Annotated in this window: 45 protein-coding genes and 9 pseudogenes; 21 read left to right on the top strand and 33 right to left on the bottom strand. The window is 68.2% G+C overall.

What is annotated here, in order from left to right:
* Positions 1 to 237: 237 nt before the first annotated feature.
* A pseudogene (locus AC07C1_RS38145) lies at positions 238 to 1,076 on the bottom strand (IS5 family transposase).
* Between the two features lie 48 nt (positions 1,077 to 1,124).
* Positions 1,125 to 1,319 (bottom strand): hypothetical protein, encoded by a 195-nt coding sequence (locus AC07C1_RS38150; RefSeq protein WP_478946729.1) that lies wholly within the window; start codon positions 1,317 to 1,319, stop codon positions 1,125 to 1,127.
* Positions 1,320 to 1,449: 130 nt separating this feature from the next.
* Between AC07C1_RS38150 and AC07C1_RS38155 the strand changes: the two are divergent.
* Positions 1,450 to 1,593, top strand: a pseudogene (locus AC07C1_RS38155) (transposase); the annotation flags it as partial.
* 65 nt (positions 1,594 to 1,658) lie between these two features.
* Here AC07C1_RS38155 and AC07C1_RS38160 read toward each other — a convergent pair.
* The 3 genes and pseudogenes from AC07C1_RS38160 to AC07C1_RS38170 form a co-directional block, all read right to left on the bottom strand.
* Entirely contained in the window at positions 1,659 to 2,363 is a 705-nt protein-coding gene (locus AC07C1_RS38160) for a DUF4097 family beta strand repeat-containing protein (RefSeq protein ID WP_478946730.1), read from the bottom strand.
* A gap of 289 nt (positions 2,364 to 2,652) precedes the next feature.
* Positions 2,653 to 2,905, bottom strand: a pseudogene (locus AC07C1_RS38165) (leucine zipper domain-containing protein); the annotation flags it as partial.
* Positions 2,906 to 2,913: 8 nt separating this feature from the next.
* Positions 2,914 to 3,681: a zinc-binding dehydrogenase gene (locus AC07C1_RS38170; RefSeq protein ID WP_478946731.1), complete on the bottom strand. Its 768-nt coding sequence runs from the start codon at positions 3,679 to 3,681 to the stop codon at positions 2,914 to 2,916.
* Positions 3,682 to 3,743: 62 nt separating this feature from the next.
* On the opposite strand from AC07C1_RS38170, the gene AC07C1_RS38175 reads away from it, so the two are divergent.
* Positions 3,744 to 3,950 (top strand): hypothetical protein, encoded by a 207-nt coding sequence (locus AC07C1_RS38175; RefSeq protein ID WP_478946732.1) that lies wholly within the window; start codon positions 3,744 to 3,746, stop codon positions 3,948 to 3,950.
* A gap of 445 nt (positions 3,951 to 4,395) precedes the next feature.
* Entirely contained in the window at positions 4,396 to 4,686 is a 291-nt protein-coding gene (locus AC07C1_RS38180) for a WhiB family transcriptional regulator (protein WP_478946733.1), read from the top strand.
* Between the two features lie 489 nt (positions 4,687 to 5,175).
* Here AC07C1_RS38180 and AC07C1_RS38185 read toward each other — a convergent pair whose 3' ends face one another.
* The 3 genes and pseudogenes from AC07C1_RS38185 to AC07C1_RS38195 form a co-directional block, all read right to left on the bottom strand.
* Entirely contained in the window at positions 5,176 to 5,418 is a 243-nt protein-coding gene (locus AC07C1_RS38185; RefSeq protein WP_478946734.1) for a hypothetical protein, read from the bottom strand.
* Positions 5,419 to 5,833: 415 nt separating this feature from the next.
* Positions 5,834 to 6,874, bottom strand: a complete 1,041-nt coding sequence (locus AC07C1_RS38190) for a vWA domain-containing protein (RefSeq protein ID WP_478946735.1) — start codon at positions 6,872 to 6,874, stop codon at positions 5,834 to 5,836.
* A 343-nt stretch (positions 6,875 to 7,217) separates the two neighbouring features.
* Positions 7,218 to 7,358: pseudogene (locus AC07C1_RS38195) on the bottom strand (LysR family transcriptional regulator); the annotation flags it as partial.
* 129 nt (positions 7,359 to 7,487) lie between these two features.
* On the opposite strand from AC07C1_RS38195, the gene AC07C1_RS38200 reads away from it, so the two are divergent.
* Positions 7,488 to 8,252, top strand: coding sequence for an IS5 family transposase (locus AC07C1_RS38200; protein WP_478946736.1), 765 nt, complete (start codon positions 7,488 to 7,490; stop codon positions 8,250 to 8,252).
* A 2-nt stretch (positions 8,253 to 8,254) separates the two neighbouring features.
* Here AC07C1_RS38200 and AC07C1_RS38205 read toward each other — a convergent pair whose 3' ends face one another.
* The 5 genes and pseudogenes from AC07C1_RS38205 to AC07C1_RS38225 form a co-directional block, all read right to left on the bottom strand.
* Complete coding sequence (locus tag AC07C1_RS38205) at positions 8,255 to 8,626, bottom strand: hypothetical protein (RefSeq protein WP_478946737.1); 372 nt, start codon at positions 8,624 to 8,626, stop codon at positions 8,255 to 8,257.
* Positions 8,598 to 9,053 (bottom strand): annotated as a pseudogene (locus AC07C1_RS38210) (hypothetical protein); the annotation flags it as partial. The pseudogene AC07C1_RS38210 and the gene AC07C1_RS38205, both read right to left, overlap by 29 nt.
* 31 nt (positions 9,054 to 9,084) lie before the next feature.
* Positions 9,085 to 9,411, bottom strand: coding sequence for a hypothetical protein (locus AC07C1_RS38215; RefSeq protein ID WP_478946738.1), 327 nt, complete (start codon positions 9,409 to 9,411; stop codon positions 9,085 to 9,087).
* The gene (locus AC07C1_RS38220) at positions 9,371 to 10,138 is read right to left on the bottom strand and encodes a sigma factor-like helix-turn-helix DNA-binding protein (RefSeq protein ID WP_478946739.1); all 768 of its coding nucleotides are present in this window, start codon (positions 10,136 to 10,138) and stop codon (positions 9,371 to 9,373) included. The genes AC07C1_RS38215 and AC07C1_RS38220 overlap by 41 nt, the downstream gene beginning before the upstream one ends.
* Positions 10,139 to 10,933: 795 nt before the next feature.
* The gene (locus AC07C1_RS38225) at positions 10,934 to 11,551 is read right to left on the bottom strand and encodes a hypothetical protein (RefSeq protein WP_478946740.1); all 618 of its coding nucleotides are present in this window, start codon (positions 11,549 to 11,551) and stop codon (positions 10,934 to 10,936) included.
* A gap of 321 nt (positions 11,552 to 11,872) precedes the next feature.
* On the opposite strand from AC07C1_RS38225, the gene AC07C1_RS38230 reads away from it, so the two are divergent.
* The 3 genes from AC07C1_RS38230 to AC07C1_RS38240 all read left to right on the top strand — a co-directional run bounded on the left by AC07C1_RS38230 (position 11,873) and on the right by AC07C1_RS38240 (position 14,885).
* Positions 11,873 to 13,435, top strand: coding sequence for a UvrD-helicase domain-containing protein (locus tag AC07C1_RS38230; protein WP_478946741.1), 1,563 nt, complete (start codon positions 11,873 to 11,875; stop codon positions 13,433 to 13,435).
* Between the two features lie 227 nt (positions 13,436 to 13,662).
* Complete coding sequence (locus tag AC07C1_RS38235) at positions 13,663 to 14,163, top strand: hypothetical protein (RefSeq protein WP_478946742.1); 501 nt, start codon at positions 13,663 to 13,665, stop codon at positions 14,161 to 14,163.
* Complete coding sequence (locus AC07C1_RS38240) at positions 14,160 to 14,885, top strand: hypothetical protein (protein ID WP_478946743.1); 726 nt, start codon at positions 14,160 to 14,162, stop codon at positions 14,883 to 14,885. The genes AC07C1_RS38235 and AC07C1_RS38240 overlap by 4 nt, the downstream gene beginning before the upstream one ends.
* A gap of 101 nt (positions 14,886 to 14,986) precedes the next feature.
* On the opposite strand, the gene AC07C1_RS38245 is transcribed toward AC07C1_RS38240, so the two are convergent.
* From AC07C1_RS38245 to AC07C1_RS38255, 3 genes are all read right to left on the bottom strand, one after another.
* Positions 14,987 to 15,136: a hypothetical protein gene (locus AC07C1_RS38245; RefSeq protein WP_478946744.1), complete on the bottom strand. Its 150-nt coding sequence runs from the start codon at positions 15,134 to 15,136 to the stop codon at positions 14,987 to 14,989.
* A gap of 387 nt (positions 15,137 to 15,523) precedes the next feature.
* Entirely contained in the window at positions 15,524 to 15,730 is a 207-nt protein-coding gene (locus AC07C1_RS38250; RefSeq protein ID WP_478946745.1) for a hypothetical protein, read from the bottom strand.
* A gap of 189 nt (positions 15,731 to 15,919) precedes the next feature.
* The gene (locus tag AC07C1_RS38255; RefSeq protein WP_478946746.1) at positions 15,920 to 16,711 is read right to left on the bottom strand and encodes a COG4705 family protein; all 792 of its coding nucleotides are present in this window, start codon (positions 16,709 to 16,711) and stop codon (positions 15,920 to 15,922) included.
* A 434-nt stretch (positions 16,712 to 17,145) separates the two neighbouring features.
* Between AC07C1_RS38255 and AC07C1_RS38260 the strand changes: the two genes are divergently transcribed.
* Positions 17,146 to 17,319: a hypothetical protein gene (locus AC07C1_RS38260; protein WP_478946747.1), complete on the top strand. Its 174-nt coding sequence runs from the start codon at positions 17,146 to 17,148 to the stop codon at positions 17,317 to 17,319.
* Here the strand turns inward: AC07C1_RS38260 and AC07C1_RS38265 are convergent, their stop codons facing one another.
* The 3 genes from AC07C1_RS38265 to AC07C1_RS38275 all read right to left on the bottom strand — a co-directional run bounded on the left by AC07C1_RS38265 (position 17,320) and on the right by AC07C1_RS38275 (position 18,615).
* Entirely contained in the window at positions 17,320 to 17,472 is a 153-nt protein-coding gene (locus tag AC07C1_RS38265) for a hypothetical protein (protein WP_478946748.1), read from the bottom strand.
* Between the two features lie 403 nt (positions 17,473 to 17,875).
* On the bottom strand, positions 17,876 to 17,998 hold the full coding sequence (locus AC07C1_RS38270) for a hypothetical protein (RefSeq protein ID WP_478946749.1): 123 nt from the start codon (positions 17,996 to 17,998) through the stop codon (positions 17,876 to 17,878).
* A 263-nt stretch (positions 17,999 to 18,261) separates the two neighbouring features.
* Entirely contained in the window at positions 18,262 to 18,615 is a 354-nt protein-coding gene (locus AC07C1_RS38275; RefSeq protein ID WP_478946750.1) for a hypothetical protein, read from the bottom strand.
* A 2-nt stretch (positions 18,616 to 18,617) separates the two neighbouring features.
* On the opposite strand from AC07C1_RS38275, the gene AC07C1_RS38280 reads away from it, so the two are divergent.
* Positions 18,618 to 19,463: a DUF3626 domain-containing protein gene (locus AC07C1_RS38280; protein WP_478946751.1), complete on the top strand. Its 846-nt coding sequence runs from the start codon at positions 18,618 to 18,620 to the stop codon at positions 19,461 to 19,463.
* Between the two features lie 673 nt (positions 19,464 to 20,136).
* Positions 20,137 to 20,634 carry a hypothetical protein gene (locus AC07C1_RS38285; protein ID WP_478946752.1) on the top strand — a complete coding sequence of 166 codons (498 nt, stop codon included), beginning with the start codon at positions 20,137 to 20,139 and terminating at the stop codon, positions 20,632 to 20,634.
* Between the two features lie 467 nt (positions 20,635 to 21,101).
* On the opposite strand, the pseudogene AC07C1_RS38290 reads toward AC07C1_RS38285, so the two are convergent.
* From AC07C1_RS38290 to AC07C1_RS38305, 4 genes and pseudogenes are all read right to left on the bottom strand, one after another.
* A pseudogene (locus AC07C1_RS38290) lies at positions 21,102 to 21,525 on the bottom strand (transposase); the annotation flags it as partial.
* A 632-nt stretch (positions 21,526 to 22,157) separates the two neighbouring features.
* Positions 22,158 to 22,403 (bottom strand): hypothetical protein, encoded by a 246-nt coding sequence (locus AC07C1_RS38295; protein ID WP_478946773.1) that lies wholly within the window; start codon positions 22,401 to 22,403, stop codon positions 22,158 to 22,160.
* Positions 22,404 to 22,480: 77 nt separating this feature from the next.
* Positions 22,481 to 22,612 (bottom strand): annotated as a pseudogene (locus AC07C1_RS38300) (replication-relaxation family protein); the annotation flags it as partial.
* A gap of 298 nt (positions 22,613 to 22,910) precedes the next feature.
* Positions 22,911 to 23,153 (bottom strand): DUF5302 domain-containing protein, encoded by a 243-nt coding sequence (locus AC07C1_RS38305; RefSeq protein WP_478946753.1) that lies wholly within the window; start codon positions 23,151 to 23,153, stop codon positions 22,911 to 22,913.
* 633 nt (positions 23,154 to 23,786) lie between these two features.
* Here AC07C1_RS38305 and AC07C1_RS38310 point away from each other — a divergent pair.
* On the top strand, positions 23,787 to 23,921 hold the full coding sequence (locus tag AC07C1_RS38310; protein WP_478946754.1) for a DUF6207 family protein: 135 nt from the start codon (positions 23,787 to 23,789) through the stop codon (positions 23,919 to 23,921).
* 19 nt (positions 23,922 to 23,940) lie between these two features.
* Here AC07C1_RS38310 and AC07C1_RS38315 read toward each other — a convergent pair whose 3' ends face one another.
* Positions 23,941 to 24,789 (bottom strand): alpha/beta fold hydrolase, encoded by an 849-nt coding sequence (locus AC07C1_RS38315; protein ID WP_478946755.1) that lies wholly within the window; start codon positions 24,787 to 24,789, stop codon positions 23,941 to 23,943.
* Positions 24,790 to 24,895: 106 nt separating this feature from the next.
* Here AC07C1_RS38315 and AC07C1_RS38320 point away from each other — a divergent pair, with 106 nt between their 5' ends.
* Together AC07C1_RS38320 and AC07C1_RS38325 are read left to right on the top strand one after the other, a co-directional pair.
* Positions 24,896 to 25,495 (top strand): TetR/AcrR family transcriptional regulator, encoded by a 600-nt coding sequence (locus AC07C1_RS38320; protein WP_478946756.1) that lies wholly within the window; start codon positions 24,896 to 24,898, stop codon positions 25,493 to 25,495.
* A 206-nt stretch (positions 25,496 to 25,701) separates the two neighbouring features.
* The gene (locus AC07C1_RS38325) at positions 25,702 to 26,205 is read left to right on the top strand and encodes a hypothetical protein (protein ID WP_478946757.1); all 504 of its coding nucleotides are present in this window, start codon (positions 25,702 to 25,704) and stop codon (positions 26,203 to 26,205) included.
* A 29-nt stretch (positions 26,206 to 26,234) separates the two neighbouring features.
* Here the strand turns inward: AC07C1_RS38325 and AC07C1_RS38330 are convergent, their stop codons facing one another.
* The gene (locus tag AC07C1_RS38330) at positions 26,235 to 26,603 is read right to left on the bottom strand and encodes a transposase (RefSeq protein ID WP_478946758.1); all 369 of its coding nucleotides are present in this window, start codon (positions 26,601 to 26,603) and stop codon (positions 26,235 to 26,237) included.
* Between the two features lie 248 nt (positions 26,604 to 26,851).
* The gene (locus AC07C1_RS38335) at positions 26,852 to 27,652 is read right to left on the bottom strand and encodes a transposase (protein WP_478946759.1); all 801 of its coding nucleotides are present in this window, start codon (positions 27,650 to 27,652) and stop codon (positions 26,852 to 26,854) included.
* A 735-nt stretch (positions 27,653 to 28,387) separates the two neighbouring features.
* Between AC07C1_RS38335 and AC07C1_RS38340 the strand changes: the two genes are divergently transcribed.
* Both AC07C1_RS38340 and AC07C1_RS38345 read left to right on the top strand, forming a co-directional pair.
* The gene (locus AC07C1_RS38340) at positions 28,388 to 28,597 is read left to right on the top strand and encodes a hypothetical protein (RefSeq protein WP_478946760.1); all 210 of its coding nucleotides are present in this window, start codon (positions 28,388 to 28,390) and stop codon (positions 28,595 to 28,597) included.
* Positions 28,598 to 28,930: 333 nt separating this feature from the next.
* Positions 28,931 to 29,632, top strand: coding sequence for a 2-phosphosulfolactate phosphatase (locus tag AC07C1_RS38345; RefSeq protein WP_478946761.1), 702 nt, complete (start codon positions 28,931 to 28,933; stop codon positions 29,630 to 29,632).
* 683 nt (positions 29,633 to 30,315) lie between these two features.
* On the opposite strand, the gene AC07C1_RS38350 is transcribed toward AC07C1_RS38345, so the two are convergent.
* From AC07C1_RS38350 to AC07C1_RS38365, 4 genes are all read right to left on the bottom strand, one after another.
* The gene (locus AC07C1_RS38350; protein WP_478946762.1) at positions 30,316 to 30,837 is read right to left on the bottom strand and encodes a nuclear transport factor 2 family protein; all 522 of its coding nucleotides are present in this window, start codon (positions 30,835 to 30,837) and stop codon (positions 30,316 to 30,318) included.
* Between the two features lie 261 nt (positions 30,838 to 31,098).
* Positions 31,099 to 31,758, bottom strand: a complete 660-nt coding sequence (locus AC07C1_RS38355; protein ID WP_478946763.1) for an SMI1/KNR4 family protein — start codon at positions 31,756 to 31,758, stop codon at positions 31,099 to 31,101.
* 25 nt (positions 31,759 to 31,783) lie between these two features.
* Positions 31,784 to 32,461: an IS5 family transposase gene (locus AC07C1_RS38360; RefSeq protein WP_478946764.1), complete on the bottom strand. Its 678-nt coding sequence runs from the start codon at positions 32,459 to 32,461 to the stop codon at positions 31,784 to 31,786.
* Positions 32,365 to 32,682, bottom strand: a complete 318-nt coding sequence (locus AC07C1_RS38365) for a transposase (RefSeq protein WP_478946771.1) — start codon at positions 32,680 to 32,682, stop codon at positions 32,365 to 32,367. Before AC07C1_RS38365 ends, AC07C1_RS38360 begins: the two co-directional genes overlap by 97 nt.
* Positions 32,683 to 32,699: 17 nt before the next feature.
* On the opposite strand from AC07C1_RS38365, the gene AC07C1_RS38370 reads away from it, so the two are divergent.
* A complete protein-coding gene (locus AC07C1_RS38370; RefSeq protein ID WP_478946772.1) occupies positions 32,700 to 33,425 on the top strand; it encodes an SDR family NAD(P)-dependent oxidoreductase in 726 nt (241 codons plus the stop codon).
* A gap of 192 nt (positions 33,426 to 33,617) precedes the next feature.
* Here the strand turns inward: AC07C1_RS38370 and AC07C1_RS38375 are convergent.
* A pseudogene (locus AC07C1_RS38375) lies at positions 33,618 to 33,857 on the bottom strand (helix-turn-helix domain-containing protein); the annotation flags it as partial.
* A 194-nt stretch (positions 33,858 to 34,051) separates the two neighbouring features.
* Between AC07C1_RS38375 and AC07C1_RS38380 the strand changes: the two are divergent.
* Positions 34,052 to 34,792, top strand: a complete 741-nt coding sequence (locus tag AC07C1_RS38380) for a class I SAM-dependent methyltransferase (RefSeq protein WP_478946765.1) — start codon at positions 34,052 to 34,054, stop codon at positions 34,790 to 34,792.
* Positions 34,793 to 34,843: 51 nt separating this feature from the next.
* Here the strand turns inward: AC07C1_RS38380 and AC07C1_RS38385 are convergent.
* Positions 34,844 to 35,008: pseudogene (locus AC07C1_RS38385) on the bottom strand (transposase); the annotation flags it as partial.
* Between the two features lie 516 nt (positions 35,009 to 35,524).
* Between AC07C1_RS38385 and AC07C1_RS38390 the strand changes: the two are divergent.
* From AC07C1_RS38390 to AC07C1_RS38405, 4 genes are all read left to right on the top strand, one after another.
* On the top strand, positions 35,525 to 36,238 hold the full coding sequence (locus AC07C1_RS38390) for a response regulator transcription factor (protein WP_478946766.1): 714 nt from the start codon (positions 35,525 to 35,527) through the stop codon (positions 36,236 to 36,238).
* Positions 36,235 to 37,680 carry a sensor histidine kinase gene (locus AC07C1_RS38395; RefSeq protein WP_478946767.1) on the top strand — a complete coding sequence of 482 codons (1,446 nt, stop codon included), beginning with the start codon at positions 36,235 to 36,237 and terminating at the stop codon, positions 37,678 to 37,680. Before AC07C1_RS38390 ends, AC07C1_RS38395 begins: the two co-directional genes overlap by 4 nt.
* 23 nt (positions 37,681 to 37,703) lie before the next feature.
* A complete protein-coding gene (locus AC07C1_RS38400; protein ID WP_478946768.1) occupies positions 37,704 to 39,689 on the top strand; it encodes a glycoside hydrolase in 1,986 nt (661 codons plus the stop codon).
* Positions 39,690 to 40,414: 725 nt separating this feature from the next.
* Positions 40,415 to 40,708: a hypothetical protein gene (locus AC07C1_RS38405; RefSeq protein ID WP_478946769.1), complete on the top strand. Its 294-nt coding sequence runs from the start codon at positions 40,415 to 40,417 to the stop codon at positions 40,706 to 40,708.
* Positions 40,709 to 40,955: 247 nt separating this feature from the next.
* On the opposite strand, the gene AC07C1_RS38410 is transcribed toward AC07C1_RS38405, so the two are convergent.
* Positions 40,956 to 41,096 (bottom strand): hypothetical protein, encoded by a 141-nt coding sequence (locus AC07C1_RS38410; protein ID WP_478946770.1) that lies wholly within the window; start codon positions 41,094 to 41,096, stop codon positions 40,956 to 40,958.
* Between the last annotated feature and the right edge of the window lie 380 nt (positions 41,097 to 41,476).

The raw sequence follows: 41,476 nt of genomic DNA on the forward strand, positions 1-41,476 counted from the left end.
TCCGCAGTGACCCGCAGCCGACGTGACACCTCCATGATCGAGTGCCCGTCGGCGCACTCCAGCACGATCCGCGACCGCTGGGCCAGCGCCTGAGCCGTCGTGCGGCGACGCACCCAGCCCTCCAGCACGGCCCGCTGGGCATCGGTCAACGACAACGGCGGAATCTTCGGACCCGGACGACTCATACCAAACCAACGACGAATCTCCGACTCAGGTCACTAGGCGGTTTCGTTTGGATCATCGGGCGGACCAGAGGAAGATGCCTGCGATGTGGAGTCCTGCCAGGTAGACGGTGGCGGTCTTGTCGTAGCGGGTGGCGATGCCGCGCCACTGCTTGAGGCGGTTGATGCACCGCTCGACGGTGTTGCGTTGCTTGTACGCCTCCCGGTCGAAGGCGGGTGGTCTGCCGCCAGCCTGCCCACGCCGCCGCCGGTTGGCCTGCTGGTCGGCCCGTTCGGGGATCACCGCGCGGATGCCGCGTCTGCGCAGGTGAGTTCGGATCTCGCGGGAGGAGTACGCCTTGTCGGCCAGGACCATGTCGGGCCTGATACGGGGCCGTCCGCGAGGCAGTGGGACCCGCAGGCGGGCCATCACCTCCGTGAAGGCCGGAGCATCGCCTGCTTGGCCGACGGTCAGGTACAAGGCCAGTGGCCGGCAGCGGTCGTCGGCCGCGAGGTGGATCTTCGTGGTCAGTCCACCGCGGGACCGGCCGATGGCATGGTCGTCCGGCTCGCCGGCCGGGGCCCCTTTTTGCGGGCTCCGGCCGCGTGCTGGTGAGCCCGAACGATCGTGGAATCCACCGACACCGCCCAGCTCACGTCCTCTTCCGCGTCAGCCTGAGCCACCAGGGCGGTGAACACCCGCTCCCACGTGCCGTCGACGGCCCACATCCGCAGCCGGTTGCCCCGCCAGTTGCCGTACCTCTCCGGCAGGTGCACCCACTGCGTGCCGGTCTGGAACTTGTAGGCGATCGCGTCGATCACCTCACGGTGGTCCCGCCAGCGGCCACCCCGCCTCGGCGTCCGGTCCGGAAGCAACGGCTCGATCCGCGCCCACTGTGCATCAGTCAACGGCACACACTGACCAACGACCGAAGGGCACGGTTCCGGGATCGGTGCCGTTCGTCAGGTCGCCTGCCCTGTACGCAGTCGTCGCAGGTCCCGCACGAGCGCGTACAGGGCACTGAGGAAGATCACAGCTCCAGCCGCGATCCAGAGAGCCGATGCCCCGGACCGGTACTCGCGAACGGCGCCGGCGAGCAACACCGTGCTGGCAAGAACGCCGAAGGCCGAGATCAGAGCGCTGACGCGGTTAGTCACACGGACATCATCACCGACAACCTCGCTCAGCGGGAGTGATCCAAACGAATCGGCCTAGTCCGCGCAGAGTTGGGACAGGGGCCCGGGCACAGCCGTCCCGTGAAGTGACAGGGACGGGCTTCGGCACCCCAAGCGGGTCCGCGCCCGTGTCGAGCATGTCTTCGCCCGGATGAAGACCTGGAAGATTCTCCGCGATCGCCGCCTCAAAGGCGACGGGGTCCACCACGCCATGCTCGGCATCGCCCGCATGCACAACCTCGCCCTCGCCGGATAGGCGAGCGGACCGCACCGCGACCGACCCTGCCCCTGGCGACTCAAAGATCACTAACGGGACAGCCCTTAGGCTGCCGACTTCACAGTCAAGTCACCGCTCCTTGTCGACAGATTTAGGCGGTACTTGCCGGACGGGTCATTCTCGAACGCCACGTTCTTGTCGCCGTTGGAGTCGTTCGCGGAGATCTGGTACTTGGCAGGCGGTGTGGTGACCGTGAGGTTGCCGCTGGTCGTGCGAGCCTTGATGTCCTGCGGGGTGGCCGTCTGGATCGTCACCTCGCCGTTCGATGTCTGCGTGTCGATGCCGCCGCCCTTTACATCCTTGACGTCGACGTCACCGTTGGACGTGCGCAGCTTCGCAGGGCCCGTCGCGTTGGTCACCGCGATCTCACCGTTGCTTGTGTGCACATCGACCGCGCCGACATCGGTCAGCGTGAGGTCACCGTTGGACGTGCCTCCCGTCACCGGAAGACCGGCAGGCACTTTGACAACGTAGTCGACGCCGCAGTTCTTGCCGCAGCCGGAGAGCATCAGAACGCCCTTCCTGACGCGGAAGGAGGTGCCACTGGGCTTGTCACCGCGGTAGTGGACCTTGCGGTGCACGGAGATCGTGGAGGCGTCGGCCGAAGCGTCCACCTTCACATCTCCGTTCCTGTTGTCGAGACGGATTGAGGTGACTCTCTGAGGCACCTTGGCGTCGTCCGCGAAGGTCTTCTGGCTGACGGCCGAGCACGCGGATAGCCCGCAGACTGTGAGAGCAGCCAGAGCCACCGCTGCAAGAGTGCGCGTCTGTGGGCGTCGCATGAAAGTCCCCCGTGGGAAGCGAGTTGAATTGGTGATCAGTCAGCGCGATCCTACGCAGCCGTCCTCCCGACCCCACTGGGGAAAACCCCCCAATGTCAGGACTGGGCCGTCGTACACAGCCGCCACGGCCGCCGTGGAGGGAGCTTGCGACGTACGATCCGGAGCATGCTGGATCCTGACCTCCTGGACCGGATCACCGCGCGGCGCGCGGAACTGGACGAACTATGACCTCCGGTTTCAAGTTGGCGGAGGCTCACTTTTCGGCACGGCCGAGTGTCTCCCGCCTGGCCACGACGTCATAGCTCGTCGCGGTCGGCTGGCGTCGGGGTGTTGAGGAACGGTCCAGCAGACCGAGTTCACCCGGCCGACGGTAGCGGTTGACCCATTTCGGCGGGCACGCACGGGAGATGCCCATCTCGGCTGCCACGTGGGCGGGGATCGGACGGTGCTGGCAACGCTGCACGAGGCGTACCTCCCTTCGGGGGACAGCGGACGTTGCGGTGAGTCACAGGCGTTCCTAGCGCCAGGGATCGAGGGCGAGCTTGCCACGGGTCTGGCCCGCTTCGAGTTGCTGCAGCACTGCCGGCCCCTTCGGCGAGGGGATGGACGTGGAGATGCCGGGCGGGTACACGCCGTGGGTGATGAGTGCCTCGATCTCGACGAGCAGCGACCGGTAGAGGGACGGGGCTGCGTCCGCCAGCGCACCGATGTGCAGAGCCCTGACTTGGACCTGATGGGTGAAGATCAGGTCGCGCGTGGTCAGAGTGGCGTCTCCGGAAGCGGCGCCGAACACGACGACGCGTCCGGTGAAGGGTTTGGTGACCGACAGGCTGGTTTCGAACGTGGCCTGTCCCACCGATTCCACGACCAGGTCGACCCCGCCGGTCAGGCGGGTGATCTCCGCGGGCAGATCGGGGTGCCGGCTGTCCAGGACGTCGTCGGCGTCGAGCGCTTTGACCGTGTCGTGCTTGGCCGGTGACGCCGTGGCGATCACGCGCGCACCGTAGTGGCGGGCGAGACGGACAGCGGCCTGCCCCACGCCTCCGGCCGCAGCATGAATGAGCACCACCTCACCCGTCTTGATCTCGTCCAACGGCTTCAGTGCCGCCAAGGCGGTTGCCCAGTTCAGCACCAGGCCGAGCGCTTCGGCGTCGCTCCAGCCGGAAGGCACGGGAAGTGCACCCGCGGCGGGCATCGTCATGTACTGCGCGAACGCGCCCGGCCCGGCTCCGACGACGTGGGTGCCGAGCTGGAGCGGACTCTCGACGTCCGGGCCGGCGCCCACGGTCTCGCCGGCGGCTTCGAAACCTGCCACGTAGGGCGCCTGCGGGCCTCCTCCGTAAGGCCATGGGTCTGCATGACGTCTGCCAAGTTGACCCCGGCGGCGCCGACGCGGATCAGGTACTCGCCGGGCCCTGGGGCGGGGCGGCGATGATCGGTCGTGATGGTCAGATCCTTCGGTCCCCGGTGCGACTGCTGGACCAGTGCTCGTACCGTGTGCTCGGCGGTGTGCTGCTGCTTGTTGATCTCCACACACCGAACGTCGGAGTCTGACACTTGTGTCAAGGTCAAGTGACGCTCATAGATCAGTGCGGTGGGCCTCCTGCCGGTAGGCGTCGAGCGCCGCCTGCTGATCGCTGAGAACGGCGATACGTGCAGCGAGTCGAGCGCGATAGCTCTGCACCTCGTGCAGGAACTCCGCGCACCACATCCGTGCCGACATCAGGTTCGTCAGTGAGGCGGGGCAGAACTTCCCTGATCAACCGCACGGGCAGTCCGCATTCCAGCAGCGAGCGGATGACGAGCACCCGGTCGATCGTGGACTGGCAGTAGTCGGCCGCCCGCACCTTCTGGCCCGGTCGATATCCGTACCAGGTGCAGGAATTCTCAAATTCGCCATTTGCTATTATTCTGGACCAAACCTCTGCCGGGACTGCGGTGCAGCTATGCCGTAGCCGCCACCCGACCTGTAAGCAGTCGGCCTTAGTAGAGGTAAACCATGACCGGCTTTCTCCACACCCGCCCGGGACGCTCCGACTGGCGTGATCAAGCCGCGTGCGTCGGGGAGGATCCCGAGATCTTCTTCCCGGTTTCCGACTTTTCCGCCCCTGGCGCGGAAGCCTCCCTGGCCCGGGCCATATGCCGTAGGTGCCCCGTGATCATCGCCTGCCGGACATGGGCGATCGACCACGGCGAAGACGACGGAATATGGGGTGCCACGACGGCCATCCAGCGCCGTGCCATCCGGCGGGCAAGGGGGGAACCTGCCCGTGGGGCGGCGTCGCCTTAAGGGGCAGGTTCGGTTCGCGGGCGGCCCACTCGGAAAGGGGCTGGACGTGCGCCCGGCCAGGTCCAGCGATAGCACCGTGTCAATCGCATCGACGGCACGGCCGTGCTGTGCCGTGCTGTTCGACGTGCCGGGCCGGCCGGCTTGATCTTCCTTCCGGGTGGCTGTGTGGGGTTCGTCGGCGGCGGAGGGCTCGTGGGTGACCACCGGTTACCACCGCCCCCGTCACGGCCGCGCTGTATGCCAAGACTCTGTAGGACACCGTCGACAACCCCGGTCAGTGCGTCGTGCCCTGGGGTGCGTGGTGCGTGCCCTGGGGTGCGTGGTGCGTGCCCTGACCACGGCGACACCCTCGCCACGAGCGGTGGGCGCGCATGGTCAGGGATGTCGGCGGCTACAGGTCCTGGTCGTCGCTGCCGGCCGGGCGAGCCGGAGGCGAAGCGCACGAGGTGCTGGCCGCCTGGCCAGACCCGAGGCAGGGGCGGGCGCCGGCTACTCGACAGCCGGGTCCTCCTGGGCGTGCTGTACGGCCTTCTTCACGGCCTGCTCCAGCTCGTGCCAGTCGGCCTCGGTGGCTTCGGCGTGCTTGGTGATGGCTGCCTGAACCTTGTCGGAGGCGATACGCCAGCGGCGCAACTGTGCGCCGTAGTCGTCGCCGGTGAGTCCGGCGAGCTTCGCGCGTTCTTCCTCGGCGGATCGTTCCAGCTTGACCAACTCATCGGGGACCTCTGCCACGGTCACGCATACTAAGCGGCCGGGCCCGTGCGCCGACGATCTCACGTACCGCCCGATCGGGTAGAGCCGCGGCCGGGTTACGCCGATGCCGGGCGAGGGCGTCTTGTGCGGGTGGGATTATCAGGACGTCGGGGGGCGGTGGCGGCCGGGGCATCGTGCCGGTCGTCGGGCCCAGGAGGGGCTCGAGCCCGCCGCCGGTCATTCCGGCTCCGTTGTTGGTCGAGCAGGGGAGTGCAGATGACCTGAGCAGGCTGCGCCATGAGCCGGGGTGTTTCGCGTTGTCCGACGCGGAATGGCCTGCCAGCCTCAGTGCAAGGGGACGCCGTTACCGGGCCGCGCCCGCAGCCGCCGACTCTGTCGCTGGTGGGGTGCCGGGACGACGAGGCTTCCGGCACCCGACGGCGTTTCCAAGGCGTCAGAGGAGAAGCAGCAGCCGCGTGTTCGGTACGAGCTTCCGGTTCACGCTGGTGCTCTGCACGAAGATCGTGAAGTCGTCGTTGTGGTCCGGCTTGACGCGCACCTCCACGTCCGGCAGGCCGAGCAGGGCTCGGGCCTCAGGCCCCGTGTACACCCGATCGGTCGTCTTCTCCAGCACCGCAATCTGTTTCTGCGCCTGAACCTTCTCCGACTTGCTGAGCTGGTAGAACGCACCACCGGTACGGTAGGTGTGTCCGCATTCGACGACCCAGTCCCGGATCGCCGCGTCACGAGCAACCGGGATCAGCTCGTACTCCGACGGATCCACCGGGGTGAGGCCGGCCGCCTTGATGGTGTCCTTGTTGACCGCCTCCGCACCCGTGGAGAACACCGCCCGCGATCCCCGGATGCCCTGGGTGCGGCCCACCATGAATTTCTCGGTGGCCTGCCGGATGACCTGCCCGGCCTCCTCCAGACCCTGTGTGCTCGTGGCGTCCCAGATGGCGATGTTGTCCTTCGGGAAACCGCACCGCATGGCCTCGCGCTTGCCCATCTGGTCCGGCACAAGGACGGCCAGCGTCCAGTTGTCCTGCTGTGTATCAATCATCTCGGCCACGGCCTCAACCAGTTCGCGAGGATCCCTGGTAAGGGCATCCGGGCAGCGATGACTTGCGTTCTCCTGCCCGTCGGTGAGTACGAACGTCAGGAAGCTGTGGTCGCCGTACAGTTGAGCCGTCTGCGCCAGCTCCCGCTGTGACTTCAGTGCGGCCGCCAGCAGAGCCGTCATCCCACCGACCCGATACAGCTGCTTCAGCGACGGCATCCGCAGCACGTCCTTGTCGTAGATGACGCACTCCACCTTGTCTGCGAAGACGTACACCGTGACGCGGGTTTCCTGGTCCAGTTCCCTCGATCGGCGGGCAAGATATGCGATCTGCTGGTCGGCGACCTCGACGACCTTGCGGCTCAGGTGCGACATGGACGAACTGGCGTCCAGTACAAGAGCAACGTGATTGATGTAGTTCTGGGTTCCGGACATGATCTCTCCCCCTCGTTCCGACTCGATGCTCCTACCGTCTCACCCACCACTGACAATCGATCTCGGCTCCCGACGAGCCCACCCGACCAGGGACGCAGCCGGGACGCAGCGGAGAGCTTGTCCCGCCGCGACGAAGGCCCGGGCAAGGTGCAGCAGGCGTTCCAGCGCGGACTTGTGGCCCTCGCCCTGTGGGTGGAGTGGGAGGTCAGCGGCCGGTGCCGTGCGGCCACAGCGAACAGATCACGGTCGACGGCGAGTCCGAACAGGGGCCGTGAAGCTGAGCGTGAGGGTCTCGAGCACCGAATCGGGGCGCCCCGGCAGGCTGTATGCCCAGCCGGTGTCATCACTGCCCGGTTGGGGAGGTGAGGGCCTGTTGGGAGGCGGCCGGTGGCGCGAACAGTGCCTGGACGGTTTCGGCGGCCAGGTCGCGCAGCCAGGTGTGGGCGCGATCGTCGTCGTAGCGTTGGTGCCACAGCAAGTACAGCAAGTACAGCAGGTACAGCGAGCCCTTTCCAACCTCACATGCCAGCCGGGCAGTTGGGGCTGACAGACAGATGAAGCCCCTGGTAGATGGGTTTTCGACCAAGAGAACCGTCTCCATCAGAGGCTTCGCATGCTTGTCTCCCCGTCCGGCGTCGACGTGTCCAGCTCTACCCTGCGCTTCCTCGCCGCCCGCCTGAGGGAACACCGCCGCGCTCTCGGAACCCGATGGCGGCGTCTGAGCGCAGGTCGACAGGCCCTGCTCACCCTCGCCCACTTGCGCAACGGCCAGCCCTACGCCCAGCTCGCGGCCGGATTCGGGATCGGCACCACCACCGCCTACCGATACATCACCGAGGCCGCCAACCTCCTGGCCGCCCTCGCCCCCACCCTCACCGAAGCCGCACGAGCGGCGTCGACGAAGGCGTACGTGATCCTGAACGGGACCCTCCTGCCCATCGACCGAATCGCTGCCGACCGCCCGTTCTACTCGGGAAAACACAAGAAGCACGGCATGAACGTGCAGGTCATAGCCGACCCGAAGGGGCGTCTGATGTGGGCTTCGCCAGCCTTGGCCGGCGCCGTCCACGACGTCCGAGCCGCGCGCGAGCACGGCATCATCGACGCCCTCGCCGAGGCCGGCATCATCTGCTGGGCCGACAAGGGCTACCAGGGCGCAGGCGGCACAGTCCGCCTTCCTTACCGCGGCCGATGGGACAGCCTCTCCACCGGCCAGCAGGCCGTCAACCGGTCCCACGCAAAGATCCGTGCACTGGCCGAACAAGCCATCGCCACCCTCAAGTCCTGGCGACTCCTCCGCAAACTCCGCTGCTCGACGACCCGGATCACGAGCCTCGTCCAAGCCGTCCTGGTCCTCCAGCTCGCTGCCACGGGCTGAGATCAACCCGCAGCATTCACCAGGTTCGTCAATTCGGCCTCCGTCGTCGCGGCCCGCAGACGAACGTCGAAGGTGTAGCGCTCATCGCAGAACACCAGGTCGAGGTCCACGGGTGTCAGTCTGCGGAAGACGATCGCCAACCAGATCGCGTCTTCCTCCCAGACGTCCATGTACAGGCAGGTTCCGTCCTCGTGCAGATACGCCTCACCGGGGCCGTTCTCCGTCTCAAACTCCCATACGACGCTCTGCACTTCGCTGCGGTGCATCGAGTCGATCTCGACCCCAGACCACCGGGCACGAATCGCGTCAGTCAGCGCCTCTCGATCGATGCGCCATCCGCCCGCATCACCATCGACCACCACCAGAAACGTCATAGCCAGGGTCTACCAGATGTCCGTGACACAGCGCCGATCGGCTGTCGCCTGAAGTTGGAATGGGCTCAGCAGGTACAGCGGGATGGCGGGCATCCGGAGTGGCAGCGTCAGTGTGATCAGGCCGAGTCGGTCCCGGGCCGCGCGGGTGACCGCGTCGGGAAGGGGGAGTACCAGGTCGGTGTCGCGGGCGAGGTGCAGGGCGAAGGCGACGGTGGGCCCGGCGGCGACGACGCGGCGTTCGTGCCCGCATGTGGTCAGGGCGTCGCCGACCGGGCCGTGCAGGCGTCCGCGTCGCGACACGGTGAGGTGTTCCGGCGGCCGCGTAGCGCTCGAGGTTCAGCGGGCCTTCGGTGAGCGGGTGGCCGGGCCGGACGGCGACGACGAGACGATCGCGGCCGACGAGGCGGTGGCGGATGTCGGGGAGCGTCGGCCGGCTGGAGCTGGACGCGAGGTCGACCTCACCCCGGCGGAGCTCGGGGGGTGTCCGTGCCGGGTTCGGCGGGCAGGCGCAGCTGGACGCCGGGGGCCTCGCGGCGGATGGCGCCGATCAGGGCCGTGCCGCAGGCGTCGGTCAGGGCGTCGTGCCAGCGCACGATGAACTCCCGCTCCAGAGCTGCCAGGTCGAGTTCCTGCTGCGCGGACAGGATTTGGTGGGCCCGCTGCACGAGGGCGTGGACCGGGGCGCGCATGGCCGGCGCGCGGGTGGTGGGGACCATGCTGCGGCCGGTGCGGACCAGGATCTGGTCACCGGTGGCCTTGCGGATGCGGCCCAGGGAGCGGCTCATCGCCGGTGCGGTGACATGAAGGCGGGCCGCCGCGCCGGCGACACTGCCCTTCGAGTAACGCGCCCAGGGCCGCGAGGAGGTCCAGATCCAGTTGCATAAGAGTAACTCTCCGAGTGGAAAGCATGCACTTGTTGTTAATGGTCGGGCGCCCTACCTTCGTAGTGCGGCTGCGAAAGACATGCGAAAGACAAGCCGCCCCGCAGTGACCGAACTCCAGGGAGCCCGCCATGAGTACAGCCATGCCTTTCGTCGCCGACACGACGCTCGTGTCCGACGTGACAGCCGCGGTGAAGACCGCCGGCCTCACGCTGCGCGACCGCGCGGGGCAGCCGTTGGCCCGCAACGGCAGCGCGCGCAGAGGCCGTTGGAAGACCCGGCGTCTGCAGTGGTCGCGGACGGCGTCGCGGCCGCGGAACCAGGTGGCGAACGGCGGCATCTCGTACGTCACGTCGTCGCGGAGCAGCTCCGCCAGACGCTCGACGTCGGCGGTCTCGAAGGCCGCCAGGTAGCGGCGCAGCAGCCCCTCGTCCAGTTCGGGATCCGCCGAGATGTCGTCCTCGGCCGGCGGGTCGTCGGCCAGCGCTGCCCGGGCACGTTGCAGCAGGCTGCGACACGCGTTGACGGAGATGCCGAGGAACTCCGCGGCTTCGGCGATCCGGAAGCCGACCACGTCGACGAAGAGCAGTGCGGCCCGCTGCCGAACCGGCAGCCGCTGGAAGGCAGCCACCAAGCCAGCCGGGTGCTGGCGCGCAGAACCGTGACCTTCGACGGATACTGCGCGTGCCGAACCGGTGGGGAGGTCGGCAGCGGAGTGAGCCAGGGAATGTCGTCGGCATGGACGAGGTCCGCACCTCCGTCGCCGGTGGCAGCGCCGAGACCGGACGGCAGGACCCTGCGGTGGGTGCTGGCGAGCGCGGACAGGCAGGCGTTGGTGGTGATCCGGTACAGCCATACCCCACGCCTGGGAACTGGTGAGCGCCGGCCCCGGACACGATCCCGGGCTCGTATCACTGACGTACCGACCGGCACGCCCGGCAATCCCGCAGCGTCTCTGACTCGGGCGGTGGGCGCGCCGCGCGGCCCAGGCAGGGAGCCGGAACCGGCGTTCAGCTGCCGCCCGGCGCTCCCATCGGACTGAGGGGACCAGCCCCGCACGCCGAGACCGCGCTGCTCGTCACCGACTGGACCCTCGAAGTCACCACCCCGCACGGCGAGCGCGTCGCCCCCACCGCCAATGCCGCGTGCCGAGGCACCGACGGCTGCTGGCGGTTCGCCGTGCTCAACCCGCTCGGCACGGCCTGAGCACGACGCGCGCCGGCCTTTCACACCGGTCGGTGGTGGGCCGTTCGGTCGTCTTCGACGACGACGACCGAACGGCCCACCGGGTCTTCGGTCGGCGTCGAGGCTGCTGCCGCCAGGGTCAGCATCGCGCCGGGACCCGAGACGCAGCCGCCCCAGCCGCACGTCCCGTGTGGCCTGACCCATGGGCGGTGGTTGACGAATCCGACCGGGCACAGTGGGACTACGCGCCGCTTGAGCGCGTCGGCCCACTGCGCTTCGGCATGAGCTCGCAGGAGGCGACCGCCGCGATGGATGCCTCCGGATACACCTCCAACGCTCTCTCGAACGTCATTTCCACCAGGCCCGTCGGGGTGTCGTAGGGCAACAGGCTGCTTTCCTCGATGAACGGGACGACGACCGACCACAAGTCGTCGCCCGCGGATGACAGTGCACCGGCACGGCGCCCGGCGACGGCGGGGTTGCCCCGGTGAGCATTCGCGAGCTGGATCGACGGGTGGTAACTGTCTCCATAACGGGAAACGGCTCTTTGCCTTCGGTCAGGTGCAGCGTGTCGGCCTGGAGCGGGTGTCGCACAGCGCGGCCAGGATTCCTTGACGCCGGGATGGTCGGTGACGGCCCGGGCCTGGTCGACTTCACGGAAGAACGCGTCCATCGCCTCCTGCTGGCCTCGTCGGCCACGAGGTGAGGCAAGAGCCACAACGCGGACGTCAGCACGCTCAAATCCTCTGTTTGTGCCATCCGTTGGCCCCTTGAGAGCGAGGGTGCGTGCGAGTTCCCGGGCCAGGCCGCCCGCGTACAGGTCGATCCCTACTGCATGGGCACGCTCCTCCAGCAGCATGCCGGACTCATCGCCGGCGATCCGCCGTCCGGTGGCGTCACTGTCCTGAGTGCCGGATCTCCAGCCCCTCTCCGTCCACTTGCCGCAGGGCGACTGCTCGGCAGCGAACGCACGGTGCCGGGCTGTCGGCCGCGGAACCACCTTCCGGGCCGCGTCTTTGGCGCACGGGGGGTCAGCGCGGGCCCGGGCGACCACCGCGAACCAGGCCGTCATTCTGCCCGCACAACGGGCGCGGATCCGGTGATCGCCGGACACCCGATGTCTCCATGTGTCACCTTGCGATTGCCCTGTGAAGCCGTACCCGCCCTTTGAGGAGCACCAATGCCCGCACCCACCGCTGAACAGAGCGGCGCCATCGACACTTTCCGGCGCGGGGACCACCTGGTCCTGCAGGCCGGCGCCGGAACCGGCAAGACGACAACCCTGTCGATGATCGCCGCCAGCACCGGCAGGCGGGGCCGGTACATCGCCTTCAACAAGGCCATCGCCACCGAGGCGTCCCGCAAGTTCCCTGACAACGTGCTGTGCAAAACGATGCACGCGCTCGCGTACGCCGCGGTCGGGCACCGCTTCAGGAAACGGATGGACGCGCCCCGCGTCCCGGGGTGGAAGACCGGCGCGGCCCTGGGCATCAACATCAACATGCGCGTGCGGATCGGCGAGCGCAACGTCACCAACAAGGCCCTCTCCTACACCGTGCTGCGGGCCGTCACCCGCTTCTGCCAGTCCGCGGATCCCGCCATCGAGCGCCACCACGTCCCGCGTCTGCGTGGCATCGAGGCCGAACACCTCCACTCCCAGCTCGTCGAACTTGTCCTGCCGTACGCGAACCGGGCCTGGAAGGACCTGCAGAACCCCGACGAAGGCGTCGTGCGCTTCGACCACGACCACTACCTCAAGCAGTGGGCCCTCACCCAGCCGCGCATCAACGCGGACTTCCTGCTCCTGGACGAGGCCCAGGACACCAACCCCGTGGTCGAGAAGGTCTTCAACGACCAGCGGGAGCACACCCAGTTGGTGATGGTCGGCGACTCCGCCCAGGCGATCTACGGCTGGCGCGGCGCGCGGGACGTGATGAGCGGCTTCGAGGGCACCGAGCTCGCACTGTCCCAGTCGTTCCGCTTCGGCCCCGCGCTCGCCGAGGAGGCCAACCGGTGGCTGGGCATCGTGGACGCCCCGATCCGCCTGGCCGGCACCACCGCGATCAACACCCGGCTGGAGCGCGTCGAGCAGCCGGACGCGATCCTGTGCCGCTCCAACGTGGGCGCGATGCTCGAAGTCATGCGTCTGCTCGACGCCGGCCGCCGCGTCGCTCTGGTCGGCGGCGGAGAGTCCCTGCGGGCCCTCGCGAGGGCCGCTCGCGACCTGAAGGCCGGCAAACGCAGCACCCACCCCGAACTGATCCTTTTCGAGTCCTGGGGCGAACTCCAGGAGTACGCCGAGTACGACCCCTCCGGACGGGATCTCCTGCCGCTGGTCGACCTCGTCGACGAACACGGCGTCGACGTCATCCTGGGCGCGGTGGACAGGCTCGCCGACGAGCAGGGCGCCGAGATCGTCGTCTCCACCGCCCACAAGGCCAAGGGCCGCGAATGGGCCTCCGTGCGCATCGGCGAGGACTTCACCGAACCCGTCGACCAGGAAGAGACCGATGAGAACGGCGACCCGCTGCGCGGTGACATCGACGACGCAGAGGCCCGCCTCGCCTACGTCGCCGTCACCCGCGCCCGCCACCAACTCGATCTCGGCGGCCTGTCCTGGATCAACCAGCACCCCGGCGGCAACCCCGGCGGCAACCCCGGCGGCAACACCGGTGGCAAGCGCCCGCCCCAGCCCTCCGGCTCACCGTCGCCCTGGGACCTGCTGGGCCCCTCGCCGAACTGACAGCCGGTCCGCCGTGCACGACCGGTCATCGTGCACCTCGCGCCAAGTCGCCCACATCGCGGCTCCATGGCGGCCTTGGGAACCGGTGAAGCGCCCTGACAACAGCCCCCGGCACCGGCCGACTGCCGGTACCGGCCGTCCACGCTTGTTCGTGCATGCCCGGACTCCGCGCATGCCCGGACAAGGACCCCACGGACTGTCGGTGGGCCCGCCTAGAGTGAGTGACTGTGACGAGTGATCTTCCCGAACCGCAGTCGGCCGTCGACGACCTCACCCAGCTCGTCCCTGGCGTGATCCCCATGGATGGGGCCGACCCCGAGCTGGTGGCCCTCGGCGAACGCTACTGGGCCTTGGCCGGGTTCGCCCCCGAGTACGGCACGCCGGTGTGGTGCGAGAAGACGAAGGACATCGACACCGCGGGCTGGGGCCACCAGATCTACGCCGTTGCCGCGGCCGGTGTCCGGGCCGTCGTCCCCGGCCGAAAGTGTCCCGTCTGCGGTGGCCCACTCAGCCTTACGTCGCGGACCGCCTTCCAGCAGGTCTGCGACAACAACGACCCCGCCTGCGTGGAGTGCACCGAATCACTCCTCACCGCGGTACGGGCCGTCCTCGACCCCGCCCGCAAAGCCAGCCGGCAAGCGGCCAAGGCCAAGAACGAGGTACAGCGGGTCGTCGACGAGGCCCCGCACAGTGGCCGGGCCACGCACGTGGGGGAGAGGGTGCCGTGACGGACGAAGGTGTCCAGCAGAGACTGGTGTGGGGACGAGAGCGACTCGAGGAGATGGGTGTCTTTGAGTCACCGGACGGGCTTCGATGGGCAGCCGCCCACGGGACTGTCCTGTTCGTGTGGCGCAACGGCCCGATCGAGAACGCCCATGCTTCCCGACCGAGCAAACGGCGTAAGGGCTTGCATGACGGAATGATGTTCGCGCGCAACACATGGCTCACTCGCAAGGCGTTCGACGCTCTGGGATCAGACGACAGATTCCGCCTACTCGAGCTGGAAGACGCGATCTTGGACCGGGATGCGGTATGGCCAGGATGCGACGGGACCCTGACCGACTTCGGCTGGGGCTTCCTTGGAGAGATCAAGAAGCATGTGAAGCAGCGCATCGACGTGCTCATGCATCTTGAGGAGCAACTGCCACCGGAGGACTTCCTGGTCTTCATCGGTGCGCCTCAGATCGGAACCCACGATGACCACTTCGGCATGCCGAAGTGGCCCGCCTGTGTGAGGGCAGCCGTTCGCCGACTGCGCGGTGAGGACGAGGAGTTCTCCCGTGAGAAAGGCGACTTGATGACACGCATCGGCCCCGCCCCCGACCTGGTCATGGCCGACCTGACGGAAACCGAGAAGGCACTGCTGAGTTCCCCATGGGAACTGGGCGCCGACGTCCTGGACTGGTTCGCCTGGAACCCGATTCTGAGGCTGCCCCGTGTTACCGCGTGACGTACCCACAGGGACCATCCCATTCCTCACGCCGGGCTGATGCCAGGCACACCCGCTTGGGCCGGTACCGGACTCCGGCTGCTGTCCGTGTCCATCGACTGTCAGCGTCTACGCCGCCTGGGCCGGCTCAGGGGTGTGGTCTCCGCTGCGGCGATGACGTGCACGCACGCTGCGCACAGCCGTACGCCCTGGAGCGCGCCGAGGAGCTTGCTGCCGATGTCCCACGCCTGGGGCAGCCGGCCCAGCGACATCTTGTCCGCCGCCGCCGGAGGGAGCGGACAGCGCCGGCGAGTGTCGCAAAGTCGCCGGAAGCCGTGTCGTTGAGTCGGGTGTGATGACGTCGTGCCGCCGCTTGCCCGGCGGCGGAGCGCGGCGGCCCCGTCCGGCGCGCAACACCGGCGAGCGTGCCCGGATCCCCGGCCGGGGCAGGGCCGGACAGCGCGGATCACTCACCGAACAGTGATACCTCCGCGATGTCGACGTCCGTGCGGATGCGGTGCGGCCGGGGGCCGCTGCTGCCACCGTCCGGCGCTGTCCCGGAGACGTCGACAGCGATCTCCATGACGAGGTCAGGCTGCGCCAGGTGCAGATCGAGCGTGTGCTGCGTTCCCCGACCTGCCGAGAACCGCCCACCCCTCTCACGGGTGCGCGCCCGCAGGAGGCGTGGGCAGGTCGGCCAGGGCGCGGCACAACGGCTCGTTCAGCCGCTCGAAGCACAGACCCTCCAGCCCGGCTGCCGTCCACGCCGGCCACTGGCCTGCCACGGCCGGGTCGGTGGTCGACTGGCCCAGCGGCAGTGGCAGTGGCGCAGCCAGGCCGCCGTCGCCCTCGCCCGATCCCCGCAACGAAGGGGGAAACAGGCCCTGAAATCGATGCCTCCGGCCGGCTCGCCCAGGGGGGACGCCCTTGCGGTGAGATCCATGGAGCCGCCGCGATTGCCCTGCATGCGCCTCGCGCAACCTCAGGCTCAGCCAGGTCCCGCGAGCCCGCGTCCCATGCCCTGACCGGCAGCGAGTAGGCAATCGTGCCGACCCTCAGACTGCGGCGCGGGCGCGCGTGTCACGCGGTGACAGGGCGAGGTAGCCGACGAATCCGACGATCGCGGCCGTCCACGCGAGGGTGACCGGCGTCAGGCCGAGGCCGAGGCCGCCACGGGTGTGGCCGAGTGCCATCCAGTCGGCGAGGGAGGCTCCGAGTGGACGGGTGATGACGTACGCCGTCCAGAATGCGGTAACCGCGCTCAGCGCGCCGAAGTGGTGCGCCAGGGCGGGCACGCAGATGGCGGCGGCGAAGAGGACGACCGACCCGAGGTAGCCGAAGCCGACGGTGGCGGTGAGGTCGCCCGCGGCGGTGCCGAGGGCGAAGGTGGAGAGCACGGCCGCCCAGTAGAACGCTTCGCGGCGGTGAGTCCGGATGGTGTGGATGGACAGGGTCCGCTCACTCGTGTACCAGAGGACGAAGACAGCAGCCAGTACGGCGAGGAATGCCGGGGCCGACACGATGTACGGCACGCCGAGGCCGACGTGCAGGACGTCGGCGGCCATGGTGCCGAACACGCTGACCATGACGACGGTGGTCCAGTAGGCCCAGGCGACGTGCCGGCGGAGAGCGAACTGGACGGCCAGGGAGGCCACCAGGGCGAGGCCACCGAGTGCGACCGCCGGTATCGGCCCGAGCAGATGGGCCAGGAGGTCCGACGCCGTCTCGCCCATGCCGGTGGTCAGCACCTTGATGATCCAGAAGTAGACGGTCACCTCCGGCACCTTGTTCGCCATTCGGAGTACAGGTACGAGGGGCCGGTCGTCGAGGACGTGCTCTGCGGTCATGATCCACACGATGGCATTGTGAGCCTGAAAGCGACCTGAACAGCGTGCACGCGTCGGCGTCGTCACGTAGTACCGCGGTACGCCCCGACGGGCGCGGACCAGTCCCCGATACCACTGAATCGGGCTTTTCGGCTCCTGGCGTTGTCGGAGGCGCCGGGGGCGACCGCCGGACGCCAGTGCCCGACAGTGAGAAAAGCGCGTGATCGACCACAGCAACTGACCAAAAAGTACCGGGAGAAGACACCCGTCGACAGGCTGGACCTCGCCGTCAGGCCGGACACGGCGACCGCTTCGTCGGGCCCCACAATCCCGCCGAGGTCAGCTCCGCCGCCGGCGGTGCCGCCGTCCACCGCGACATCGGAGGACTGCTGACACTCGACCCGCAGACGCTGCGGATCAAGGCCCAACGGGTCCGGCTACCCGACCGCCGCGCCGTGATCGCCGTTGCCGCCCTACGCCGCGGCCATCGCGACGAGGCCCTGCGCGAACTTCTCGCCCAGCTCGCCATCGCTGCCGGCATCATCCTGATCGCCGCCTCCCACGGCGGCACCGCACCCGCCGAGAACAGCGAACACGCCGCCGCCGTCACCCTCGACATCCCCTGCTGATCAACGCCCCACGGCTTCGGCGTGCACGGTGACGGCCCCATGCACGGCCTCGGACACCTCCCGCCATCGGCGCCACTGCACGTCGTACTCCTCACCGGTGAGGCCGACGCGCTTCGCGCGCTCTTCTTCGGCGGATCGTTCCAGCTTGATCAATTTTCCGCTTGAGAAGGAGTGGGTTCGGTCTTGCGGCACGCGACGCGGGCCAGCCACATCGCGTGCCACACGCACAAGGCCCACGCCGACCGTGCATTGGTGCCGAAAGGAGCCTGAGATCGGCAAGCCCAAGCTCGCATGGGCCGTCCCGGGGGAACGCCAGACGGTCAAGAGCATGCGCAAAAGTCCGGTGCCCTTGGCCGGCGGCCTCAACCGTCCAGCGACCGCTGATCCGCGTGGTCAGAAACGTCGCGACGCACACCCGCGACGAGCTGACCGAGCAGTGGTGATCGGCTTCCGTCGACGATGGCGACGGAAGCGGTGGGCGCGAAGATGTGCGCCCCGGAGAGGCTGCCGGCGGCCCCTGCTGTGGCGCACGGTTTCACTGTGAGGGCCTGGAGGGTCAGCCGGGCAGGTCGCCGGTGCAGCGGTAGATGTTGGCGCCGGCGTTGACGCCCCAGACGTTGGTCCTCGAGCCCACCGCGATCCGCACCAGTGCGCTGGAGAGCTGCTTCCAGTCGGCCATGTTCACCGACTCTTTTCCGCTCGGGAAGTGGTTCGTCCTCAACGCTTCCCAAGCGAAACGATCCGTCGGATATACCAACTCACCAGCAGATCAGGGGAATTGTCCGTAAACACTGGTTTGCGTGCGGACTTCGGGGACGGACTGGGGTGTCGCCCATCACGTGGCGTCGTCAAGGCGACGGAAAACCTCGCCGCTCGCGTGAGTGATTCATGACTGTCGTGTTGACGTCAGGTTCGCGGTACCAGCCTTGCCGCTACGGTACGTCAGCGCGGCGGTGACGTGACGCGGGGAGTCCGTGGGCGAAACGTCGGGGCGGGCACGGTGGAAGCGTGCAGGATGCCGCCATCGGCCGGAGACGTCGACGCCGGCTCCACCACCAGCTCGGGTTCCACGAGCGCAACGTCCAGCGCCACCCGGCTGCCCCACCCGGCGGAGAACGACCAGCCCGTCCACGGATGCCCGCGCCGCGCCGAAGCGAGCACCGCGGCGACCGCACTGCCGGCCGTCCGGCCGAGGGTGGTGGTGCGGCCGGTGTGCTGCAGACGCCCGTCGCCGTGCCTGTACCTGCCGAACAGCAATTGGAGTGCGTTGGTGACTGCAGGCCGTGCAGACTCCACGCATGGCTGCTGATATCGCCGTGTCGCTTCAGGAGAGGGCTCTGCGACATGTCGCGGCTTCGTCCAGGGGGAAGCCCCTTCCTCCTGACCTACGGGTGACGATGCACTTTCATCCCGATCGAGCGGAGAGGAACCGTCCCATCCTGCTTCAGATGGCTGACGATGGTGTCTACCGGTCACAGTTCGTCACAGGTACGAGCAACGGTGGACTGACCGCTCATGCGGGCGGGGACCGGTGGCGCTGGGAGAGTCGTCTCTTCGCTGGCGCGTACGACGACGCCGCACCTGAACAGCGTCCTGTCTATGGTGCGTTGAACTATCGTCGTGATCCGGTCGGCGGTGCTCCGCGATTCGGTTCCTCGTACTTCAGGCTCACGCCCGAGGCTCTCACGCGCGCTACGTTCTGCTACCCGGACAGTTCCGCTGAGCCGTCTGCTTTCGGTGTCGCCGACCGGTGCTCGCTCGCCGAGTTCGCTGAGGCAGCGGATACGGATGCCCTGGACTGCCATATCGAGGCACAGATTCATGGGCCTGTCAGGTTCGCCTGTGACGTAGAGGCACTGGTGTTGGACCCCAGATATCGCGGTACAGCAGTCGAATACGCGGCACAACACCTGCCGTGCCCAGTCGAATGGCATCCCGGTTTTCGGCTCAGCGTGGCTGAACTGCGGCACCATCCGCACTACCGCGGCCAGGCGTATGTGGATCTGGGAGCCAAGATCGCTGTCGATGGCCGGCTGACTCCCAGGGTTATCGGAGACGCTGCCCGCACGGGTCGCTACGCTCTCCAGGACCTCAAGAAGGTTTGGCATTGCGTGGCCCGGTTCGGGAAGCTCAGCGGCTGTTGACGTGCCGTGCCGCCGGCGCACGGGGTCTGCGGCTGCGCTCGACACGGCAGTGCCAGGTTTCGCGACCAGGCGCTGGAAAAGAGGGAAAGGGACGAGATCGAAGGCGGCGAGACCGTCCCGATGACCACACCACTTCCACGTGCCGCAGGCCCGTGCCGCTGATGCCTCCACTCTGGCCCAACTGCGCTGGGCGTTCAAGTAAGAAGACCACTCAGGAGACCATTCCGCTCCCATGGGGTCCGTGCAGGAGGCTGAGAAGTGGATCCGGGAGCGGCTCGACAGCGGACGTTGAGCGTTTTCCAATCCCACGCCGATAGGTGGTGCAGCACGAGGACGGCCTTACTACATATCGGTGTGGCGTATCGACCGCGGCCCCCCGACGCCGGGCCAGCTTCAGTAGTACCGCCCGGACCGCGCCCGTGGTCACCGGCACGTGTGTTGACGCAGACGGCTGGGTCAGCGGCCTGGAAGTCGACCGGAAAACCGCTGGTGAGATCGGTAAGGGCATCGCTACCGGCGTTGGCATAGGCGTGGTGGTTCTCGACGTCGCCGGCTCAGCCGTTGCCACTCCGTAAGACCGTCGGCACCACACCGTAAGATCAACACTCCATGGCACCCCAGGGGGCCGCTCGCCGCCGCCTCCTGGCAGCCCTCGAAAAAGGGGGTAGTACACATGGGGTACTGGGGCTCCCTCATCCTCGTCAATCACCCGCCACCGCTTGGCGAGACAGCTGTCTTCGCCGACGGACAGCGCGTAGAACTCCTTCAGGAGCGCGCCGGTGACTGGCGGATCTGGTCACTGGAAGGGGAGGGCTCCCTCGGTGAGGAGGACCTTGCCGAACTCGTGGAGATCACCGGCGGCCCGGTTCTCGTGGGGTTCGTGATGGACAGCGACTGCCTCGTGCTGGAGGGCCGCACCAAAGACCAGGCCACCTGGCGCACCTGCCTCGACCGGACGGCCATGTCCGCCTACATGACGGAGGGCGACCAGTCCGTCGATCAATGGTTCCTGGGGTTGGAGGAGTCTGCAGAGACTGCTGTGGCGTGGGCTCAGGCGGCCGGCTTGTCCCCGTGCCCAGAGGCGCTCGTCGCGGTCCTGTCAAAGCGGTCCGACCCGTTTGTCGAGGACCTGTTCCAGGAGTTCTTGGACGCCCTGGGCATCGCGCGCTGACCACACGAGGGGCCCCCTGAGACTCCCACCTGGCTTCGTTCACCGCCAGCAGCGGGTGACGGGGCACGGCACAACATCGCGGATCGGCAGACGATGGGCAATTCGCCTGACAGGCGGTTAAAGCTCCTGGTAGAACGAGTGCCCGAACCTTACGAGGACAACACGCCCGTCGGTTATGTCACGAACTTCTATGTCGTCCCTTCCCGGCGCAACAGCGGGTTCGGGGCGGCCCTGCTCGAAGCTCTGAGGTTGCCCGCTCAGAACCTGGGCCTGGACACTCATCGTCTGGCCGTCCGACCGGAGCATCCCGCTCTGTCAGCGGGCCGGGTTCCAGCCGTAAGCCGAGCTGCTTGAAGCCCGATGAACTGAGACGATCACTCGTCGATCCGCCGTCCAGTCCCGGTGCCGCTCGCGCAGCCATCCAGCGCACTTCACCACGTGAGTTGGCTCGCGGAGACAGCAGCCCTGAGGCGGCGGTAGCCGGTCAGCCAGGACATGGTGCGTTCAATGACCCACCCGCGTCGGCCGAGTCGCTCGCTGGAGTCGATGCCCTTGCGGGCGATGCGCACTCCGATGCGTTTGCCCCATAGTCATCGCCGCAGGTGAGGGATGTCGTACGCCTTGTCTGCATGAAGGCGCACGGGTTTGGAGTCGGCCGCGTGGGATTCGTGTCCCATTTGGAAATGGGACAGCATCGGCTTCAGGGCGAAGCTGGCGTGGGTGTTGGCCGCGGAGAGCCCGCCCCGTAGGGGCAGTCCGTTCGCGTCGGACAGGACATGCATCTTGGAAACCGGGCTTACCCCGCTCCACGGGGCTCGGACCTGCAAGTTCGCCCCCCTTTTTTTTAGCCCTCACGTGGGCTGAATCGAGGACCGCACGCGACAGGTCAACCAGGGCAGGGCCGTACCGCCACCTTTTTGCCGCGGAGTCCTCCACCTGAATCGTCGGCCTCGGTCAATGACGTCGGGCCAGTTCGTCCAGGTGGATGTGTGACGGCGAGGGCGTCGGCGATGCGTGTGGTCGCGGTGGTGTCGAGGCCGTCGGACGGGGCGATGGCCAGTCAGCACGAGGATCGTCATCTGGGTGACGGCTGCGTTGGTGTCGTAGCCGGCACGTTGGCTGTGCTGCAGGAGCCAGCGGGCGAAGCGGCTTTTGCTGAGTTCGCCGAAGGGTACGTGTCGCCCCCCGGATTTGACCGGCTGTCGTCGTGCAGGCCTGGACGCAGTGCCTGATGTAGGCGCGGCTCCTGAGGGCGCGGTGGAGGTGGCCCAGTCGGTGACCCCGTGGGGCCGTGCTGGGCGGTGGGTGGCCGCGAAGGGGCGTGGGCCTGCCCCGCCTTGCAGGGAAGGCCGGGCAGTTCGCTGCTGGAGCCACCAGAACGCCAGACCAGCGCCCTCCGCTCCCCGCTCGCCGCACTGGCGAAGCAGGCCGCCCCGGACTGACCGGCGCGGCGCGAACGACGACGCTCCCCCACGGCTATTGGGTGAGGGAGCGCCGTCGTCTCGGCAGGGCTGTCCGGTCCTTCAGCGGCTTGCGGGCTCGGGCTGGCGCCGGCGGCGCCGGTCCGGGTCGTCGACGCCGATCTCGTACCAGGGCTCGCCGCGCTGGAGCCGGGGCAGGGTGTTCACCCACAGCGCGATGGTGACGCCATGCACGGCGGCGGTGAGCGCTTGGCGGCGGTTGTCGAGCAGGTACTCCTCCTTGCCCGCCAGGAAGAGTGCAGCCTCGGGAAGCGCTGGGAGCGTGTGCAGCGGTGGCGCTGCGAGCACGGGAACGTGGCGCCGTCGGTGCCGCGGGCTCCCTCCCAGACGCGGTGCCCGGCGTAGTGCTCGTAGTCCCAGACCTCACGTGCGAGGCGGGCCTGGGACAGGGTGCCGTTGTCGATCTCAAGGAGGCGGACCACGCTTGTCTTGGTCGGCACGGCGAGGATGGCGTCGGTGTTGAAGCTCAGGCCGGTCTCCTTGATGGCATGGTTCACTCCACCTGCCAGTCGATCAGGTACTTACGGCCGCTGGCGAGGACCGCCTGCGGCGGACCGGTGCGTTACGGGCCTTGTTCGACGGTCTCCCCCACAACCGCCGCCTGAGCAGATGATCGTGACTGGCCGAGGGCCCCGACGGGTGTGCCGGGGCCCCCGGGTGTGCTGCCGGCATGCAGCGGTGCGCACCGAACCGCATCAGCCGCCATAGTCACGTACGGCAAGCCGACCCGCAGTACCGGCGCGACCGGACGCTACCGGTGCAAGCGGCTACGGGAGGGGCACTGCCGGTTTGAACTCAGCCGCCGCTCTTTCGTCGGAACGACCGCTGGCTCGCAGCCGGGCCCTGAGCACCGCGGACCTTCGACGCGTTGGTGTTCTCCGAGAGGTCCGCGGCCTCCGCCTGCATGCCGCGCTTGCGCGCCAGGGCCTCGCGAAACTTTCCCTTCAGGTCGTAGTGCCCGTCTTCGTCGGGCGCCAGCGGAGGGCTCTCGATGTCGGCCGACTCCGAACCTTCCTGCGGTGAAGACTCTGCGGTCATGGTGACCTCCTGGGTTCGGACAGTGGGAAGCACAGCTTGTCATGCCAAGCACCGCCCGATGCGCCTCCGTGCCAGAGAACTCGCATCCCCTGCTGTGCATGACCCCCAGGCGGCCCGCACGCCTCTCGAGGGTCAGTTCCTGGGCTTCGAGGACATGCAGCACATCTTCTCCGTACAGACGGAGGCGCTGTATCGCAAGCGCGGCTGCGACGTCCTCAACCCAAGGCGAGCGAGGAGCCGGCGGCGCAGATCGCCGTGGTCAGCACGCTCGAAAGCGTGGCCGTAGAGTCCGCCCAGTGCGTCGGCACGGGATGCATCTTTGGCAAAGGACGGGAGGATGCCGGCGGATACGGCTTCCTCGATTCGCTCACGCATCGCTTGGTTGACAGCGTCGTGCAGGGCACTGACGCCCTGCTGAGACGTCTCTTGCACCTGGTCCTCAGCTGTGCGGCGTAATGCGATACGGAAGTCTGCGTTCTGGCAGAGTTCGGCGAGCTCCCCCCATGCCTCGACCTGCTCAGGCGCGGGATCATTGGGGAGTCGGGCAGAGCGGATCGCATCAGGCTCACGAACTGCCACATCAACGACCAGGGCGCGGAGCAGTCACATGATCGGCCGGACAGGCCCTCGTGGGTGACCGCGACAGCCGAACACACCAGACGGGACCCTGGGCAGCCCGGAGTACGGCTGCGCTGTCACCTGGACCTGCGCCAGCCGCTCAACACCGACTCCGGGCCACACAGCAGCACTTCCCTGACACGGCGCTGACCTCCCCTGACGGCCCCGCTCAGCTCTCTCCGGGCAGCGGGTGTTCCTTGATGAAGCGGCGGAGCTCCGTGGTGAGGGCGGCAGGGTTGTCGAACTGGACGAGGGTGCGGGCATCGGGTATGTCCACGTAGCGCGCGTTCGGCAACAGTTCCGCGAGGCGGCGCCCCGTGGCGGGCGGCATCATGCGGTCTTCGGCGCCCCAGGCGACCAGTGCGGGGCGAGTGAAGGAAGGCAGGTTCGCGGCGGCCTTCAGATAGCAGTCCCGGTCCGCGCTGCGGCAGAACTTGGCGAAGTCGCGCCGGATACCGCGGCTGCTCAGCAGCGGGCCGTACCAGCGGGCGATCAGCTCCTTCGGGAGCGGCTTCTTCGCCATCCCGCCGAGTGACGACTGCATGCGAGCCAGAGTCGGGAAGCGGAAGGACTGGAGGAGGAGGAAGAGACCTCCGGGAATCCTGCTGGCTCGGTGAAGTGTTCTGCCCTGGATGCCTGGTGGGTAGTTGTCCAGGGCCTCGCAGGAAGTGAGGACGAGCCGGGCGATGCGATCGTCCTGTACACCGACGAGGAGTTGAGCCGTTCCGGTGTCGTTCTGGACGAGGGTGACATCACGGAGGTCCAGGCAATCCATGAACTCGGCCATAAGCGCCGCGATGCCGTGTGCGGACAGGTCGGCGTCCGGCCGCATCGGACGCCGGTGGCTACCGATCGGCAGTACGGGGACCAGCACACGGAAGTCGGGGCGGAGGTCGGAGGCGACCTCGCTCCAGACCGACTCGTCGAAGCCAACGCCGTGGGCCAGAACCACGACGGGGCCGTCACCGCCCGTGTCCTGGTAATCGATCGTCCCTGCGCTCAGCTCGATCTCGGGCATGGCATTGCCTCCGGCTCGGTCGCACGATACTTGATAGATCGTTCTAGTGAGAGGATAGGCATCTTCCTCAGACGCCGACAACGCCCCGCCACTCGGAGGCTCCACCGTGAACGCCAACAAGGACACCAGCCCGCGAGACACCAAGCAGCGCATCGTCACCGCCGGCACCGAGCTGTTCCGGCGCAGGGGCTACACCGGGACGGGCATGAAGCAGATCGCCGAGGCCGCCGGCGCGCCGTTCGGGTCGATCTACCACTTCTTCCCAGGCGGCAAGGCGCAGTTGGGTGAGGAGGTGATCCGCACCGCGGGAGCCGTCTATCTCGGCCTTGTCGCCGAGCTCCTGGATCCGCACGAGGACAGAGCCGCCGCCACCGGCGACTTCTTCACCGCCGCGGCGGACACCCTGAGTGAACTCGACTTCGCCGACCCCTGCCCGATCGCCACCGTCGCGCTGGAGGTGGCCAGCACCAACGAGCAGCTACGGCTCGTCACCTCGGAGATCTTCGACAGCTGGATCGACGGCCTCGCCGCCTACTACGCGGCAGGCGGCATCCCACAGCCGGCCGCGCGTGAGACGGCGAGCTCAGTGATCGCGCTGCTCGAGGGCGCCTTCATGCTCGGCCGTGCCGCGCGCAGCACCGCTCCGGTGCTCGCGGCGGGCAGAGCGGCCGCGGCGATCGTAGGCGCGGCGCTGGCCGGCGAGTGACTGTCACCCTCGGTGCGCCCCTCCCAGCGCCCGTCGGCCATCAAGCGGACGCGCCCCTGATTGTGCCTGCAACCACGTGAGGAAGAAGAGCATCGGTGCCCGTTTTCAAGGCTCTGGCCGCAGTTCCGTGAACAACAGCGCATGGTGCGCCAGCAGAGACAGATGCGCCGATCGCCCGTCCCCCGACCGTAGGGCATGCTGTTGCGGTGAGTGATCCTCAACCAGCATGGCAGGAATGGCTGAACAGCCTGGACCTGCCACGGAGGGCTGCCGCGGAGTCGCTGCGTGCCCGGTTCAGCGCCCTCGGCGTGACCGATCCTGTCGACCTGATCAAGTCGGAGGTCATGGAAGACCTTCCGCAGCTCGCGCGATTCGTGCTGCTGCGGAGCCTGTGGCACGGTGCGATCGACGGCTGGACCGAGCCGGGCTCGCTCGATCAACTGTCCGCCGCGCAACGCCTTCTCGCCGCGGGAGCGGACCGGGAGGACCTTGTTCGCCTGGTCCGAGCCGTTGCCTATGAGGCGGTGTTCGCGTCGCTCGACGAGCTGGACGCCGGCGGCGATGTAAACGTGTCGGGTGTGGAGGCCGGCTGGGTGGTCATGGAGTCGGGCGAAGATGGCTCTCCGACTGGGCGGGCCTTGTCGGGCCTGCATGAAGACCTCCTGAGAATGGATCCCAGCGGGCGCGACGGAGCTGACCTCTGGCAATGAGGGCAGTGCTTCGGGCTGGTTGATGCAGGTCACGACTGGGTGAGGATGCGGGTCCGGAGGAGTTCGAATGAGGCTCGTCCATACATGGCTCTCTTGAGTGTTTTCACCCGGTTCACATGACTTTCGACCACCCCGGAGCTCCACGGCAGGGTGAGGCCGGCGGTGACAGTGTCGAGGTCCTGGCGGAGGAAGCCGGCGGAGCCCTTCATGGGCTTCGGTGCATCCTGCTCGGCCTGCCGGTCCCACTCCAGCAGCAGGTATCCGCGCTGGTGGCGGACCAGGCCGGCGAATGCCCGAGCGAGGTCGCAGGCCCCGAGTGATGTCGGGGCAGGCGAGCCGGACTTGGACGAGTCGCTCGTCTTGGCTTTCGGTGAGCGTCTCCCGGGCCGCTTAACCACGACGTGATCTTGCGAGGGATCGAAATGTCGGTCCGGACCGGTTCGGCGGTGCCCACGCGGAGGGCGGCGAGGTGTTCGCGGACGGCCTGGCGGCTGCCGCGGTAGCCGCGAGCCTGGATCTCCAGGAACAGGCTTGTGCCGCTGACCTGGCCTTGGGCTTCGGTGAAGCGGGTGTGAGGTATGCCTTGAACGGCTCCAGGACGCCGTTGGGGCGGCGTTCGCGGGGGGGGGGGGGGGAGAGAGAGAGGTCAGCAGCTCGTCGAGGTCGGTGTCACGGAAGCGGCGCACGGTCCTGCGGTCGAGGTTGAGACGTCGGGCGATGGCGCTGACCGTCCAGCGTTTCTCCAGCAGGCGGTGGATGTCCTCGTAGCCGTGGCGGGTGCGTTCGATGATCTGGGTACGGGGCAGTTCCGCGGGCGGTAACAGCATCGGGGCGGCTTTGGCGCCTCGGTCACCGTCTCCTCCTCGGCACGTTGGCTCAGGCAGTCGCGGTGTTGTTGGCAAGTCTTCTCCACCGCGGCGGACAGGTTCTGCAGCAGATGCCAGCGAACAGCGACTTCCAGGGCATGAGGGGCGGCTTCATTGACCGCCTTTGTGCAGGCGCTGGCCCGGTCCCGGCAGATGGTCTCGGCTCCAGGATGCTCGGTGAGCCAGGCCGCGAACGTTTCGGAGGTGCGGTCGGGCAGCACGTCCACGACCCGGACGGCCTCGACGTCGACCAGCACGGGGCCGTAGGTGCAGCCTTTGCGGAAGGCTAACTCGTCCACCCCCAGCACCATCCCCAGCACCCGCGGCGCACGGTCCGGCACCCTTGGCGCCGTCAACAGCCTGAGCAGCCGGGTCCGGCCTGCGACCAGCCGCAGGCAGCGGCATAACCGAGCGGCCGGACGGCCGCCGAGTTCGATCGCGATCGACCGCAGCCAGCCTGTCAGCCCGGTGCTGGAGCGGCGGTGGTCCCACTCGAACAGGCCCGGCACCTGCTCGACGAACGTCTTGCGGGAACGACTCTTCCGGTCACAGAAGTACCGGCGGACCCGCAGCCGGACCATGACCCGCCGAGAGACCAACGGCCTTTTGCCCAGGGTGCGTTGGTACGTGCTGGGTATACGCCTCGCCTGTTCCGTCAGTCCGGGCACCGGCCCGGGTGAGCGGTGGACACCGCCACCACCACAAGGACGTCGGTGGAGTCGCGGACGCGATCCACTCGCACATCGATCCCGGGAAACAGCACAGCCTCGACCGTCTTGCTCACCATGGCAGGTAACACCCTGCCGAAACGATCCCTCGTTCCCCTCGCTGACATGGGGATTCACGGAACTGCGGCCAGGGCTGAACTCGATGGGTAGCGCAGGACGTGGGTTTCGTCCGCGGGCCGGGTCCGTGGCGCCCTATGCTCCTACGACCCCGTCCTCCCGCCGCGTAGGACGGGGCGCGGCATGCCGCCGGCCGTCGGACGGGGAGGGACCCATGGGGGAACTGGCGGAGTTCGAGGAATGGGTCGCATTGATCGATGCGTGCATCAAGCCCATCGCGACGAGGCCGGCGGATCCTACCGATCCCGACTGGTTCCGGAAGATGCAGGAGGGCCCGCGTCCGCTTGATGAGGCGGGGATCCGGCCCGAGGCCGAGGTAGCGCTGCGGGACGGCTCTCTCGGTACGAGGAGGGCGACGAGGACATCCTGACCGCCATACGCGCGCTCCTGGAACGATGTCACTCGTTCTGCTGGGCGACGACGCTGCCCTTCGAGCCCACGCTCCAGGGTTTCCGGCAGCGACTGCTGGAGATGTCGGTCAAGGATCAGGGCCGCGACACACGGGACATGATGGTCCACCTGAACGATCTGTGCGGGCAAGCACGGGACGCCGGTTTCGACATCCGGCCCCTGCTGCTGGACGTGGCCGAACCCTCCAGTGACGTCGACAAGTACGGCATGGGTTCCACACGGGACATCCTGCTCCGGGCGGCCGGAAGGGAGCCCGCCGGGCTCTGGTAAGCGTGCGGCATGGGAACGGCTCCCGGTTGCGATGCTCGTCGCCTTACAGGACGGACAGGTGTACATCTCCCAGAACGTCGGCGCAGCACGCGGCCGTCCGTCAGAGGGCCTGAGACACAACTGCGTTCCGGCCTGTGGCCGTCACGCTGAACTGATGGATGCGGACAACAGGGCCCACAGGCCGCAGTCGAGTGGATGAACTTGTCACGTGGTCCGCGGCGGCTGTCGACCGCCCCGGTTGTCGATCGTTGGAGGTGATGCGTTCCGAGACCGTCGGTATGATGCCTAGCACTGTCTGGGTGCTTGGGGTCGGGCATGCGAGATCATGACCGGATGGACGTTCGTTTCCTTGGCATCGCTGAGCTGGTCGAAGCCCCGTCCGTGGCGGTCGTAGTCGACGTCATGCGTGCTTTCACGGTGGCTGCCTGGGCCTTCGCCCAGGAGGCGGAAAAGATCGTGCTTGCCGAGTCCCTGGACGAAGCCCTGGCGCTCAAGGCTCGCCACCCGGATTGGGTGGCGATCAAGGACGGTCCGCCCGCGCCCGGGTTCGACACGGTGAACTCGCCGGGCCTGCTGCGGTCCATTGACCTTGGCGGACGGACCGTTGTGCAGAAAACCACGGCAGGGACGGTCGGTGCTCTCGCGGTCAAGGAGGCGTCGCTGGTGCTGTGCGCCAGCTTCGTGGTGGCGGAGGCAACGGCTCGGCTCTTGAGCACACGCGAGTGCGACAGTGTCACGTTCGTGGTCACTGGCGACGATGGGCACGCCGATGAGGATCTGGCATGTGCCCAATACATCGCTCGGAGGGCCACCGAGGCTGGGACGGATGCAGCTGAGTTCCTCCGCCGTGCCGGCGAGTCGCGCGCCGCCGCCGAGCTGGCGGAGGGGGTGCGTAAAGGAGTCCATCCTGATGACGTCGCACTCTGCCTTGAACTCGACCGGTTCCCCTTCGCCATGGTGGCGACCTTGGAAGACTCACTCATGGTCCTCCGTCCGTGCACCGCGCCTTCGCCGGCCGACGAGGCTTCGATCTGATCGCTGATGAGGTCCGACTCTTACCAGGCGAGAGCCAGTCTCCGGTCGGGTATGCGGCTTCACTGCACTTGTCGAGTGGTCCGCGGCGGCTGTCGACCGCCCGAGTCGTCGATCAGTTGGTCGAGGTTCGAGGAGCCGCGGCAGCGCCAAGGATCTCAACGTCATCAGCTTGCAGGCACCAAGCCCCTTCCCTGCGCCGGCGTAGGTGCTTGAGGCTCCTTTCAGGAGCGGCGACCTCGCCCAGCCATGCCTTCTGCTGGCCTCGGTCAGCCGCCACTCAGCGTTGTCGGTCATCTCCTCCAACCGGCGAGATGGGCCGGGGCGACGCGTAGCAAGCGGCATCGGATGCACGCGTGCTCGTGCACGCACGGCGTTCCGGACGGGCGGCGGCAGTCCCCGAGCGCGACGCGACGCAGCAGGAAGTGCTATTCCAGCTCTGTCCACTCCTGAGCGTCGGCTACGCGGTCCTCGCCGACCGACCGCGGCTGACGACGTCGTTCGACGAAGCTCTGGTGCGCCTTGATCAAGTGCTCGGGGAACACGGTCGTGCAGCCGCGTGTCGCGTCCAGGTTGAGGTGCCCGAGCAATGCTGCCGCGTTGTGGCAACCGGGAGCCGGTTGCTGACCGCGTCCGTCGCGAACAGCCGGCGGAAGTCGCGCGGAGTGAAGTGCACCGGCGCAGGTTCAGCGGCCAGACGAGCGACTTGTGCGATGTGGTACGCGGAGCGCATGGCGATCCGATCGACACGTCAGCCGCCATGCCCAGGCGGGCAGAACAAGTGGTTCGACCCCGCGACCAGCCTCACGACGACCTGAGACCTTTCGGTGTCTGATGCGCCAGCCCTGACCCGTACGCACGAGCTGATCTTCGTAGGTGAAGCTGGCAACCGAACCGTCCTGGTTCAAGGCGAAGCCCTTCGACCATGCCCGGGCGCTGTCGCCGACCTCGCAGACGATGACGTTGGTCACATGGTGGGCCAGTGGGCCGTCGGGCCCGTGACGATGGGCAGCTGCGATGTACACATCGAGGCGCGGCCGGGACTGGTCGGATGCAGGCAGTAGAGCGAGACCAAGATCTCTGGCGTCAACCACGAGATCGGGCGTGCATATTTCGTCGAAGCGTTCATAGACGCCGCCGTCACTCAGGTGACCATGGAGTGCGATCACGTCGTGGATCTCCAGGCGGTAGTCGGGGCTCAAACTCATCGCTAACTCCTGCCACTTCGGTAGGCACGCGTCGGTCGAGGCCAGCCCTCGGCCGCTCCGTGGACCACGCAACTCCATGGCCCACCGCACGCCCTGAGGTGACGTCAAGGCCACCTTGCACCCCCTTGGACGCACCGGAGTGACGGGCCTCTGGAGCACCACCTGGAGCTTCGGCGCGGGTAACGCGCCGCCGGATGTCATCGAACGACGCTCCATCATGTCTTCCTCGGCACGGCGACAGCGGCAGCCCTCGTCATTTGGCTACGAACGTGACCGCCCGGACAAGTCCTCGTCATCAGTGATGGGGTACATGTCGGCATAGGGGTCGGGCTCACCGGTTCGCGGGTCCAACCCGGCCACAAGCCGTCGACGCTGCTCGCGCCAGCTGACGAAAGTGTCTGTCCGCTTCCAGAGGGAAGCATCACCGAGTGGGCAGGCGTCGAACCGGCCCAGCATCATGCGGGTGAGGAACTGGACCATGCCGCAGTCGAACAAGGCCCAAGGCGACTCGCCCCACGAGTGGTGCCGACGCCAGGCCACGACAGGCCACGTGTCCGGATCGGGGTCGTTCATGAGCCAAGCCATCTCGTTGGCATTCATCCCAGAGCCCCAGGGCAGAACGGCATCGGCACCAAGCGTTACGCCCGGGACGCCTGCGTCCTCATCCCAGAGCACACGTAGTCCGACTGTCATGCTTCCGATGTGACACGCTTCCCACCCACGCACGTCACTCGGGAGCGGAGGCAGAATGACGAGCTGTCCGATATCGCCCACGCCGTACGTGTCCAGAAGAGCCTTGTAGTCACTCGGCAGCTTGGTGCCCAGCGAAGCTTCGGCCGCATTCCAGTCGATCCGCTCGCCACCGGCCAAGTCTGCCGGCACAAGATCGAGCAGTACGGCCACGTCAGGATGAATGCCCATGGCGGAGTCCCCCTTGAGTAGGTGGTCAGTAACCATAGGTGTGCGGACTGACACTGTTGCTCGGGGTAGCCAGGTCGGCGGCGCTGGGAACCCGGTCCACATGGGGAGCCGATCGGGCGACCACCGAATGCAGAGGGTGAGAACCGCGCACTGGCGACCTCACCGACATTCCCGCCGAGGCCGGCGACCGCGACCCACAGTCAGAGCATGCTGCCGGTCTCGTTCTCCAGCAGATGAGACTGCAGGCCAACGAGACGAAGGCATCGTGGAGTTCGGTTCGGCGTTCCCAACGGACGGCAAGGCGTTTGAACTGGTGGAGCAGGGCGGAGGTCTGCTCCACGACGTAGCGGAGTTTGCCCAGGCCCTTGATGTTCGGGGCGCCCTTGCGGGAGATGACTGGCAAGATCCGCCGCTTGCGCAGCTCCCGCCGGTTGGGATCGGAGTCGTATCCCTTGTCACCGAGGAGTGAGTCGGGGCGACGGCGCGGGCGGCCGGGTCGTCCGGCCACGGGCGGGATGCCATCGACCAGTGCGAGGGTCTGGGTAACGTCGTTGACGTTGGCCGCGGTGGTGACGACCTTGAACGGTGTGCCGCGTCCGTCGCAGATCAGGTGGTGTTTGCTGCCCGTCTTCCGTCGGTCGACCGGCGACGGACCAGTGTCGGCGCCCCCTTTTTCGCGCGGATGTGGGAGCCGTCCACGCACGCGCGGGACCAGTCGAGTTCGCCGGCCGCGTTCAGCTCGGCGAGCACGATGCGGTGCAGTTGGTCGAAGACCCCAGCCTGCTGCCACCGCTCCAGGCGCCGCCAACAGGCCTGTCCGGAACCGAACCCCAGCTCCAGCGCCAGGAGTTGCCAGGCTATGTCGTCGTGCAGGATGTACAGGATGCCCTGCAGACACAGCCGGTCCGCCACCGAGCAGGCCACTCACGGGCAAGGTCGCCCTGGTCACCGGGGGGTCGCGCGGACTGGGAGCCGCGACCGTACGACTGCTGGCCGAGCAGGGCGCCGACGTCGCCTTCACCTACGTCAGCTCCGAGAAGCAGGCGCAGGCCGTCGTCGACGAGGTGCACGGCAAGGGGGCGAAGGCCATCGCCTTCAAGTCCGACCAGGCAGACACGAGCCGGGCGCCGGCGCTGATCGACGACGTGGTCGCGCACTTCGGCGGCCTGGACATCCTCGTCAACAACGCGGCGATCTCGGTGGAGCAGGGCCGCACGGTGGACGACCCGGACGCCGACACCGCCGCACCGGACCGGATGCACGCCACCAACTACCTCGGCGTGATCGCCGTCATCCGGGCCGCCTCCCGAGTGCTGCGCACGGGCGGCCGCATCATCACGGTGAGTTCCGGACTGGGCTCCCGGGTCGGCGCCCCCGGCCTTGCCGACTACTCGGCGACCAAGTCAGGGATCGAGAGGTACACCATGGGCGTCGCACGCGACCTCGGGCCCCGGGACATCACGGCCAACGTCGTGGAAGCCGGACTGATGGAGGGCGGCATGCAACCGCCGGCCCCCGAGACCCTCAAGGCCCTGGTCAGCTCGCTGTCCCTGCAACGCATGGGTCACCCCGAAGAAATCGCCGCGGCGATCGCCTTCCTGGCGAGCCCCGCCGCGTCGTACCTCACGGGCGCGGTGCTGGACGCCCACGGCGGCTACAACGCCTGAACCCGAACCCCTGCCGCGCGCCCCGAAGGAAATCCCGTTTTCGGGGCGCGCACCGCCAACGACCGGGCGTGCGTGGACACGCCTCGAGAAGCCCGGATCCTGATCGTGTAACGAGCTCTTAGCCGCCGGCAGCGTCGTCCCCTACAGTGCCGAAGACATGACAGCACTCACATCCTTCACCTTCGTGCGCCACATCACGAAGGCTTCGTCTTCATCGCTGAGTAGGCGGTGACGGCCTCCCGCCCACCGAGGGTCCAGGCAGGCCAGGCCGTTCTCGTTGAAGCGGTGGATAACATCGCGGACGGTGTCCTCGTCGGCGGCCACGAGACGGGCGATGACCGGGACGGTGTTGCCGCCCGCAGAGGCCAGCAGGATCATCGCCCGCCGGTAGCGCACGCTGTTCGTGCTGCCCCGCCGGACGATCTGCTGCAGCTTCTGCCCCTCTTAGTCGGCGATCCGGCGGACTTGAACCCGCGGTGTCACCACGCCTCCTGACGCGGGATCGGGTCGATCGATCCCACCCGATCGCATCGGCAGCCAGACAGGACACCCGTGAACCGGTGAGCCTTCCCGGTCGCAGCACAATCGTGTTGACCGCCCACGGCAGGCAGTGCTTGAGTCGGCGCGTGGACAGCATTTCTGCCAACCGGCGGTTCTGGAACCAGATCAGCAGCGCCTACCAGCACAAGCACGACCCGCAGATCGGCGCAAGGCCCCGGCTGTGGGGCACGTACGCCATCCCCGACGCGCACCTGCACGCCCTGGGCGACGTCACCGGCAAGCGCGTCCTCGAACTCGGCTGCGGCGCCGGGCAGTGGTCCAGGGCGCTCGCCGCTGAGGGCGCCACCGTGGTCGGGCTCGACCTGTCCGAAGCCCAGCTCGCCGCGGCAGCTCGCGCGATGGGAGCGGCCCGCTACCCGCTGGTGCAAGGCGCCGCCGAACACCTCCCGTTCGCCGCCGACAGCTTCGACCTGGTGTTCTGTGACTACGGCGGGCTTAGCTGGGCGCCCCCGCACCTGGCCGTCCCGCAGGCCGCACGCATCCTGCGCCGCGGTGGGCGCCTGGTGTTCAACGTCGCCAGCCCATGGTTCGAAGCCTGCTACGACGAAGCCGCCAGCCGCGTAACCACGACGCTGCACCAGGACTACTTCGGGCTGGACACCATCGCCGAAGACCAGGGCGCGGTCAGCTATCAGCGCACCTACGGCGACTGGATCAAGGTCCTGCGCGGCGCAGGTCTCGTCATCGACGACCTCATCGAGCCGCGGCCCGAACCCGGAACAGCCAACGGCTACAACCAAACCGACCCGCCTGACTGGGCACACCGCTGGCCGGCAGAAATGCTCTGGGTAACCCACAAACCGTAGGCACCGCCGCACCGAGACGTGGAGGTATCCCCTCCCCGGTTGGCCCCAGAAGATCCTGTCCCACGTGCCATCCGCCGACCAGCGCTGGTGCCGCTCATACACGGTCTTCCACGGACCGAAACGCGCAGGCAGATCCCGGCGCCAGGGCACACCCGTGCGCTGTCGGTACAGGATCCCGTCGATGATCCTGCGATGACTGGCCCACCGGCCGCCGCGCAGCCCTGACTAATGAGGTCGACACCAGCGAGGTCGCCCTGCGTCGCATGGAGACAGGGGGGAGCCACCGTCACCTCCACCAACCAGCTCCTGGCCGAACTCGCCCAGTCGTGGACCGGGCCCAAGGGGGAGAAGATTCTTCCCATGTGGCCGGCCTGATCCGCAGTAATACCCGCACTCCTGCCCGGACCGCCAGTCCGTCCAGGAGCTACGTCCCCGGCACACCACGTTCGCCGCCGCTGCGCGTCGGCCGGGCCCCGCGTCGCGCCGCCGTCAGCGCGACAACGACAGGCGATAGGCGTCTGCTGGCTATGCCCGACCTTACGAGGCCTCCTCCGCGGTCGGACCGTTCAACAGTTGGGCGGCGGCGCTGCCCGTGCACTTCGCGCCACTTCCACGCCGTCACCTGCTCACCGAAGCCCGCCACCACCTCGCACTCGTTCTGTGCGGTCAGTCAGGTCGGCAAGATTGGCCTGGAAAACGGTTCGGGAGACGGGGTTTGGCAGGCTGTTCTCCATGAGTACTGCTGGCGGCTACCTGAGAGCGCCGAAAATTCTGGTCGTGGACGACGAGCCCGAGGTGTGCGACGCCGTGCTGGACGGACTCGCCGTCGAGGGCTACGACGTACGCGCGGTCGGGGACGGCTCGGCGGCGCTGGCGGCGGTCGGCGACTGGGAGCCCGACGCCCTGGTGCTCGACGTGATGATGCCGGGCCTCGACGGCCTCGCGGTCTGCCGTCGGCTCCGGGCCCTGGGGGACCGCACCCCCGTACTGGTGCTGACGGCCCTGGACTCGGTGAGTGAACGGGTGGACGGCCTCGACGCGGGTGCGGACGACTATCTCGTCAAGCCTTTTGCCCTGGACGAGCTGCTGGCACGGGTCCGGGCGCTGCTGCGCCGCAGCGCGCCCGCGGGACCGGTAGCCGGATCCGAGCAGCTGGCGTTCGCCGATCTCGTGTTGGATCCGGCCACCCGGACCGGGCGGCGCGGACCCCGCACCGTCGAGTTCAGCCGGACCGAGTTCTCGCTGCTGGAACTGCTGCTGCGGCATCCCGGACAGGTGCTGCCGAGGGAGACGATGCAGGAGCGGGTGTGGGGCCGCGACTTCGGCCACGCATCGAATTCCCTGGCCGTGTACATCGGCTATCTGCGGCGCAAGCCGGAGGCCGGGGGCGAGTCACGGCTCGTGCACACCGTCCACGGTGTCGGTTATCGGCTGGATCTGCCGTGAGCGGCGTACGCGGGCGCGCACCGCGGGAGGGCGGGCGCTCACACGCCCGCTGGCCACGCCGCCGACCGCTGCGCACCCGGCTGACCCTCGCGGCGTCCTGCGCTGTCGCAGCCGTGGTCGTCGGCATGTGCGCAGCGGCCTTCCTGGTGATCCGTCACCAGCTGCTGCACCAGCTCGACCTGCACCTGACCCAGTCCGCCCGGCTGGACGCGCAGCAGTACCGGCGCGAACCTCTGGGCGTGCTGCAGGGCGAGTGCAGGTACCTCGCCGCACCGGCCTGTGCCCAGATGGTGCCCGCGCGGCCCGGCGACGACCCCGCCAAGCCCTATCTGCTGCCCGTGACCGGCGGCACCCGCCAGGTCGCCGCCGGGACGCACGGCCCGTACTACAGCGAAATCCGTCTTGCGGGCCACCGTGCCCGGATGCTCACCACGCCCTTGGGTGAGGGCCGTGCCCTTCAGGTGGCGGTGCGCTCCGACACCGTCGACGCGGGGGTGCGGCAGGCCGCCGGCCTGCTCGCCGCCGTCGGCGCGGTCGGGGTGGTGCTGGCCGGTGTTCTCGGCTCCTGGGTCTCGCGCACGGGCCTCGCCCCCGTCAGCCGCCTCACCGCGATGGCCGAGCGGATCGCCACCACCCGCGATGCCCGGCACCGGATCGAGCTGCCGCCGCAACGCGCGCGCCGCGAGGGCGAGATGACCCGGCTCGCGGCCTCCTTCAACACCATGCTCGGCGAACTGGAGAAGTCCGTCACCGCCCAGCGCCGCCTGGTCGCCGACGCCTCGCACGAGCTGCGCACCCCGCTCACCGCGCTGCGCACCAACGCCGAGCTGCTCGCCCGTTCCGCCCGCCTCAGCGACGCCCAGCGCGAGCGGGCGGCCGGGGCGCTCGGCCGCCAGCTGCGTGAGGTCACACTGCTGGTCAACGATCTGATCGAGCTGGCCCGCGAGGAGGAACCCGATCCGCTCGTCGAGGACGTACGCCTGGCCTCGGTCGCGGCCCAGGCCGTCGAAGCGGCCCGCGACCACTGGCCGAACGTGCCTTTCGAGTTCTGCGTGGATCAGGACGCGAACACCGCGACGATCGCGGGCGTTCCGGCCCGGCTCTCCCGCCTGCTGTCCAGCCTCCTCGACAACGCGGCGAAGTTCAGCCCGCCCGGCCGCCCCGTCGAGGTGACGCTCACCCATTCCGGTCGGCTGGACCTTGTCGTCCGCGACCACGGACCGGGCATCACCGAGGAGGACCTGCCGTACGTCTTCGACCGCTTCTACCGCGCCCGCTCGGCCCGCGCCCTGCCCGGTTCCGGCCTGGGGCTGGCCATGGCCCGCCAGATCGCCCGCGCGCACCACGCCGACCTCACCGTCGAGCACGCCCCCGGCCGCGGAGCCCTCTTCCGCCTCCGCGTCCCGTCACCGGCAGGGCCGGAGTTCTCACAAAGTTCTTAGTCCTCCTCAGCACACTGCCGACCGTGAAGACGAGGAAGCTCAAGAGGACCAAGAACAAGGCCGTCGCGCTGAGCGGTGCGCTCACGGTGATCGGTGTGGTCGGCGCTGCCACCGCGTTCGGCACCGGCACGGACCGCGCACGGGTCGACGTGCGAGGGAACCAGGTCGCCGTACGGGTTGCCGGGGGACGAGCGGTGCTGGACGTCGGCTCGCTGGCCGTGCGTGCTCAGGCCGACGACGGCTCGGCCTGGCAGCTCTCCGCACCCGCGGCGGGCTCCCTGGGCCCCGCCGGGAAGGTTACGGTGCACGGCGCGACGGCCACCTGGCGTTACCCGGCGAAGGGGCTCGCGGTCACCGCGTCCGCGCAGGACGGCAGGCTCGCGGTGACCGTGCGCTCCACTCGGCAGGCCACCCTGAGCTGGCCGGTCACGGCAACCGACCCGGCCACGAAGGAGTTGCAGATCCCGCGCGGTGAGGGCTTGTCCGTGCCGGTCGCCGACCGGTGGTGGAACAGCGACTCGGCGGGGCTGGCCGGATCGGAGGCGGGCATGGCGGACGGCCTGACCATGCCGTTCTGGGGAACCAGCCTGTCCGGGCGGCACGGTGTGAGTTATATCGCCGAGACCGACATCGGGACCACGCTGAAGTTCGTCTCCAACCGCGGTCGTCTGCACACCGAGACCGAGCACGCGTTCTCGTCGCGGGACGGCACGGGCAAGTACTCGGTGACGTTCGCGCTCACCGACGGCTCGCCGGTGGCCGCGGCACAGGACTACCGCGCGTGGCTGCTCCGCCATGGCGGCATCACGACGCTGCGTACGAAGATCGCCCGGAATCCCGAGGTCGGCAAGCTGGCGGGCGCCTTCCACGCCTACGCCTGGGGCCAGGCGCGCACCACCGAGGGCGTACGGCGGCTGCGGGAGTTCGGCATCGACCGGATGTGGCTCGGCTACGATGCCGACGGCTCCCCCATGAGCCGTGAGGCGACAACCCTCGCCGAGCGGGCCGGCTACCTGGTCGGACCGTACGACTCCTGGGCCAACGCGCAGGATCCCGCCACGGCCGACACCCCGGTGTCGAAATGGCCCGCCCCGGTGTGGCAGGACGCCTGTGTGCACCGAGCCGACGGCAGGATCGTCACCGGTTTCGGCGGCCGAGGCTGCTATGTGAGCTCCGAGGCACTTCGGCGCGCCGAACCGTCCCGGCACCATCTGGCCGACCGCACCCGGGAGATGACCGCGTCGGGCGCCGACAGTTACTTCCTGGACGTCGACGCGGACGGTGAGCTGTTCACCGACCACTCACCGGCGCACCCGATGACCCAGGCACAGGACCGCCGGAACCGGCTGCGGCGCATGGCGTGGCTGTCGGGCGACCGCAAGCTGGTGCTGGGCTCGGAGAGCGCCGGTTCCTGGGCGAACGGGGTGCTGTCCTTCAGCCACGGCTCCGGCACCCCCGTCGACGACCGACTGTGGGCGCTGGAGCGGGACCGGCAGAACTGGGGCGGATACGCGCCGGGCACCGCGCCCGCGGTCTTCTTCAAGCCGGTCCACCTCCCGGCCGACGTCGCGAAGACGATGTACGACCCGAGGTACCGGGTGCCGCTCTACCAGACGGTGCTGCACGACTCCGTCATCAGTACCGAACGCTGGGAGCTGTCCTGGTCGAAGCTGCCGGACCAGAGCCGCACCCGAGCCCTGCTGGCGATGCTCTACAACGTGCCCCTCAACCTCGTGCTGAGCCAGTCCGAACTCGATCAACACGGCCGGCAGATCGCCCGGTTGCAGCGGTACTTCGAGCCGCTGCACAAGACGGCGATGACCGAGCCGATGACCGGCTTCCGCCGGCTGACGTCCGACGGTCTGGTGCAGCGGACAACCTTCGGCGACCACGCGCTGACCGTCACCGCCAACTTCTCCACCACGGCTCACAACGGGCTGCCGGGAGGCTGCGTCGACGCGGTGGTCCACGGAGGCAAGCCGCGACGGCTCTGTCCGGCCGGGCTGTGAGAGGCGCTCTGGTCACGGGCCCGCAGTCCTGTGCGGGCCGTGGCCGACCGAGCGGCCTCGGTGACGGCGAGCCGGCACACCCGCGGACGCTCAGTCCTGCGGATACCGTCGTTGCTGCTCTGCTGTGTCAGCACGGCGGGGTTGGGGGCGGCCCTTTGGCTGTGCGCTCTGGTACAGGCCGCCCCGACAGCCCGGCCGCATTCCGAACGATCCCAGCGGCAGGGGAGCCGGTGTCCCCCTCCGCCCGGGCCGCTCCGGCGGTGACGTGACAGCAGGTGGTGAGGGAGCCGACCGGCGGGTTGGCCGCCAGCGCCCGCCGAGTCGCCGTGGGCCGGGCGCCGGGCGGAGGAGAGCCCGGCCGGTAGGAGGCGTGGACGTCTGTCACTACCTGGTGCCAGGCTGCCCAGCGGCGGGGCAGTCGTCCGCTGCCGGGCAAGGGTCATCCCAGTATTTCGAACCAGAAAGCTGCCCAGGCACGGAGAGGCGGGCCGCCCGCACGGTTCCTCGTAAGACACCTCCGCCTGCGGCCGGACGCGTCAGAACAGACAACGCAACTGTGCCCTCACCCGGACCACAGACTCACCCGAAACCCCGATGCGCAGACGCTCCGTCGGGGTTTCGCCGTTGTCGCACCAGTACGGTCACAACACGGCCACAGCGACTCCACAGCGCCCCAACGCGGCTGATGATGCTTCCTCAGCACTAAAGCCACCCCGGGGGAGACCATGAACGCCCGTACAGCCGCCTGCACCGCCCTGCTCGCCCTCACCGCCGCCCTCACTGCCTGCAGCAGCTCCAGCGACGCCAAGGGCGACCCTGCCGCGTGCAAGGCCGCCATGACCAAGCAGTTCGCCGACGCAGTGAAGGCCGGCAGCGAGGCCACCCCCGACGATCGGCCCGACGCGTGCAACGGTGTGGACGACGAGACCATCCAGAAGTACGCCACCGAGATCATGCAGAAGCAGATCGACGACGCCACCAAGGAGGGCCTGAAGGACCTGGAGACCATGCAGCCGTGAGCTGAGGGGGCGCTCGTGGCCGGCAACCCCCGCAACGGGCGTCCCTACCGCAGGCCGGTGCGGGTTTGGGAAAACCAGGGATTGCGAAGGTCCGTCCTGCTGATCTTGCATACCTCTTGGGCGCTCAGCGGCCGAGCGATTCGGGCTCGGGCCGCTTTCGTTGCCCCTCGGGGGTGAAGATGAAGGCTTCGTCGAAAGGCGCGTCTCCGAAGCGGACAGCAAGCAGAACAGGTTCCTCAAGCTCGGGCTACGTGGACTCGGGGGCCGGGGTGCTGCCATTCCAGAGATGGAAGAACACCATGGGCTCGTCGGGGTTCTCGCCCAGGTAGCCGAGCGTCTTGCTGTACAGCGGACTGGTCTCTCCGCACAGGATGGACGGGTGGCCCAACTCGGAGATGACATCTGCCCACGAGCGGTCCGCCTGCGCCCACGGGCGCACTCTGGCCCGCAGAGCGTGAAATTCGCCAGCCGGCACCGGTGCTGGTCCAGGCCCCTCGACTCGCCCCGGCGCGCTCCTCTTCAGCCAATGCCTCGGGCTGGCGTTCCACGAACAGCAGGTGATCCATCAGCATCCGCAGGGCCGCGTCATGCTGTGAGAACATGCCGGGACGGCGCAGGGCAGAGTTCAACTGGTCGATGAGATAGGCATATCTCATCGACACCCGCCAGTGATCTAGGGCCTGTGTGAGGTCGTGATCATTCTCGGGTTCTGGTCCCATGCGGGGGTGGGACCTGGTAGGACGCTGGGTGTGACACGTACGCAACTCA

This window comes from Streptomyces sp. NPDC045022, from assembly GCF_056432605.1.

Excerpts from the sequence above, each read along its gene's own strand:
- AC07C1_RS38175 (WP_478946732.1), top strand. The coding sequence starts at position 3,744 with ATGGGTCTGCATGACGTCTGCCAAGTTGACCCCGGCGGCGCCGACGCG.
- AC07C1_RS38180 (WP_478946733.1), top strand. The coding sequence starts at position 4,396 with ATGACCGGCTTTCTCCACACCCGCCCGGGACGCTCCGACTGGCGTGAT.
- AC07C1_RS38190 (WP_478946735.1), bottom strand. The coding sequence starts at position 6,874 with ATGTCCGGAACCCAGAACTACATCAATCACGTTGCTCTTGTACTGGAC.
- AC07C1_RS38200 (WP_478946736.1), top strand. The coding sequence starts at position 7,488 with ATGCTTGTCTCCCCGTCCGGCGTCGACGTGTCCAGCTCTACCCTGCGC.
- AC07C1_RS38205 (WP_478946737.1), bottom strand. The coding sequence starts at position 8,626 with ATGACGTTTCTGGTGGTGGTCGATGGTGATGCGGGCGGATGGCGCATC.
- AC07C1_RS38215 (WP_478946738.1), bottom strand. The coding sequence starts at position 9,411 with ATGAGCCGCTCCCTGGGCCGCATCCGCAAGGCCACCGGTGACCAGATC.
- AC07C1_RS38225 (WP_478946740.1), bottom strand. The coding sequence starts at position 11,551 with ATGCTGCTGGAGGAGCGTGCCCATGCAGTAGGGATCGACCTGTACGCG.
- AC07C1_RS38230 (WP_478946741.1), top strand. The coding sequence starts at position 11,873 with ATGCCCGCACCCACCGCTGAACAGAGCGGCGCCATCGACACTTTCCGG.
- AC07C1_RS38245 (WP_478946744.1), bottom strand. The coding sequence starts at position 15,136 with ATGTCGCTGGGCCGGCTGCCCCAGGCGTGGGACATCGGCAGCAAGCTC.
- AC07C1_RS38255 (WP_478946746.1), bottom strand. The coding sequence starts at position 16,711 with ATGACCGCAGAGCACGTCCTCGACGACCGGCCCCTCGTACCTGTACTC.
- AC07C1_RS38270 (WP_478946749.1), bottom strand. The coding sequence starts at position 17,998 with ATGGCCGACTGGAAGCAGCTCTCCAGCGCACTGGTGCGGATCGCGGTG.
- AC07C1_RS38280 (WP_478946751.1), top strand. The coding sequence starts at position 18,618 with ATGGCTGCTGATATCGCCGTGTCGCTTCAGGAGAGGGCTCTGCGACAT.
- AC07C1_RS38285 (WP_478946752.1), top strand. The coding sequence starts at position 20,137 with ATGGGGTACTGGGGCTCCCTCATCCTCGTCAATCACCCGCCACCGCTT.
- AC07C1_RS38305 (WP_478946753.1), bottom strand. The coding sequence starts at position 23,153 with ATGACCGCAGAGTCTTCACCGCAGGAAGGTTCGGAGTCGGCCGACATC.
- AC07C1_RS38315 (WP_478946755.1), bottom strand. The coding sequence starts at position 24,789 with ATGCCCGAGATCGAGCTGAGCGCAGGGACGATCGATTACCAGGACACG.
- AC07C1_RS38335 (WP_478946759.1), bottom strand. The coding sequence starts at position 27,652 with ATGGTCCGGCTGCGGGTCCGCCGGTACTTCTGTGACCGGAAGAGTCGT.
- AC07C1_RS38340 (WP_478946760.1), top strand. The coding sequence starts at position 28,388 with ATGTCGGTCAAGGATCAGGGCCGCGACACACGGGACATGATGGTCCAC.
- AC07C1_RS38345 (WP_478946761.1), top strand. The coding sequence starts at position 28,931 with ATGGACGTTCGTTTCCTTGGCATCGCTGAGCTGGTCGAAGCCCCGTCC.
- AC07C1_RS38350 (WP_478946762.1), bottom strand. The coding sequence starts at position 30,837 with ATGAGTTTGAGCCCCGACTACCGCCTGGAGATCCACGACGTGATCGCA.
- AC07C1_RS38355 (WP_478946763.1), bottom strand. The coding sequence starts at position 31,758 with ATGGGCATTCATCCTGACGTGGCCGTACTGCTCGATCTTGTGCCGGCA.
- AC07C1_RS38390 (WP_478946766.1), top strand. The coding sequence starts at position 35,525 with ATGAGTACTGCTGGCGGCTACCTGAGAGCGCCGAAAATTCTGGTCGTG.
- AC07C1_RS38405 (WP_478946769.1), top strand. The coding sequence starts at position 40,415 with ATGAACGCCCGTACAGCCGCCTGCACCGCCCTGCTCGCCCTCACCGCC.